Raw genomic sequence first — 45,108 nt, 5'->3', positions numbered from 1 at the left:
ACGGCAGCGGCATGAAAGCCACACCCGGCTCCCCTGGGTGCCACAACCCTACGAATGGCTGGGGCGATCCCAGAAGAAAGGTAGAGCGGCATGAGTCCGCAGGGTCTGACGGGGGCGCGGGAGCGCCGGGTCCGCACGGGCGGAATCGAGCTGTGCGTGGCCGAGTTGGGCGACGAGAAGCGGCCGACGATCGTCCTCGTCCACGGCTATCCGGACAGCAAGGAGGTCTGGGCGGATGTGGCGCGGCAGCTGGCCGAACAGTGGCACGTGGTGCTGTACGACGTGCGCGGTCACGGCCGGTCCACCGCGCCCAGGCCGCTGCGCGGTGGCTTCACCCTGGAGAAGCTGACCGACGACTTCCTGGCCGTCGTCGACGCGGTGAGCCCGGACCGTCCGGTCCATCTGGTCGGGCACGACTGGGGTTCGGTCCAGTCCTGGGAGTTCGTCACGGTCAAGCGCACCGAGGGCCGGATCGCCTCGTTCACCTCGATGTCCGGGCCCTCGCTGGACCACTTCGGGCACTGGATCAAACAACGGATGACGCGGCCCACCCCGCGCCGGGTGGGACAGCTGCTCGGCCAAGGGGCCAAGTCCTGGTACGTCTACATGCTGCACACCCCGGTCCTGCCCGAGCTCGCCTGGCGCGGTCCGCTCGGCAAACGGTGGCCGGAACTCCTGCGACGGCTGGAGAAGGTGCCCACGGACGGCTACCCGACGCCCTCCCTGCCCGATGACGCGGCGCACGGCGCCTGGCTCTACCGCGACAACGTGCGGGCCCGGCTGCGTCGGCCCCGCACCGACGCCTACGCGCACGTGCCGGTCCAATTGATCACGCCGACCGGTGACGTCTTCCTCTCGGAGAAGCTGTACGACCGACTGGAGCTGTGGGCACCGCAGTTGCTGCGCCGCACGCTGCCGGGCAAGCACTGGGTGCCGCGCACCCGGCCGGACCGTCTCGCCTCCTGGATCAGCGAGTTCGTCGCCGCCAACGAGGCGTCGCAGGAGAGCGGCCGGCCGGTGCGCGACACCGAGCCGACCGGCGCGTACGCGGACCGGTTCGCCGGGCAGCTGGTCCTGGTGACGGGCGCGGCCGGTGGCATCGGCCGGGCCACCGCGTTCGCCTTCGCCGAGGCGGGTGCCCGAGTGGTGGCCGTGGACCGGGACGCGGAGGGGGCGGCCAGGACGGCCGAGATGGCCCGGCTGATCGGGTCCCCCGCCGCCTGGGGCGAAGCGGTCGACGTCAGTGACGAGCAGGCGATGGAGAAGCTCGCCGACAAGGTCGCCGCCAAGTACGGAATCGTCGACGTCCTGGTCAACAACGCCGGGATCGGCCTGTCCGGTTCATTCCTGGAGACCACGAGCGAGGACTGGAGGAACGTCCTCGACGTCAATCTGTGGGGCGTCATCCACGGCTGCCGGATCTTCGGCAGACAGATGGCCGAGCGCGGCCAGGGCGGCCACATCGTCAACACCGCTTCCGCCGCCGCCTATCAGCCCTCCCGCGCCCTGCCCGCGTACAGCACCTCCAAGGCAGCCGTGCTGATGCTCAGCGAATGCCTGCGGGCCGAGTTCGCCGACCGGTCGATCGGGGTCAGCGCGATCTGCCCCGGCATCGTCAACACCGGCATCACCGCCACCGCGCGCTTCGCCGGTGCCGACACCGCGGAGGAGACACGGCTGCGCAAGCGGGCCGTCCGGATGTACGGGCTGCGCAACTATCCCCCGGAGCGGGTCGCCGACGCCGTCCTCAAGGCCGTGGTGCGCAACCAGGCCGTCGTGCCGGTGACCCCGGAGGCCCGCGGCGCCCGGCTCCTGGCCCGCTTCAGTCCCGGCGCGCTGCGCGGGATCGCCCGTCTGAAGCCGCCGCTGTGACCGGCGCCGGGCGGTCGCCGTCCGCGGCGGCGGAGCGGTCCGCCGCCGAGTACCGGATCGAGGACCTGGCCCATGCCAGCGGAACCACGGTCCGCACGATCCGCGCCTACCAGGACCGCGGACTGCTGCCGACGCCGGAGCGGCGCGGCCGGGCCAATGTGTACCGGGACAGCCACCTGGCCCGGCTCCGGCAGATCGCGGACCTGCTGGATCGCGGCTACACCCTGGCCAGCATCAAGGAGCTGCTGGACGCCTGGGACGCCGGCCGCGGTCTGGGCGGTGTGCTCGGTCTCGTCGCCGAGGTGCACGGCCCCTGGACGGACGAACGGGCCGGCCGGATCACGCGGGCCGAGCTGGACGCCCGGCTCGGCGGCAGCCCGGACGACGAGGCGGTCGCCGAGGCGGTGGACCTCGGCGTGCTGGAGCGCGTCCCGGGCCGGGACGACGAATTCCTGGTTCCCAGCCCGCAGGAACTCGCTGTGGCGGTGGAGTTGCACGAGGCCGGTGTTCCACTGCGCGCGATCTCCGCACACCTGCGGGAACTTCGAGGGCAGGTGGAGGAAATAGCGGCGCGTTTCCTGGAGTTCACCGATGAACACATCTTCGCGCGCTACCTGGGCCATCGTCCGCCCACGGAGGCGGACGCGGCAGATGCCGCCGCCATGGTGCGCAGACTGCGCCCGCTCGCCCAGCAGACGGTGGACGCGGAACTCGCCCGGGCCATGCGGACGTTCGCCACGCTCCACCTGCGTCATCACCTGAGCACGCACGCGGCACCCGCCCCCGGCTCCTCGGCACCCGAAGCGACTCCGGTGCCCGTTACCAGGGAGACAATTCGCCGTGTTCGGCAACTGGTTGGCACGGACAACGTCTCGGCGTTCGTCACGGCAGCCACCGAACGAGAGGTACAGGCAAGAACATTGGACGCACTCATCTCATCCGAGGTCAAAACAGCGCCTGTTGACCAAATCACCTGATCTTCCAGCCCCCTTGCCCAAAAAGCCGTCAACAAGCCTGTGAGTAAGTCGAGTTGACTGTGGACCAAACCTGGGAGGAAAAATTACCGAAGCAAATAAAATTGCTTCAGTGAATCACTATGAAATGCGGATGCGCCCCGGAAACAGCCCGGGCAGGCTGAGGACATGGATGAAAAACGCACCGTGAAGGTGTCCAAATACCTCTCGAAACACCTGCGACATCGACCGGAGCGAATCGGGATCACGCTCGACGCCCACGGATGGGTGCCGATCGACGAGCTGCTGCGCGCCACGGCGCGCCAGGGCTTCTCCCTCACCCGTGCCGAGCTCGATCATGTCGTGGCCGTCAACGACAAGCAGCGCTTCGCCGTCGAGAACGGCCGCATCCGCGCCAGCCAGGGCCACACCGTCCCCGTGGACCTCGGCCTGCCGCCCTGCGATCCGCCCGCGTACCTCTACCACGGCACCGTGGGCCGTGTGCTGGACGCGATCCGCAGCGAGGGCCTGCGCCCCATGGACCGCACACATGTCCATCTCTCGCCCGACCGCGAGACGGCGACCAGGGTCGGAGCACGTCGCGGCCGTCCGGTCGTCCTGTCGGTGGACGCCGGCGCAATGCACCGTGCGGGCCACACCTTCTACGCCAGCGCCAACGGCGTCTGGCTCACCGCCGCCGTGCCGCCCTCGTTCCTGCGCCTGCGTGGCTGAACCCGCAGGGCATCGCCCTCGTCGTGCCGGGCCGGACGACGAGGAACACGGGCCCCGGAGACGTCGGGAAACCGTCCCGGGGCGGTGCGGACGAGTGCGGGCACTGCCGTTCGTCCCCGCCGTTCCGCGACGTAGGGCCCGGCGAAGAAGCGCAGCTCAGCCGAGCTGCGCCACGCCCTCGGTGGCGATGCGCTCGAAGACCTTCTCGTCCGCGGCGAAGTCGGAGTCGGGAATCGGCCAGTGGATCACGATCTCGGTGAAGCCGAGGTCGCGGTGGCGTCCCGCGAAGTCCACGAAGGCGTCCACGGACTCCAGCGGGCGGCCCCGGTCCGGGGTGAAGCCGGTCAGCAGGACCTTGTCGAGCTCGGCCACGTCCCGGCCGGCCTCCGCGCACGCCTTGCCCAGCTTCTCGGCCTGCACGCGCAGGGCCTCCACCGACTGCTCCGGGGTCCCCTCCTCGTACAGCTTCGGATCGCCGGTCGTCACCCACGCCTGGCCGTACCGCGCCGCGAGCCTCAGCCCGCGCGGCCCGGTCGCGGCGACCGCGAACGGGAGCCGGGGGCGCTGGACGCAGCCGGGGATGGTGCGGGCCTCGTGCGCGGAGTAGTGCGTGCCCTGGTGGGTGACCGCGTCCTCGGTGAGCAGCCGGTCGAGCAGAGGGAGGAACTCGCCGAACCGGTCCGCGCGCTCCTTCGGCGTCCACGCCTCCTGCCCGAGTGCGGTGGCGTCGAAGCCGCTGCCGCCGGCCCCGATGCCGAGGGTGATCCGCCCGCCGGAGATGTCGTCGAGCGAGATCAGCTCCTTGGCCAGGGTCACCGGATGCCTGAAGTTGGGCGAGGTGACGAGCGTACCGAGGCGGAGCCGCTCGGTGGCCGTCGCGGCGGCGGTGAGGGTGGGCACCGCGCCGAACCACGGGCCGTCCCGGAAGGACCGCCAGGACAGGTGGTCATAGGTGTACGCGGCGTGGAAGCCGAGTTCCTCGGCGCGCTGCCACGTGGCGCGGCCACCCTGGTGCCAGCGGTCGACGGGCAGGATCACGGTGCTCAGGCGCAGGCTCATGTCCCCGAGCCTACGTCCGTCCAGCGGACAGCCGACATCTCGTTGCGGGCTCTCGTTGTGGCCGGGGCCTGATGAGTCCGAGGTGCTTCGGATCGAACAGCCAGGGGTGACAGGCCGGCACAAGGTCGTCGTGCGCAAGTTCGAGGCCCATGCGGAGATCACAGACGCGTGGATTCACTGGAGATCCGGGAACTCCCTGCCCGAGGACAGACTCCTGCTGGGGCACGAGCCGGCCGCGCTCACCTGTCTTCGGGACCCCGGAGCGACCTACCAGGAAGCGCATCGGGTCGCCCTCGAAACGCACAGTTGGCGCGATTCCTTACCACCGAACAAGCGGGAAGGCCTTTGGGGGGAGTGGTAGTGGCCGCACTCGTCTACTTCCGGAGGATCTTCGAGGACGCGGAGTTGGTCCGCTACGAATTCGGGGACGATCCGAACAGCTTTTCGCGACACCTGACCATGGACAAGGAATCCCGCACATCGTCGGCCGACGACGGCCGGGCGGACTACTCGTTCCTCCAGGCCTCCCGGAAGATCAACGCGATGCGCGAGGAGCGCGGTCGGTGGCCGGATCGCGGCATGGGCGTGAGTTGACCGGCCTCTGTCACAGCTTCAGTCCAGTCCCTCGTCGACCAGGGTGCTGCCGCCGTCCAGACCTTGGCGCACGAGCGGATGACGCTGAAGTCACAGGTCGGGCTGCGATGGGTGAACACGGCTTGACCGAGGTGACGAGGGTGCCGAAGCGGAGCCGCTCGGTGGCCGTCGCGGCGGCGCTAAGGGTGGGCACCGCGCCGAACCACGGGCCGTCCTGGAAGGACCGCCAGGACAAGTGACCGGTGACCTCCCCGGGCAGTGATTGACATATGCCTCAAGCATGTTCCCCGGTCAGGGGCGCGCATCCTCATATGTGCGCCCCTGCGCACGGCCGTGCACCCCCGTACGCGAGAATGGGCGGGTGACCTCAGCTATCGACATGCCTTCGCCTGCCGTCCCCCGGCTGATCGCCACGGACCTCGACGGCACCCTGCTGCGTGATGACAAGACCGTCTCGGAGCGCACGATCGCCGCGCTCGCCGCCGCCGAGGAGGCCGGGATCGGGGTCTTCTTCGTCACCGGACGCCCGGCCCGCTGGATGGACGTCGTCAGCGACCATGTGCACGGCCACGGGCTGGCGATCTGCGCGAACGGCGCCGCCGTCGCCGATCTGCACGCGGACGGCAAGCTGGTCAAGGTCCGCCCGCTGGGGCGCGACATCGCCCTCGACGCCGTGCGCACCCTGCGTGCCGCCGCTCCCGGCACCTCCTTCGCCGTCGAGATGACCAGCGGTATCCACTACGAACCGGCCTACCCGCCGCTCCACCTGGACCCGGGCGCCACCGTCGCCGTCGCCGAGAAGCTGCTTCGCGAGGAGGCGCCGGGCGCCGGTGCCCCCGTGCTGAAGCTCCTCGCCCATCACGCGGAACTGGCTCCGGACGAGTTCCTCGCCCTCGCCCGCGCCGCGGCCGGGGACCGGGCCGTCTTCACCCGGTCCAGCCCCACGGCCCTGCTGGAGGCCAGCGGGCCGGGGGTGTCGAAGGCGAGCACCCTGGCCCTGTGCTGTGCCGAGCGCGGCATCTCGCCCGCCGAGGTCGTCGCCTTCGGCGACATGCCCAACGATGTGGAGATGCTCCGTTGGGCGGGCAGGTCGTACGCGATGGGCAATGCCCACCCCGCCGCGCTCGCCGCCGCCACCGGTCGCACCACCACCAACGGCGAGGACGGTGTCGCGATCGTCATCGAGCGGATCCTCGCCAAGCTGTGACCCTCCGGGCACGGCGCACTGACCGCACGCGACAGTGCGCTGCCGGAACCCGGCCCCGGCCGTTCCGGCCCCACGCCCGCGACCGCCCATGGCCCCGGCGGTCCGGCCCGGGTCCCATGACCGCCGCGGGCCCTGGCGGTCCGGCTCCGTGCCCGCCGTCGTTCACGGCCCCGGCGGTCCGGCTCTGAAGTCGGTGACCGCCCACGGCCTCGCTCAGATCGGGGCCTCCCACACCACCGTCGTCCCGCCCCCGTCCGCCCCGATGCCGGGGCCGAACCAGCTCGCGCCGCCGAGCGACTCCGCCCGGCGGGCCAGGTTCCGTAGCCCGCTGCGCCGTCCGCCCTCGGGGATGCCCACACCGTTGTCGGCGACCGACAGGCGCACCGCGTCCCTCCCGTCGGGCAGCGCGGCGGTCGCGTCGACGACCACGTCGATCGCCGAGGCCCCGGCGTGCCGGAAGGCGTTGGACAGCGCCTCGCGCAAGGCGGCGATCAGGTTCTTCCCGGTCAGTTCGCCGACCAGCGAGTCGACCGGACCGACGAAGCGGTGCGCGGGCTTGAAGCCCAGCGGCACCGCCGCCATGTTGATCTCGCGCAGGACGCGGGTGCGTAGCCCGGACGGCGCCTCCGCCGGTTCCTGCTGCAACGCGAAGATCGCGGTGCGGATCTCCTGGATGGTCACGTCCAGTTCGTCGACCGCCCGGCCGACGCCGGTCCGCACCTCGGGCACGGCCGACGTGCGCTGGGCGTTCTCCAGTGTCATCCCGGTGGCGAACAGCCGCTGGATGACCAGGTCGTGCAGATCACGGGCGATCCGGTCACGGTCCTCGTACACCGCGAGCCGTTCCCGGTCCCGCTGGGCCTCCGCCATCATCAGCGCGAGCGCGGCCTGCGAGGCGAACTGCGTGGCGAGGGTCCGTTCGGCCCGTGTGAACGGTCGTGCGCCGCGGGCGCGGGGGGTGGCGAGCGCCCCCAGCACCCGGCCGCCGCTGTGCAGGGGCAGCAGCATGCTGGGGCCGAAAAGGGCGGCGAGCCCGGTGGTCGCCCGGGGATCGGTGGCCGAGTCGTCCACGAAAACCGCCTCGCCGGCCAGCAGCTTCGCCGCCACCGGGCTCTCCGGCCCGATGATCACCCCCAGGGGCACGGCGAGGTCGTCCGCGGAGACGGCGACGATCTCCAGCCCGCCCTCCGCGGCCGGCAGCAGCACGATCCCGGCCGCGGACGCGGCGAGGTGCCTGGCCTGTTCGGCGACGACGGAGAGCGCCTCGTCGGCATCACCGCCGGAGAGCAGGGCGGTGGTCACGGCCACCGAACCGTCGATCCACCGCTCGCGCTGACGGGCGGCCTCGTACAGCCGGGCGTTGCCGATGGCGATTCCGGCCTCCGCGGCGAGCACCCGCACCAGGTGCAGGTCGTCGCCGCCGAACTCGCCCCCGTTCTCCTTCTCGGCCAGGTAGAGGTTCCCGAAGACCTCGCCCCGCACCCGGATCGGGACTCCGAGAAAGGTCCGTATCGGAGGGTGGCAGGGGGGGAACCCGGCGAACCTCGGATCGGCCGTCAGATCGGCGAGCCGCAGCGGAGCCGGGTCGTGGATCAGCGCTCCCAGCAGCCCCCGGTGCCCGTCGGGACGGCGGCCGATCGCACGGGCCACCTCGTCGGGGACGCCGTGGGTGACGAAATCGGCGAGCCCCGTGCCCTCCTCGTCGACGACGCCGATGGCCGCGTAGCGGCAACGGGCGAGTTCGGCCGCCGTCTCGCAGATCCGGTCGAGGGTGGAATGCAGCTCCAGGCCTGTGCCGACGAAGCGCATGGCTTCCAGCAGTTCCGGTACGCGGGCAGCGAGTTCGGCGGACAGGCCCCGCAGGCCGCAGGGCGCCTCGGTCGCGGCTTCGAGCGGGTCCTTCGGGTCCTGCTGAGACATACCCCGAGACTAGTTAGTACCGGTTGGGGAGGAAACTCGGCGATTTCCCCGCCCGGTCAACGCCCGCGCGCCTGTCTCCCCATACCTCACCCGTCTCCTCGCACCACTAGGCCCGTCTCCCCGTACCGCACACGCCCACCCGGCTCCCCGCCCCGCGGTCTCCGCCCCGCCCGCACCCGGCCACTCCCCCGCTCGTGCACGCACCGGCGCGTGCGCGTTCACCCGGGAACGCCATCGCCGTGCCCGGCGAGCTGCGTCCGGACCGCCGGCGCGTGCGCGCTCACGCGGGAACGCCCGCGACGGCCCGCACCGGCCCCGCGCCCTCGCCCTCGTTCTCGCGCTCCAGCATCCGCCGCAACGGCCCCTCCTCGGCGGCGAGATCGGCGTACGGACCGGCCTGCACGATCCGGCCCGCGTCCAGCACCAGCACCTCGTCGACGGCTTCGAGCCCCCGCAGCCGGTGGGTGATCAGCACCGTCGTACGTCCCCGGGTCGCGTCCAGCAGGTCCTCGGTCAGGGCGTCCGCGGTCGCCAGGTCGAGGTGTTCGGCGGGCTCGTCCAGGACGAGTACGGGAAAGTCGGCGAGAACGGCGCGGGCGAGCGCGAGCCGCTGCCGCTGACCGCCCGAGAGGCGTGCGCCGTGCTCGCCTACGAGGGTGTCGAGTCCTTCCGGCAGCGCCTCGGCCCAGTCGAGCAGCCGTGCCTGTTCGAGCGCGGCCCGCAGCTCCCCGTCCGTCGCCCCGGGACAGGCCAGTCGCAGGTTCTCCCGGATGGAACTGTCGAAGACATGTGCGTCCTGGGCGCACAGGCCGACGAACGTCCGGACCGTGTCCCCCTCCAGCGCGGAGGCGTCGACACCACCGATCAGGTACGTGCCCGCGCGGGCGTCCAGGAAGCGGAGCAGGACCTGCGCCAGGGTCGTCTTCCCCGAGCCGGACGGTCCGACGACGGCGATGCGCCGGCCCGCCGTCAGCGTCAGGTCCACGGCGTCCAGGGCGTCCCGTTCCGCCCCCGGGTAGCGGGCCGACAGCCCGCGTACCTCCAGTGGGAAGGGCGAGTCGGGGGCCTGCGCCGGACTGTCCGGTTCGTGTACGGGCAGCGGGGCGTCCAGCACCTCGTACACCCGCTCCGCGCTCCGCTCCACCCGCTGCCGGAACTGCACGGCCAGCGGCAGCCCGGTCACCGCCTCGAAGGCGGCCAGCGGCGTGAGCACGACGACCGCGAGTTCCACGCCCGCGAGCCGCCCGTCCCGCACGGCGGGCAGGGCGACCAGCGCGGTGGCGACGACGGTCAGACCGCCGATCAGGGCGCTGAGGCCGCCGCCGAGTGCCGTGGCGGCCGCCGCACGGGCCGAGATCCGGGTCAGCACCCCGTCGGCCTCCCGGGCCCGCTCCGCCCGGGCGGGCAGTGCGCCCGCGACGGTCAGCTCGGCGGTCCCGCCGAGGAGATCGGTGACCCGGGTCGCCAGGTCGGCGCGGGCGGGGGCCAGTCGGCGTTCCGCCTGACCGGAGCAGGCGCCGCTGATCCACGGCACCCCCGCCCCCGCCAGCAGCAGCCCGACGGCCAGCACGGCGCCCGCCGCGGGGAGCAGCAGGCCGACGAATCCCACAGTGGCCGCTCCCACGAGCACCGCCGTCCCCGCGGGCAGCAGCCAGCGCAGCCAGTAGTCCTGGAGGGCGTCGACGTCGGCGACCAGTCGGGAGAGCAGGTCCCCGCGGCGGGTCCGGCGCAGCCCCGCCGGTGCGATCCGCTCCAGGCCCCGGTAGACCGCCACGCGCAGTTCGGCCAGCATCCTGAGCACCGCGTCGTGCGACACCAGACGCTCGGCGTAGCGGAAGACGGCCCTGCCGAGACCGAAGGCACGGGTCGCGGTCACGGCGACCATCAGGTAGAGCACCGGGGGCTGTTCGGAGGCACGGGAGATCAGCCAGCCGGAGACGGCCATGAGCCCGACGGACGAGCCCAGGGCGAGGCTGCCCAGCAGCAGCGCGAGCGCGAGTTGTCCGCGACGCGCCCCCGCCGCCTTCCGGACCCGGGCGAGGACGTGTCCGGTGCGGCCTCCGGGGTGCCGCGACTCCTCGGTCTCCGGCGCCTCGTCGGGTCCCTCGTCGCGCGCCGCCGACTGTCGGGGCGCCGGGGCCGCGTCTCCGGGCCCCGTCTTCCGGGCCTCCGCCGGGCCGGAATCCGCGGCCGGTTCGAGGGCCACCACCCGGTCGGCCACCGCGAGCAGCGCGGGCCGGTGCACGACCAGCAGCACGGTCCGCCCCACCGCGAGCCTGCGTACCGCCTCGACGATCCCCGCCTCGGTCTCGCCGTCCAGGCTCGCGGTCGGCTCGTCGAGCAGCAGCAGCGGGCGGTCGGCGAGGAAGGCGCGGGCGAGCGCGAGCCGCTGGCGCTGACCGGCGGAAAGCCCCGCGCCGTCCTCGCCGAGAACCGTCAGCTCTCCGTCCGGGAGCCGGGCGACGAAGTCGTGCGCCCCCGCGTCCCGCAGTGCCGCCATGACCGCCGTGTCGTCCGCGTCCGGCCGGGCCAGCCGCACATTCTCCGCGATCGTGCCCGCGAACAGATACGGGCGCTGCGGAACCCAGGCGATCTGTTCACGCCAGCGCTCCAGGTCCAGTGCCGCCAGGTCGACGTCGCCGACCCGTACCCGCCCCTCGTCGGGCGCTGTGAAGCCCAGCACCACATCGAGGAGAGTGGACTTCCCGACGCCGCTCGGGCCGGTCAGGGCGACGGTCTCCCCCTCCTCCACCACCAGGGAGGCCCGGTCCAGGGAGGGCGCGGCTCGGCCCTCGTGCCGTACGGTCACGCCCTCCAGCTCCAGCCGCAGCGGCTCCGGGACGTCCGCCGTGCCGCCCTTGCGGGGTTCGGTCTCCAGGACCGCGAAGATCTCCTCCGCGGCCGAGAGCCCCTCGGCGGCGGCGTGGTACTGCGCTCCGACCTGGCGGATCGGCAGATACGCCTCCGGGGCCAGGATCAGCACCACCAGGCCGGTGTAGAGGTCGAGTTCGCCGTGCACGAGCCGCATGCCGATGGTGACGGCGACCAGGGCCACCGAGAGGGTCGCCAGCAGTTCCAGGGCGAAGGACGACAGGAACGCGATCCGCAGGGTCCGCAGCGTGGCCTGCCGGTACTGCGAGGTGATGGCCCGGATGGACTCGGCCTGCGCCTTGGCCCGGCCGAAGACCTTCAGCGTCGGCAGCCCGGCGACCACGTCGAGGAAGTGCCCGGAGAGCCGGGACAGCAGCCGCCACTGACGGTCCATCCGCGCCTGGGTGGCCCAGCCGATCAGGATCATGAAGAGCGGGATGAGCGGAAGCGTCACCACGATGATCGCCGCCGACACCCAGTCCTCGGTGACGATCCTCGCCAGGACCGCCACCGGAACGACCACCGCGAGTCCGAGCTGCGGCAGATAGCGCGCGAAGTAGTCGTCGAGCGCGTCGACACCACGGGTGGCGAGCGTCACCAGGGAGCCGGACCGCTGGCCGCTCAGCCAGCCGGGCCCGAGCTCCGTGGCACGCGCCAGGAGCCGGCCGCGCAGTTCGGACTTGACCGCCGCACTGGCGCGGTACGCGGCCAGTTCGGTCAGCCAGGAGACCAGGGCCCGGCCGAGGGCGACCGCTGCGAGCAGGATCAGCGGGGTCCGCAGCCCGGAGGCGGTCAGCCCGTCCTCGAACCCGCCCACCACGATGTCGGCGATGAGCATGGCCTGGGCGACGACCAGCACCGCCCCGACCGTTCCGAGTGCCACCACGGCCGCCAGGAAGAAGCGGGTGGCTCGGGCGTGGCGGAGGAGACGCGGGTCGATCGGTTTCACGTGAAACAGCCCCCATAAAGCTGGGTCGGTGGACCAGGACGGGGCCTGCCCGGCGGTTCAGGGCCGGTTGCCGGACAGGCCCCCGATGCGCTCAGTGCGCTTCGGCGATGTGCTGCGTACCGATGCGCTTGCGGAACACCCAGTAGGTCCAGCCCTGGTAGAGCAGGACGAGCGGGGTGGCGATCCCCGCGCACCAGGTCATGATCTTCAGCGTGTACGGGCTGGACGAGGCGTTGGAGACCGTGAGGTTCCAGGCGTCGTTCAGCGAGGACGGCATGACGTTCGGGAAGAGCGTCAGGAAGAGCATCGCGACGGCGGCCGCGATCGTCACTCCGGAGAACGCGAACGACCATCCCTCGCGCTCCGCCGCGACCGCGCCGATCGCGGCGACCAGCGACACCGCCGCGACGATCATCGCCAGGAGGCTCCAGCCGTCACCGTTGTCGATCTGGGTCCAGATCAGGAAGCCGAGCGCGAGCACCGCGGTGACCCCACCGAGCTTCAGCGCCAGTGTGCGCGCCCGGTGCCGTATGTCGCCGACCGTCTTGAGTCCGGCGAACACGGTGCCGTGGAAGGTGAAGAGGGTGAGCGTGACCAGTCCGCCGAGGATGGCGTACGGGTTGAGCAGGTCCCAGAAGTTGCCCACGTACTCCTTGCCGGCGTCGATCTTCACGCCGCGCACGATGTTCCCGAAGGCCACGCCCCAGAGCAGGGCCGGAATCAGCGAGGTCCAGAAGATCGCGTGTTCCCAGTTGGTCTGCCACCGGTCCTCGGGGCGCTTCGACCGGTACTCGAAGGCGACGCCCCGCACGATCAGACAGACCAGGATGATCAGCAGCGGCAGGTAGAAGCCGGAGAACAGGGTGGCGTACCACTCGGGGAAGGCGGCGAAGGTCGCGCCGCCCGCGGTGAGCAGCCACACCTCGTTGCCGTCCCAGACCGGCCCGATCGTGTTGATCAGGACCCGCCGTTCCTTGCGGTCACGGGCGAGCAGTTTGGTGAGGATCCCGATCCCGAAGTCGAAGCCCTCCAGGAAGAAGTAGCCGGTCCAGAGGACGGCGATGAGCACGAACCAGACGTCGTGGAGTTCCATCTCTCAGCTCCTCGGCCTCAGTAGGAGAAGGCCATCGGCCGGTCGGCGTGCTCGTCGCCGCCGATCTTGGTGGGCGGGTTGAGGTCGGCCTCCGTGAGCTCCGGCGGCCCGGCCTTGATGTACTTCACGAGCAGCTTGACCTCGATCACCGCGAGGATGGCGTAGAGCAGGGTGAAGCCGATCATCGACGTGAGCACCTCGCCCTGCGAGACGCCGGGTGAGACCGCGTGCCGGGTCTGGAGCACTCCGTAGACCACCCAGGGCTGGCGGCCCATCTCGGTGAAGATCCAGCCCCAGGAGTTGGCGATCAGCGGGAAGGCCATGGTCCAGAGCGACAGGATCCAGTAGCACCTGGCGAACTTGGGGCTGAGTGCCTTGTTCTTGAAGAGGACCAGATGCGGTACCTCGTCCTCGCCGGTGCGCAGCGCGGGAGGCAGCATGAACTTCCTGCGCGTCATCCACAGCCCGAGGAGGCCGAGGGCGAAGGACGCCATCCCGAAGCCGATCATCCAGCGGAAGCTCCAGAAGGCGACCGGGATGTTGGGCCGGTAGTCGCCGGGGCCGAACTTCTCCTGCTCGGCCTTGTTGATGTCGTTGATGCCGGGGACGTGCGAGGTGAAGCTGTTGTCCGCGAGGAAGGACAGCATGCCGGGGATGGAGATCTCCACGGTGTTGTGGCCCTTGGCCACGTCACCGACCGCGAAGACCGAGAAGGGCGCCCCGTCCTCCCCCTCCCAGAGGGCCTCGGCGGCGGCCATCTTCATGGGCTGCTGCTTGAACATGACCTTGCCGAGCTGGTCACCGCTGACGGCGGTGAGGAGTCCGGCGATCACGACCGTGACCAGTCCGAGTCGCAGCGAGGTCCGCATCACCGGGATGTGCTTCCTGCGCGCCAGGTGGAATGCGGCGATGCCGACCATGAACGCGCCTCCGACCAGGAAGGCGGCGGTGATGGTGTGGAAGAACTGGGCGAGTGCGGTGTTCTGGGTGAGTACGTGCCAGAAGTCGGTCAGCTCGGCCCGGCCGCGCTCCTCGTTGATCCGGTAGCCCACCGGGTGCTGCATCCAGGAGTTGGCCGCCAGGATGAAGTAGGCGGACAGGATGGTCCCGATGGACACCATCCAGATGCAGGCGAGGTGGATCTTCTTCGGAAGCTTGTCCCAGCCGAAGATCCACAGCCCGATGAACGTGGACTCGAAGAAGAACGCGATCAGCGCCTCGAACGCGAGCGGGGCACCGAAGATGTCGCCGACGAACCGCGAGTAGTCGGACCAGTTCATGCCGAACTGGAACTCCTGGACGATGCCGGTGACCACGCCCATGGCGATGTTGATCAGAAAGAGTTTGCCCCAGAACTTCGTCGCTCTGAGGTACTTCTCCTTGTTCGTACGCACCCAGGCGGTCTGCAGGCCCGCGGTGAGCGCGGCGAGAGAGATCGTCAGCGGAACGAACAGGAAGTGGTAGACGGTGGTGATCCCGAACTGCCAACGCGCCAGTGTTTCCGGCGCCAGCGCTAGCTCCACGTCGCCTTCTCCTTACATCGCCGTGATCACACGAGCATTCTGCCCGTTAAGTCTGACTAATCACGGGAAGAACAGGACATGCTTGTGAACGCGTTCACATTCACAAGCAAAATTATGACGCACAGCCTTTCGGGATGTTCGGGCGGGGTACCCCTCTCTCGGGACGATCCGATCAATCCGCCTGAAGCAGACACATGGGCACAGCGGTGCCCCGGCACGTCCGAACCCGGACACCCACGCACGAAGAGGCCCCGTACCCGATCACCGGATCGGGTACGGGGCCTCTTAGCCCGGCGCGCGAACCGCGGTCCGCGCGCCCTTCGACGGCTCCCGCAGGACCACGCCGTTCCACGTCCTCCTGCGGTTCCGCGCCGCTCTACGGCTCTACAGCTCCCTGCGGTACGACTCCGCCACCTTCAGGAACAGGTCGTTCGCCTCGTCCTCACCGATCGTGACCCGTACGCCCTCACCCACGAACGGCCTGACCACCACGCCGGCCCGCTCGCACACCGCGGCGAAGTCGGCCGTGCGCTCCCCCAGCCGCAGCCACACGAAGTTCGCCTGCGACTCCGGCACCGTCCATCCCTGCTCCGCCAGTGCCCGCTGCACCCGGCCGCGCTCGACGACCAGGGAACCCACGCGCCCCAGGAGTTCGTCCTCCGCACGCAGCGAGGCCACCGCCGCGTCCTGCGCGAGCTGGCTGACCCCGAAGGGCACCGCCGTCTTGCGCAGCGCGGCCGCCACCGACTCATGCGCCACGGCGAAGCCGACCCGCAGTCCGGCCAGACCGTACGCCTTGGAGAACGTGCGCAGCACCGCCACATTGGGCCGGTCCCGGTAGATCTCGATGCCGTCCGGCACCTCGGCGTCGCGGATGAACTCCCGGTACGCCTCGTCCAGCACCACCAGGACGTCGCCGGGCACCCGGTCCAGGAAACGTTCCAGCTCGGCCCGGCGCACCACGGTGCCGGTCGGGTTGTTCGGGTTGCAGACGAAGATCAGACGGGTACGGTCGGTGATCGCCTCCGCCATCGCGTCGAGGTCGTGCGCCTCACCGTCGGTCAGCGGCACCTTCACCGAGGTCGCCCCGCTGACCTGGGTGATGATCGGGTACGCCTCGAAGGAGCGCCAGGCGTAGATCACCTCGTCGCCCGGACCCGAGGTCGCCTGGAGCAGCTGCTGCGCCACCCCGACCGACCCGGTACCGGTGGCGAGATGCGAGACGGGCACACCGAAACGGTCGGCCAGCTCGTTCATCAGGCCGGTGCAGGCCATGTCCGGGTAACGGTTGAAGTTCGCGGCCGCCGCCAGGGCGGACTCCATCACTCCGGGCAGCGGGGGGTACGGATTCTCATTGGAGGACAGCTTGAAGGCGACCGGTCCACCGGCCGCCGCGGGCTTGCCGGGCACATAGGCGGGAACGCCGTCCAGCTCGGCGCGCAACTTGGGGCTCGTCTCGCTCACCGCAGATCCTCCTCGACCGTCTGTACACATCAATACTGCTCACCTTATGAGGATTGGGCGCCGCTGCGAATGGCCCGTGCGCCTTCGGAGGCCCGGTGCGGCCGGGCGCACGGGAACGCTCCGTGCACCCCATCGCCCGGTGCGACCAGGAATGAGGGGAGCGCGTTCGACCTTGACGCGCGCCGGTGGCTCACGCCGTGGCGCGCGTCCCTCGAAGAGGTGAGATGAGACCTCTTCGAAACATCGACCATTTCGTAGACCCACCGGGTTCAGCGCATCACACACCACGGCGCATTCGCCCAACGACCTGGCCTTACAAGGTATTTGACGCCGTCTGATCATGCAGAAACGTGCCTGTCAACGCGTGAATATGCGACCGGGCCAACCTCCCGCACGCCCCCTACTATCGGCTCGCCATGACAGCAGCAGGGAAGCACCAGGTGAGCCGGGCGGAGACACCCCGGCGCGGCAGCCGGCAAGGACGAGCGGGAATCCGGGACGTGGCCGCCGCCGCCGGGGTCTCCATCACGACCGTCTCCGACGCGCTCAACGGCAAGGGCAGGCTCCCGGACGCCACCCGCCGCCATGTCCGCGAGGTCGCAGAGCGCCTGGGCTACCGCCCGTCCGCCGCGGCCCGAACCCTCCGTACCGGCAAGTCCGGCCTCATCGGCCTGACCGTGACGACGTACGGCGACGAACCCTTCACCTTCACCGAGTTCGCGTACTTCGCCGAGATGGCCAGAGCGGCCACCTCCGCGGCGCTCGCCCGCGGCTACGCCCTCGTCATCCTGCCCGCCACCTCGCGCCACGACGTCTGGTCGAACGTCGCCCTCGACGGCACCGTCGTCATCGACCCCTCCGACCAGGACCCGGTCGTCACGGAGCTCGTACGACAAGGGCTGCCCGTCGTGTCGGACGGACGCCCGGCCGGCGCCCTCCCGGTCACCGCCTGGGTCGACAACGACCACGGCGCCGCCGTGCTCGACCTCCTCGACCACCTCGCCTCCGCCGGGGCCCGACGCATCGGCCTGCTCACCGGCACCACGACCGACACGTACACCCGCCTCTCCACCTCCGCGTACCTGCGCTGGTGCGAGCGCGTGGGCCAGGACCCGGTGTACGAGTCCTACCCCGCCCACGACCCGTGCGCGGGCGCGGTCGCCGCGGACCGGCTGCTCGCCCGCCCGGACCGTCCCGACGCCGTCTACGGGCTCTTCGACCCCAACGGCACCGACCTCCTGGCGGCCGCCCGCAGATACGGGCTGCGCGTCCCCGAGGACCTGCTGCTGGTCTGCTGCAGCGAGTCCACCGTGTACGCGACGACCGAGCCGCCCATCACCACCCTCTCGCTCAAACCGCGCAGAATCGGCACGGCGGTCGTCCAGCTCCTCATCGACGCCATCGAGGGCGTGGATCACGGCGGCCCGGTGGAGCAGGTCATACCGACGGAGCTCATCGTCCGGACGTCCTCGCAACGCCGTCCGCCCCGCACCACGGTCAGCGCGCCGCGCTCCCCCGCCAGGGATTGAACAGACGAATTCGGACCAAACGGCCGGTGAGCCTGACATGCTCCGGGATTCACCACCCCTGGTGCGTCACACAGCACGATTCGCATTCCTATGATGGGCGCACGACACCGCGGACCGCCCCGACCAGCAGGCCCGTCAGGTGTACGGCGGCGCGACGGTGGTGGAGGGGTCGATGACACAGGGGGCCGGTCAGGAACCCGTGGTGCGGACTGCGACGTTGCGCGACTTCCGCGTACCGCCCTACGCGCAGACCCCGGTACCGCCCGCGTCCCCGCATCCGGGCAGCGCCCTGCCCGGGGACGCGCTGCCGGACGGGTACACGCCCACCGAACGCGACCTCCCGGTGATCAACCGCGGCGACACCGTCCAGGTGCGGGCCGTGCCGGAGCCCTGGCCGGCCCGCGAGCCGGGACTCGGGCCGCTCTACGTCGTCGGCGACGTCCACGGCTACCTGGACGAGCTGGTCGCCGCTCTCGCCGAGCAGGGCCTCATCGACTCCGACGGCAGGTGGGCCGCGGGCAACACCCGGCTCTGGTTCCTCGGCGACTTCACCGACCGCGGTCCGGACGGCATCGGCGTCATCGACCTCGTGATGCGCCTCTCCGCCGAGGCCGCCGCCGCGGGCGGGTACTGCAAGGCGTTGATGGGAAATCACGAGCTGTTGCTCATCGGCGCCAAACGGTTCGGCGACACGCCGGTGAACTCGGGCGCGGGCACCGCCACCTTCCAGGCCGCCTGGCTGCTCAACGGCGGTCAGAAGAACGACATGGAGCGGCTCCAGGACGTCCACCTCCAGTGGATGTCCCGCCTCGACGCGATCGTCGAGGAGGACGGGCATCTGCTGATGCACTCCGACACGACGGCGTACCTCGACTACGGCAGCACCATCGAGGACGTCAACGACACGGTGCACGCCATTCTCACGCGCAACGACGCCGACGAGTGCTGGGACCTCTTCCGCAAGTTCACCAAGCGGTTCGCCTTCCGTGACGACGCGGGACCGCAGGCCGTGCGGGAACTGATGGCCGCCTACGGCGGACAGCGCATCGTCCATGGTCACAGCCCCATTCCCTACCTCCTCGGCGAGGTCGGGTCGGAGGTCGGAGAGGACAGCTCGGGTCCCGTGGTCGAAGGCCCGCACGTGTACGCCGACGGGCTCGCCATCGCCATGGACGGCGGAGTGACCATGGCCGGAAAGCTGCTGGTCGTCCAACTCCCCCTGCATGACTGACGGTTTTACGGGAAGACGCTTCCACGACCTGACCACGCCGAGCACCGGGCCGAGCACCGGGCCTATTTCCGGAAACCCCCTGTCACCGCGTGCCGTGGGCGCTCTACCATCGGCGTATCCGTAGCAGGCTCTCCTCCGTTTCCGCCCAACTGCCCGGCAAAGACGGGCTGTCGGGCCCGACGGAGCATCGGGGGATGCACATGAGAAGCGCTCCGCACCTGCTGACCGAGGACCGCCCCGAGTACGAGCGGATCCTCGACGACGCACTGCGCCACGCCCATCGACGGCCGGATCTGGCCGCGGTCGGTGAACGGCTCAACGCCGTACAGCTGCGCACCATGGCGCTGGCCGCCACGGACATGATCACGGCGACGGCGGCCACCGAGTACGACCACTACGTGCGGGCCCGTGAGGAACTGCGCGGCACGGCCGACGGGGAGGACCCGCTCGCCGGGTCGGACACGGACCGTCCGGGCCGGTCGGGCGCCGGTGCGGGAGCGGTCGTCACGGTCCTCGCGCCCGTGCTCGCCGGCACCGCCGCGTTCATATTCCTGCTGGTCGGCTATCTGCTGAAGCTGCTCAGTCCGCCGCCCGCCTTCGCCTCGACCCTGGTCACCGCGGGCTGGTTCTTCGCCGTGGTCATGGCCGCCGCCATCCTGGTCGCCGCGGTCGGACTGCTGATCACCGCGCTGCGCAACGGCTCCGCTTCGGAGAACGCCGTGCGCGACGAGATCGAACTGCCGGAGGACGTGGCGCGGGCCCGGGAAGCCTGGCGGCACGCGCTGCTGGAACGCGGCATCCTGCCGTTCCTGCGCGACGCCCTCGACGACCCCGAGGCCGCGTCCACCGCACGCACACCGCAGCGCTCGCCGAACCGCATCCCGAAAGTCGGCTACAGCCGCCCCGACTTCTCCGGCCCGGACGAGGGCCCGGCCGCGGGCCCCCGGCCGACCTTCACCAGCCCGGACTTCACCAGCCCCGACTTCGGCGCCCCCGAGCACGACGTGGAATGACGGCGCCGCCGCACGCGCCCCCTCCCCCCGGAGCCCGGTCACGCGGGCCGCGCACACCCCCTCCACCCCGCCCGGGGCCCCTGATCCGGGCCGCGGCCAAGGACGCGGACGAGCCGCGCCCGATCACAGGTCCCAGGACCTCGGGCGCGCCTGCCCCTCCCACTCGGGACGGAGCAGCGAGAACACCGCGACGTCGTACCGCCGCCCCCGGTGCAGGCACGCCGACCGGCTCACCCCCTCCCGGATGAACCCCGACCTGTCGAGGACGGCGAGCGCGGCCGCGTTGTCCGCGTGGGTGATGGCCCGGAGACGGTACAGGGGAAGCTCCCCGAACGCCAGGTCCGTCAGCGCGTCCAGAGCCCGCGTGCCGTATCCGCGACCGCGGTGCCGCGGGGACAGCAGCAGCTCGACATCGGCGGTGCCGTTGGCGTAGTTCTGGTCGGTGAGGGCCGCGTGGCCCACGGGGGTGCCGTCGGCGAGCACGACGAGGAAGTCGTCCCGGTCCTGGTCCTCCTGATCGCGCTCGATGTGCTCGCGCAGCGAGGCGAGCGAACGCGGCCAGACCCCCATCTCATGGGCGGCCGCCGGATCGCACCGCCACTCCTGCAGCAGCTCGGCGTCCTCGGTCTCGACGGCGACGAAGGCGACGTCCCGTCCGCGCCAGCACGGCTGCCGGTCCGCTTCCACCACCCGCACCGCGTCCGTCGTGTCCACTGCGTCCCGCGCCTGCGTGGTGTCCGTCCTCTGTCCTGTCATGCCGCTCATGCACGGATGCTACGGAGACCCGGCCGTCGCGTTCATCCGATTTCCGCCCCGGGGGGCGCGGCTTCCGCGTGGCCGGTGAGGAGCCCGGGGGCGAACCGGGCACGGGCCGGGGCGAGCGAGGCGACAGGGGGCGGAACCCTGCGGACGCCGTTGGCTAATTCGGTCCCTGCTTTGCCCCGGCGGGCGTCAGTTCGTCGGGGCAAAGTCGCGTGAATTGGCTGGTGCGGGTGCGGGCTCGTGGTGTGCCGGTGAGATGGGCGTCGATGCGGGCGAGGTTGATCGCTGCGCCGGTGAGCTGGTGCTGGGGACTGGTCTTTGCCAGGCCCCGGTAGCGGGATCTGCGCAGGCCGCAGTGTCCGGCGGCCTGGGAGATGGTGCTCTCGACACCGGCACGGATCTTGTAGCGCTCCTTCCACGCATCGGTCTGCTGTTCAGCGTGGATGTGCCGGATGGCCTCGTGCTCGGCCTGCTGTTGCCGCAGCATGAGTTCGTGCTGGCGGCCGGTGGCCGAGCTGACGCACTTCCGCAGGTCGGGGCAGGGGCGGCAGCGGCTGGCAGGGAACCTGACGCGGATGGCCGGCACGCCGTTGGAATCGAGGCGGGGATACCAGTGCGTGGTAGTGACGCCGTTCGGGCAGGACACCTGCCGGTGCTTCCAGTCGATGGTGAACGCGTCGAGCCCGAAGGCGCCTTTGGCCTGGTGCGACGTATTGTCGGCCAGCGGCCCGTGCAGTTCGACGCCGTACTCGGCCCGAGCGGCAAGGATGCGGGCGGCGGTGGGATATCCGGCGTCCGCCCAGTGCCCGGCGGGCAGGCGGTCCCGGGCGGCGAGGCAGGCGTGGATCTCCTCGTTCATCGCGTTGTCCACGACGGTCGCCACCGTGGTCGTTCGTGACCAGGTGCGCAACGCCGTCCTCGCCGCAGGTCTCAGTGAGGTGGACCTTGTATCCGTTCCACATGGTGTCCCGTTTGACGCCGACACGGGCTTCCGGGTCAATAGGGGCCGACCAGGCGCATCGCGCCCGGCGGCCGGTCTTTTGGGCCCCTGCGCATCACCTCACCGTCCACCCGGTGGAAACTCTGCACCCAGATCCGGCGCAGGATCTCCACCTCGTCCAGTGCACGCAGCGCCGCAGGGGTATCGGCGGCGAAGACCGCTTCCAGCAGGCGTGTCCCGTCCCGGCCGATCCGGGCTCCCGCCTCGTCCCGCTTCGCGCGGGCCTTGGGGAACCGGGAGTCCTCGGCCCTGGTGGCGTAGTGGCGGAACCAGTCCGGCTCCGCGATCCCGGACAGCCACTCCGGAGCGGCCTGCGCGAGCGCGTTCAATGCCGCCCGCAGCGTCTCGGCCACCTGCTCCAGCCAGCACGGCTCACGCGCCGACGACAGCACATGCGAGGAATCGGTCCGGGCCCGGCCCGCGCTCTTGAGCGGCCCCTTCTCCCGTGCCGCGACCAGCACCCCGTCCATGACCCGGCGCCCGCCAACGGCCCCGGCCAGCCGGCCCCTGAACTCCGACAGCACCGAAAAGTCGAAGCCGGGATCAGCGAGGTCAAGCCCGAGCGCGTACGTGAAGTCGATCCGCGCACGCACCGCCTCCGCGGCCTGGCGGTCGGTCAGCCCCTCCACGAACCGGAGCACCGACACCAGCGCCGGCCCCGCAGGTGACCAGGCAGGCCGGCCACGTGAGGCGAACAGATCCGCGAAGTCCTCATCGCGGAACATCGGCCCCAACTCGTCCCGGGCCCGGATCGCCAGGCTTCCCTTCGGGAACGCTGCCCGGGCGACCCGCACCGTCTCCGCCGGAATCTCCCCCGGCCCCTTCGGCTGCATCGACATCGACACCCACCCCACACAACAACGTCGGTCTCCACGACCACAACCGGATCGTGAAGACCGACGTCACGCGCGGGACCGAACAAACCAACAGCGTCCCCTGCGGTCCGCCCCCCTTGTCGCCTCGGTCGGCTCTCGTCTCAGTCCGCGACGGGCAGGTAGACGCGGTGGCCCGCCGCCGCGAACTCCTTCGACTTCTCCGACATCCCCGCCTCGATCTCCGCCTGTGACACCCCGTGTTCACGCCGGATGTCCTGAGAGATCTTCATCGAGCAGAACTTCGGGCCGCACATCGAGCAGAAGTGCGCCGTCTTCGCCGGCTCCGCCGGCAGCGTCTCGTCGTGGAACTCCCGTGCCGTGACCGGATCGAGCGCCAGATTGAACTGGTCCTCCCAACGGAACTCGAACCGGGCGTCGGAGAGCGCGTCGTCCCAGTCCTGCGCCCCCGGATGCCCCTTGGCGAGATCCGCGGCGTGGGCCGCGATCTTGTACGTGATCACGCCGGTCTTCACGTCGTCCCGGTTCGGCAGCCCGAGGTGCTCCTTGGGCGTCACGTAACAGAGCATCGCCGTGCCCCACCAGGCGATCATCGCCGCGCCGATACCCGAGGTGATGTGGTCGTACGCCGGAGCGACATCGGTGGTCAGCGGGCCGAGCGTGTAGAAGGGAGCCTCTTCGCAGATCTCCTGCTGGAGGTCGATGTTCTCCTTGATCTTGTGCATCGGGACATGGCCCGGCCCCTCGATCATGGTCTGGACGCCGTACCGCTTGGCGATCGTGTTCAGCTCCCCGAGCGTGCGCAGCTCGGCGAACTGCGCCTCGTCGTTGGCGTCCGAGATCGAGCCGGGGCGCAGCCCGTCGCCGAGCGAGTACGTCACGTCGTAGGAGGCGAGGAGTTCGCAGAGCTCCTCGAAGTTCTCGTAGAGGAACGACTCCTTGTGGTGGGCGAGACACCACGCCGCCATGATCGAGCCGCCTCGCGAGACGATGCCGGTCTTGCGGCGGGCGGTCAGCGGAACGTACGGCAGGCGTACGCCGGCGTGCACCGTCATGTAGTCGACGCCCTGCTCGGCCTGTTCGACGACGGTGTCCCGGTAGATCTCCCAGGTCAACTCCTCGGCCTTGCCGTCGACCTTTTCGAGGGCCTGGTAGAGGGGCACGGTGCCGATCGGCACGGGCGAGTTGCGCAGAACCCACTCACGGGTGGTGTGAATGTTGCGGCCGGTGGAAAGGTCCATGACCGTGTCGGCGCCCCACCGCGTCGCCCACGTCATCTTCTCCACCTCCTCCTCGATGGAGGACGTCACCGCGGAGTTGCCGATGTTGGCATTGACCTTCACCAGGAACCGCTTCCCGATGATCATCGGCTCGGTCTCGGGGTGGTTGACGTTGGCCGGCAGCACGGCGCGGCCCGCGGCGATCTCCTCCCGCACCACCTCCGGCTCGACGTTCTCCCGGATCGCCACGTACTCCATCTCCGGGGTGATCTCGCCCCGGCGGGCGTACGCGAGCTGGGTCACGGGCCGGCCGTCCCGGCTGCGGCGCGGCAGCCGGGGCCGACCGGGGAAGACTGCGTCGAGATTGCGCAGCCCTTCCCCAAGCTCTCGGCTTCGCTCGAGCAGGGGAGACCCCGTTCTCGGCGAGGTGTGCTTGAGCCCGTCGTCCTCGGGTCGGACGGGCCGGCCCGGGTACTCCTCGGTGTCGCCGCGCGCGATGATCCAGTTCTCCCGCAGCGGCGCGAGCCCGCGACGGACGTCGGTCTCGACGGTGGGGTCGGTGTACGGCCCCGACGTGTCGTACAGCGTCACGTCCTTGCCGTTGGTGAGGTGCACCTGACGGACCGGCACACGGATGTCGGGGCGCGAGCCCTGGACGTATCCCTTGTGCCAGCCGATGGACTTCCCGGCCTCGTCGCTCTGGTTGGAGGCAGGCGTGCGTGCGTCCGATGTGGTCATGAGACCTACTCCCTACGCCGGCATTACCCGGTAACAGGTTCGGCGGTCGGCGCAGCTCATCCCGTACGGACGTACGGATATCAGCGCCCTCTCAGCCCGGTGCTCCGAGCTCCCGCGTGTGCAAAGGTTCCTCCACGCTAGCGCCCCGTCCGGCGGAATGAACAGAGGGTCCCATGCCTCCTTGCGATGATCGCCCGGTGATGTCCCTCCCTAGCGTTCCCGAACCGCCGAGTCCCCACCACGGCCACACACACGGCCATACGCACGCCCACGGCCCCGCCGCGCCCGTCTCCAGACATCTGCGGAAGGTCATCGCGGCCGTACTGATCCCGTTCGCCGCCGCGGTCCTCGCCGGACTGGCGGCGCTCTGGCCGGGCGGTGCGCCACCGCACGAACGAACCGGTGTCGGCTTCGACCGGCAGACCCAGCAGGGGAAGGTGGTGAACGTCGACACGGTGGACTGCAAGGAGGTGAACGCCTCCCAGATGCCGGTCGGCGGCGAGACCGCTCCGCAGTCGGCGGGCCGCACCGGGCTGTGCGCGAAGGCCACGGTCGAGGTGACGACCGGTCACGACAAGGGCCGGCGGTTCGTGGAGATCGTCCAGCCCGACGCACCACGTCAGCTGCGCGAGGGGCAGGGCGTGGTCGTGGCGTACGCCCCGGACGCGCCCCACGACCTGCAGTACTCGGTGACCGATGTGAACCGGAAGTTCCCGATGGCGCTGCTGGCCGGGATCTTCGCCCTGGTCGTGGTCGCGGTGGGAAGGATGCGCGGGGTGATGGCGCTGGTCGCGCTCGCCGTGTCGTTCGCCGTGCTGACCCTGTTCATCCTCCCGGCCATCCTTCAGGGCTCGAATCCGCTGATCGTGGCGGTGGTCGGGTCCAGTGCCATCATGCTGATCGCGCTCTACATGTGCCATGGGCTCACCGCCCGCACCTCGGTCGCGGTGGTGGGCACACTGATCTCGCTGCTGCTGATCGGGCTGCTCGGCTCGCTGTTCATCGGCTGGGCGAGCCTGACCGGCAACACCGACGACAGCACCGGCCTCATCCACGGCCTGTATCCGCGCATCGACATGAGCGGCCTGCTGCTGGCCGGCGTCATCATCGGTTCGCTCGGGGTGCTCGACGACGTGACGGTCACCCAGACGTCGGCCGTCTGGGAACTGCACCAGGCGAACCCGACGATGGGCGTGCGGGGGCTCTACCGGGCGGGGATCAGGATCGGGCGCGATCACATCGCCTCGGTCGTCAATACGCTGGTGCTCGCCTACGCGGGCGCCGCGCTGCCGTTGCTGCTGCTGTTCTCGATCGCCAGGAGCAGCGTGGGCACGGTGGCCAACAGCGAGCTGGTGGCGGAGGAGATCGTACGGACGCTGGTCGGTTCGATCGGGCTGGTCGCATCGGTGCCGGTGACAACGGTGCTCGCCGCGCTGGTGGTCTCCGCGGACCGTACAGGGCTCGGCGCGGAAGCCGGAGCTTCAGCACCCGTACGGGCCGGGAAGGGCCGCCGTCGCAGGACGAAGCCATGAGCACCCCGGAACGGACATCGGCCGACAGACGAGGAGCGGTCCTGAATACGGAGAGCGATTCACCCATTCGGCGGATGCCGTGTTCGACCGGCGGGCACCGGTCGGCGACACCGTTTCCTTCAGCCGGCGTTCTGCTCCTCGGCGAGGATCCGACCCAGGGCCTCCTCCAGGTTTCCCTCGAAGTCACCCAGCGTGCGCTCCTGTCCGAGCGGCACGAGCTTGTCGGTCCGGTCGAGAAAAGCCACGAGCGGCGCCGAACCAGCCCGGAAGAGGGCACGGTCGGCGCCCACCTGAAGGCGGATGTGTACATCGGAAAGCCCCTCGGGATCCGTGGGCCCGATGTGCACATCGCCGTCGCCACTGGGGCTGTTGAGGCCGTCGAGCAGCAACTCACGGCCGAATGCCCAGGTGACGGGGGCGTCACCGGGCAGATGGAAGGTCATCCGAATCGCATACGGATCACACACTTCGTACCGGAGCTCCACCGGGATCCGGAAAGAGAGCTCCTCGGAGACGAGAAAGCTCATCATGACCTCAGCTTGAACCGACTCGCGCATCGTTCAACCCCGCAGTAGATGAATCTGGCCAGGAATGATCCCCCATGGCCCTATTGACGCCATCGTGGTGCACGCGATAGCAGATCACAAGGAGTGATTTTTCAGATACTGATAGAGAACACGAATGAACGCAAGAGGTTGGACACTTCACCACGTAGCTGTTCGACTGCGGGGAGCAATCGGTGTTCCTGTTCCAGGGGTACTGAAATCGCCATAGCGGCGGCGGTGAAGCCGGCGCTGATCGGGATGGCCGCGCAGACCGTTCCCAGCGCGTACTCCTGCCGTTCGACGACGGGTTCCATGCGCTCCAGCGACCGCAGCCGCTCCAGGAATGTCGCGCGGTCCCTCACCGAATAGGGGGTCAGTGGCCGTACCGGATGCCGGTTCAGGTGGTCCTCGCGCGCCTTCTCGTCCAGTCGGCTCAGCAGGCACTGGCCGATCGCGTGGGCGTGCCCGGTCTCCCGGAAGGACGCCCACTCGCGCACGGCGGGCATGGCGGGATCATCGGCGACCGCGACGAGTTCGATCTCGCCCTCTCGGTAGACGGCGCAGTACACGGGGACACCGATGGCCTCGCGCCAGCGGCTGAGCGACTCGGACATCCTGCTGCGACGATTCTGCGGCGTACCCTCGGCGGTCAGACGCTCGGCGGCGGCGCCGAAGCGGAACACTCCGTTGTCACGACGCAGATAGCCCTCATGCGTCAGGGTGCGCAGCAGGTGATAGGCCGTGGGAAGGGGGAGCCCCGCCTCCCTGGCCAGCTGCTTCGCGGGCGCCCCGTCGCGATGCGCGCCCACTGCTTCCAGCAGCCTCAGCGCTCGCTGCACCGAGCCGATCAAGGTCGGGGAAGCGGTGCTCGATGCCGTGGTCAACGGTCACCCCCAGGCATGGTGACGGGCGGTCAGCCCGCCTGTGGGGGCCTCCCCCACAGACCGCCGCATGGCTGGGTACGAGGGCCGAACACCGTGCAAACCACTGGTCATGGTGGTGACGGTCAGTTAATTCCCAGGTGGCGGCAGTGGAATGCCACCATATCGGCCGTATCCCCAAGGTGCGTTGTTTCGTCCCTGGCTTAGCTCAGCTGGGCTAACACCATGGCTGGTTTCCGATCCCCCTGATTACTACCAGCCACCACCTGAGGAGGACATGACCTTGCGCACGACGAAGACGAGACCGCCGACCAGGATCACGAAGAGCAGGATCTTGAAGAGCAGGCCGATCACGAAACCGAGCACGCTGGCGATCAGTCCGCCGAACACGACGATCGCGATCACCGGCACCGCGATCCACTTCACCCACCAGGGCATCCCGGCGAATATCTCCCGTACGGCCATCGTCCTCGCCTCGTCTCTGTGCGTCCCTGCTCCGACACTCCCGATGCTAGAGGCGCGAAGGCACCGGAGGGGCGTTCCGCACCCCTTGCCGTCCCCTGATCGACCCCCTAGGGATCCCTGACACCGGAACCCGCCCCTCCGGATGAGCGCCCCGTTCGGGGGTACTCAGCTCTCCGGCGGGGAGAAGACGACCATGACCCGCAGGTCCTCGGTGATGTGGTGGAACTTGTGCGGGACTCCGGCCGGTACGTACACCACGCTTCCCCGGCCCACCTGCGTGGTCTCCGTGCCGACCGTGATCGAGCCGCGTCCGCTGACGACGAAGTAGACCTCGTCCTCCCGGTGCGGCTGCTGCGGGTCGACCTCACCCGCGTTCAGCGCGTACAGGCCGACGGACATGTTCCGTTCCTTCAGGAACTGCAGATAGGCACCGTTGTTGGCGGCCCGCTCCGATTCCAGTTCGTCCAGTCTGAACGCCTTCATTACCGTCCGCCCTTTGTTTCCCGATCCTGCCGGTGTCCGCCACCGACCGTGTCTGCCACGATCAGACACATGAAGAATTTCGTAGTCAAGACGATCGCCAACGCGGGTGCGCTGGCCGTAGCCATCTGGCTGCTGGACAACATCACGCTGGAGGGCGGCAGCACCGGGCGCAAGGCGCTCACGCTGGTCCTGGTCGCCCTGATCTTCGGCCTGGTGAACTCCGTGGTGAAGCCGGCCGTACAACTGGTGACCCTGCCGCTCTTCTTCCTCACACTGGGTCTGTTCACCCTGGTGGTCAACGCGCTCATGCTGCTGCTGACCTCCTGGCTGGCCGGCGTGCTCGACCTGAGCTTCCACGTCAGCGGCTTCTGGACCGCCGTGCTCGGCGGCCTGATCATCTCGATCGTGTCGTGGGCGCTGAACGTGGTGCTGCCGGACGAAGACTGATCCGGCAACCGCTGGAAACGGTCTGCAACGGTGGGGCGGACCGGCGACCGGCCCGGAAGAGCGACGAGGAGCGGCATGGACACCATGGGTGACGGAACCAGGGCGGTACGGGCCGGGCTGCCCGAACCCGAACAGTACGAGCCCACCCTGCCCGGGCCGGTCCTCGCCGCGCACTTCCATCTCTCCGGCGCCCCCACCGGCCCGTACACCTACGGGCGGGACACCAATCCGACCTGGACCCACCTGGAGCGTGCCATCGGCGAGCTGGAGGCTCCGGGGAAACCGGTCGAGACCGTCGTCTTCGCCTCCGGCATGGCGGCGATCTCGGCCGTGCTGCTGTCCCGGGCCCGCACCGGCGACGTGGTCGTGCTGCCCGACGACGGATACCAGTTGCTGCCGCTGGTGCGTGAGCAGCTGGAGGCGTACGGCGTCGAGGTGCGGACCGCGCCGACCGGCGGCGACGCCCAGCTCACGGCCCTTCGCGGCGCCGCGCTGCTGTGGATCGAGACACCGTCCAACCCGGGGCTCGACGTCTGCGACGTGCGCCGGCTCGTCGAGGCCGCGCACGCGGCGGGCACGCTGGTGGCCGTCGACAACACCCTCGCCACACCGCTCGGCCAGCGCCCGCTGGAGCTGGGGGCGGACTTCTCGGTGGCCAGCGACACCAAGGGCATGACCGGTCACGGGGACGTCCTGCTCGGCCACGTGACCTGCCGCGACCCCGGGCTGGCGGCGGGGGTGCGGCGCTGGCGCAAAGTGGTCGGCGCGATCCCGGGCCCGATGGAGGCATGGCTCGCGCACCGTTCCCTCGCCACGCTGGAACTGCGCATCGACCGCCAGTGCGCCAATGCCCTGGCCCTGGCCGAGACGTTGGCCGGGCGACGAAAGGTGACCGGGCTGCGCTATCCCGGCCTTCCGGGAGACCCCTCGTACCCGGTCGCCGTGCGGCAGATGCAGCGCTTCGGTTCCGTGGTGTCGTTCGTGCGCCCGACCGGGAACGGGCCGAGCGCTTCCTGGCCGAGCTGCGGCTGGCCGACGACGCCACGAGTTTCGGCGGTGTACGCTCCACCGCCGAGCGGCGGGCGCGCTGGGGCGGCGACGCCGTACCGGAAGGCTTCATCCGTTTCTCCGTCGGCGCCGAGAACGCGGAGGACCTGGTGGCCGACGTGGAGCGGGCGCTGGACGCGGCGCTGGGCACGGACTGACCGTCACGGACGGCCCGAGCCTCCCCCCTCGTGGCTCGGACCGCCCCGGCTCCTCCTGCGAAGAACCGCCTGCACAAGGCTAATTGACCCTCCGTCAGTGTCCAATCACCGAAGCGGCACCCACCTATCGACATATTTATAGTTGTACGGTCCGAAGTGTCGCGACGGTGAGAGGGGACAGGACATGGACCTGTCCCTGCTGCGTACGTTCATCACGGTGCACCGGGCCGGTTCCTTCACCAGGGCCGCCGCGCTGCTCGGCCTCTCCCAGCCCGCGGTGACCTCCCAGATACGCACCTTGGAACGCCAGCTGGGCCGGCCGCTCTTCCTCCGGGGGGCCCGGGGTGTGACGCCGACCACCGTCGGCGACGAACTCGCGCACCGGGCGGCGCCCCATCTGGACGCGCTGGTCGAGATAGCCGAGACCGAGCTGGACGAGGAGTCGGCCGTACGGACCCTGCATCTGGCCGGACCGCCCGAGTTCACGTCAGCGCGCGCCCTGCCCGCGCTCGCACCGCTCGTCGCCCAGGGACTGACCCTGCGCAGTTCGTTCTTCACCACCGCCGAGGAGACCCTGGAGGGACTGGCCGCCGGGCACCATGATCTGGTCATCACGCCGTCCCGCCCCCGCGGCGGGCTGCTCACGGCGACTCCGCTCTGCGACGAGGAACACGTGCTGGTCGCAGCACCGCACTGGGCCGCGCACCTGGGGCCGGAGGCCTCACAGCACGACGGCCCCGTGGTGCTGGAGCAGCTGCCGGTCGTGGAGGTGCACGAAAGCCTGCCGTTCGTCACCCGCTACTGGTCCGCCGTGTTCGACACCCGGCCCGCCGCCGCGGGAACCGTCATCGCCCCGGACCTGCGGGCCGTCCTGGAGTGCGCGGCGGCGGGTGCCGGTCTCGCCGTGCTGCCGCGTTATCTGTGCGAGGGGGCGCTGGCACGCGGGGAGGTCGTCGCGCTCCTCGATCCTCCGGTGCCCCCGCTGCGCACCTACTTCCTGGCCGTGCGGACCGGCACGCTCGCGCTGCCGCACATCGCGCGGGCACACGAGTGGCTGCTGGGTGCCGCGGCCGACTGGTGAGCGCGGGAAGGCCCGGCGCCGTCCGGGTGTTTCAGAACCGATTCAGTGGGCCACGCTCTTGCCATGACCGAACGTCCCGTGGTCAAGCGCACCGCACGCGCCATTCTGCTCGACGGCAACGACCTCGTCCTCATCAAGCGGACCAAGCCCGGGATGGACCCGTACTGGCTCACACCGGGTGGCGGGGTCGAGCCCGAGGACGCGACCGTCGTCGACGCCCTGCACCGTGAACTGGACGAGGAGCTGGGCGCCAAGGTCACCGATGTGGTTCCCTGCTTCGTCGACACCGTCGAGCACATCGAGGGCGGCGGAGTGAAGGGCGTCAAGGTCCAGCACTTCTTCGTCTGCCGACTGGAGTCGATGGACCCGTCCCGGCGCCACGGCCCCGAGATCGACGCTCCCTGCGGGGAGTACGAGATCGTCCGGGTGCCCTTCAGCCGGATGGGCATCGCGGCCGTTCATCTCGTACCGCTGTCACTGCGGCACTACCTGGACGGCAACATCGAGGGTGTACGGGCGATGCACGCGCCCGACCTGGGCTGATACACCGGCCGGGAGCAGGCGGGGGTCGGGGCGGCGGTGCCGCGGTGCCGACCGGGTACCTCACCCTGCGGCCCCGTGCCGCGCCTCATGGATGTGCGCCGTGGACCGGCGCCGTGCGCCGGCAGGGCATGCCGAGTCCGTCGGGGCGCGCCTTGCCCGTCGTCGGTCGTTCGTCAGCCGGGGGCGACGGCGGCCAGTTCCTCGACGGAGTCGTGCCGGATGCGTTCGGCCGGCATGCCGATGCCTCTGAGCGCGTCCACGCTGCTGCGGATCATGCCCGGCGGGCCCGAGAGATAGGCGTCGTACTCGTGCCACGGGCCGCATTCGCGCACGGCCTCCGGCAGCAGCCCTCGCAGACCGCCCTCCCGCTCCGGTCGGCCCATGGAGACCACCGGCCGCACCACAAGCCAGGGAAAGGTCTTCTGGAGGCGCATCATCGTCTCGATGTCGTACAGGTCGCGATCGCTGCGAGCCCCGTAGAAGACCTCCACGGGGCGCCGGTCGCCGTGTTGCGCGACGTCCTCGACGAGTGCCTTGATCGGCGCGATGCCCGTGCCGCCGCCCAGGCAGAGCAGGCCGTTGTGGGTGGAGTGGTCGATCGTCATCGAGCCGCTGGGCGGGCCGAGCCGCACGATGTCGCCGGGGCGGGCCCGGTGCACCAGGGCGTTGGAGACCCACCCGGCCGGGACAGCCTTGACGTGGAAGGTGAGCAGACCGTCCCGGCGGGGCGCAGACGCGAAGGAGTAGTGCCGCCAGACCCGGGGCCACCAGGGCGTCTCCATGGCCGCGTACTGACCGGCGACGAAGGGGTAGACCTGATCGGGGCGGATGGTGAGAACCGCTATGTCGCGCGTTCTCGACTCGTGCGAGACGACCTCCGCGTGCCACCAGGCCGGAGCCCACTGCTCGTCCTCGGCGGCGGCGTCGATCATGATCTGCGATATCGCGGTGTAGGCACGGACCCAGGCCGCCTCAGCCTCCGCGTCCCACACCGTGGTCGCATAGCGGCTCAGCGCTCCGAGAAGGGCCTCGCCCACTGCGGGATAGTGGCCGGCCAGTGTGCCGTACTTGCGGTGCCCCCGGCCCAGTTCGCCGAGGTACTCGGTCAGCGCTCGGGGGGAGTCGAACCGGTCGGCCGCGCCGAGGATCGCGCGGAACAGGCGATCGCGCTGCATGTCCATCGCGACCGGGAACATGGCGCGCAGGTCGGGGCGCCGCGTGAAGAGCAGGGCGTAGAAGTACGAGGTTGCCTGGTCGGCGACGGGCGAAATCTCGGTCAGCGTGCGGTGGATCAGAATCGCGTCGGGAGATCTGTCCGTCTCACCTTCGGTCCACCTGGTGGCCGGAGCATCCATACTGTGCCTCGCCTTGAACGTCTTCTGGTCGCCTCGTACCCGGACGTCCGCGGTCGCTGTCCGTGGACGTGGTCGGGCCCCTGTTTGTGGTCGACGGCCGGTTCACTGCCGACGGTTCCCCGCCGGTTCGCCATGCCATGAACGCAGACCGCCGTGAACGCGGACCGGACACGTGGCGGAGGGTCTACATATCCGGATCAGCTTTCCCGTTACGCTCCTTTGCCCCCTGTGCGGGCCGTGAACCCATCACGGCCGTTCGTATCCTCGACCACGCCGGGCAGCGCTCCGTCCGGCCGCGTCGAGATCCGGCACCAGCCTCACCCGGAGGCGACCGGGAACACGCGCTGCCCCACCGGACCGGACCGGGAAGTGGCACGTGTCATACGCCGAGGCTAGTACGTGCGGTTACTCCCGCCGTCGGACGCCCGGCCTGCCTGTTCCCGGCACCGTGTTTCACGTGAAACCACTCAAGCGCACCGCCCGCCGCAGGCTCCTCGTCGCCCATGTCGCCGTGTCCGTGAGCTGGCTGGGGCTGACCGTCGGACTACTGACACTCGCAATCGCGGCCTTCCGCACCAACGACCCGGAACCCGCCCGGGCGGCTGCCCGGGCCATGAAGATCTTCGGGGACTGGCTGATCGTCCCGTTCGCGATGTTCTCCCTGCTCAGCGGCCTCGCCCTGTCGCTCGGTACGCCCTGGGGGCTGGCCCGGCACCGGTGGGTCTGGACGAAGTTCTGGCTCACCCTGGTCGCCGCGGCACTCTCGGTCTTCGCATTGCGTCCCGCCATCGACGAAGCGGCGGCCCGTGGCTCCGTCGGCTTCGACCTGGTGGTCGCCCCTTCGGTGGCGACGGCCGCCTACCTGTTCGTCACGGCGATTTCGGTACTGAAGCCCTGGGGGACGACCCGGCGCGGCCAGCGGCTGCACCGCGCGGCCGGCAAAGGTAAAGGAACGGTGGGTACGGGCAAAGGAACGGCCGGTACCGGTAAAGGAGTGGACGCGATGTCCTCCCGTCGGACAGCCTGACCTTCATGCCCACCCCGCTGCCCCGCCCGCTCGCCGGACTGCGCATCCGGCGTCTCACCCCGGGCGACCTGATCGCCTGCGCCGATCTCTGCGAGGACCGCGGCTGGCCGCGTGACGAGCACCGATGGGGCCTGCTCCTGGCCGCGGGGGCGGGCTACGGCATCGACGACCCCGAAGGGGGCGGAGGGCTGATCGCCACGTGCGTGGTGACCTCCTACGGTCCGCGACTGGCCGCCATCGGCATGCTCCTCGTCGCCGGAAGCCACGCGCGTCAGGGGCTCGGGCAGCGCCTGATGCGCCATGTGATCGACGAGACGGACGGCGCCTCCCTCATCCTGTACGCGACATCCGAGGGACGGCCGCTCTACGAACGACTCGGCTTCAAGGCAGTGGGCCGCACCGAACGGGTCACCGGCCCGCTCCGGCGGACGGACGACGGCGGGTGTGCCACGGACATCCGTCCGGCCACGGCCGACGACCTGCGCGCCCTCGTCCGGCTCGACACGGACGTCTTCGGCAGCGACCGGACCCACGTCCTCGCCCGGCTGCCCGCGTACGCCGATCACCTGCGGGTCGCGGAGGACGACGGTGGACTCGTCGGCTACGCGGCGTCCTGGCCGAGTGCCGGTACCCAGGTCATCGGTCCGCTGATCGCCCCCGACAGCCTCACGGCCCGGGCGCTGGTCGCCTCCCTCGCGGAGGTGACGGACCTGCCGTTGCGCGTGGACATCGACGCGCGCCACACGGAGCTGCTCTCCGGGCTCAAGGAGTGCGGTCTGCGAGCGGTCTCCGAGACCACGGTGATGACCTGCGGCATCCCGGACCTGCCGGGCGACTGGACCCGCCGCTATGCCCCGTTGACCGTGGCGATGGGCTGACTCCTCCGGTCCACCCGAGCCCCCGTCCGGCCCCTGCCGCCTCCCCCGCGATCTCCCGTTGCCGCCTCGGGCCGGCTCGTCGGCTTCTCCGGCTTCCCGCTGCGCCTCCGGGACGGAAAAGGTCGGGGCGCGCCCTGTGAGCAGGCGTGATGCGGAGCGGGCCGGAGAACCGGACGGTCGGGCTCAACGCCGGACGACGGGGGCCGTGACGGACTCGGGGCTGTGGCGGGCGACCAGTCGCCCCTGGCTGGCCGGGCGGTGCTCCAGTGCGCCGGAGATCAGCGCCAGGACCAGGGCGGAGGCGGCCAGCGCGGCACCGACCCAGTTGGGAGCGGTGTAGCCGAGGCCGGCCGCGATGACGAGACCTCCGAGCCAGGCCGACAGCGCGTTGCCGAGGTTGAAGGCGCCGATGTTGACGGCGGAGGCGAGGGTCGGCGCGGCGGACGCCTGGTCGAGCACCCGCGTCTGCAAGGGAGGAACAGTGGCGAAGCCCACGCCCCCGATCAGCACGATGGTGACGGCCGCCGCGAACTTGTCGTGCGCGGTCAGACTGAACAGGGCGAGGATCACGGCGAGAGCGCCCAGGGACACATACAGCATCGCCATCGGACGGCGGTCGGCGAAGAAGCCGCCGAGAAGGTTGCCGCCCACCATGCCCAGTCCGAAGAGCACCAGCAGCCAGGTGACGGAGGAGGCGGAGTATCCGGCGATCTCGGTCATCATCGGGGCGATGTAGGTGATCGCGGCGAAGACACCGCCGAAGCCCAGCACGGTCATCGCCATGGCGAGCAGGACCTGGACGTTCCGGAAGGCGGCCAGTTCATGGCGGAGCCGTACCCCCTCTGGACGAGGCTGCTCCGGGACGAGCGCGGCCACACCGAGAAGGCCGACGACACCGAGCGCGGCCACGACGAAGAACGTGACCCGCCAGCCGATGTTCTGCCCGATGAGAGTGCCCATCGGCACGCCCACCACATTGGCCACGGTGAGGCCGGTGAACATCATGGAGATCGCCCCGGCCCTCTTCTGTGGGGCGACCAGATCGGCCGCGACGACTGATCCGATGCCGAAGAAGGCACCGTGCGCGAGCGAGGCGATCACCCGGCCGGCGAGCATCACGCCGAAGGCCGGGGCGGCGGCGGAAACAACGTTGCCCACGACGAAGAGCCCCATCAGCAGCATGAGCATGCGTTTGCGTGTGACCCGGGTACCGAGGACGGTCATCAGCGGAGCGCCCAGGACCACCCCGAGGGCGTACCCGGTGACGAGAAGTCCCGCGGTCGGGATCGAGGTCCCGAAGTCCGCGGCGACTTCGGGGAGCAGCCCCATGATCACGAACTCGGTGGTCCCTATCCCGAATGCCCCGACGGCGAGGGCGATGAGCGCGAGCGGCATGGCGAAGCACCTTTCCTGAAGATTGCACATGCTTATATCGAGCGCACACAATAATTGCATACGCCGATTAATTGCAAGCGCGGGCTATTGTCGCTGCCGCCTATCCTGGACAGAGCGGCTCGAGACGGAGGAGAGACCCATGCCAGCGACCGACCCCGCACTGACCTCCCTTTCCCAGGGCTGGTGTGCGCTCTCCTTGCTCCACGGGAAGATCGAGGCGCGCGTCGAACGGGCACTGCAGACCGAACACGGGCTCAGCGTGCGGGAGTACTCCCTGCTCGACGTGCTGAGCCGACAGCACGACGGCCCCGGCGGCCATCTCCAGATGAAACAGGTCGCGGACGCCGTCGTGCTCAGCCAGAGCGCCACCACTCGTCTGGTCACCCGCCTTGAGCACCGCGGACTGCTGACGCGCTATCTCTGCGACACCGACCGGCGCGGCATCTACACCGATGTCACCGAGGCCGGTCTCGCCCTGCTGGCCGCGGCCCGGCCGACCAACGACTCCGCACTGCGCACCGCCTTGGACCAGGCCGCGAGGAACCCCGAACTGGCGCCGCTCGTCAACGTGGTCGAGCAGCTGAAGGCCCCGGCGCGGGTCTCCTGACTCACCGCACCGCCCGGGTGGCCCCGCCCGAGCCGGGCGGTGCGGTGTGCGTTCCTGCGGTGCCGTACGCACGTCGGCCGGACGGATGCACGCACGACCCAGGCGTTTTTCCGCAGCAGCCAGGTGGTTCCTCTCACCGTCCGGGCACGTTCACGCCTCGGCCGAGTGATCTGCGTAGCCTGTCGGTCATGAGCGATCTGGACATACGCCCCGCCACCCCTGCCGACCTTCCCGCCGTCGTGGCCATGCTCGCCGACGATCCGCTGGGCGCCCGACGCGAGTCACCTGACGACCTCGCTCCGTACCACGCCGCGTACCAGCGGCTGGCGGACGACCCGAACCAGCATCTGATGGTCGCCGTTCGCGAAAGCCGCGTCGTCGGGACCTTGCAACTGACGGTGATCCCGGGACTCTCCCGGCGCGGCGCGACCCGCTCGGTCATCGAGGGCGTCCGTGTCCACGCCGACGAGCGCGGAAGCGGACTGGGGACTCGGATGATCGAGTGGGCCGTGGACGAATCCAGGCGCCTGGACTGCCAATTGGTCCAGTTGACGTCCGACGCGTCCCGGACCGACGCCCACCGCTTCTACGAGCGCCTCGGCTTCAGCGCCAGCCATGTGGGCTTCAAGCTCGCGCTCTGATCCACGGCCCGGTTCCCGGCCAAGAGCCCCTGCCCCGAAGCCCAGGCCGGGAGCCTCTGCCCGGAACCGGCCCCTGAAGCGTCTGTCAGGAACCGGCCCGGGAGCTTCTCTGCACCGCATCGGTGGCGAACGGTGCTGGGGCGGGCCTGCGGTCCGCGCATTTCACCGAACGGGGAACCCACGCCCCTGGGTAGACCCCGATCCGTTTCACGTGAAACATCGTGACCGGACCACGCGAGTCGCACGACAGTCGCACGAAGCCCGGCGATCGGATCGCTCGAAGCCTTGTTGTCAGGCGTCGAGGCCCCGCCAGCCGCTCTCGTCCACGCCGCCGGGAACCGCCGCCCCGGGATCGTACGGCTCCCGTGTGAAGACGAACGAGCCCAGGTCGAGGTGGTTCACGCTGCCGTCGCCGTTCCGGACGACGCGCAGGATCTCTCCCGCGTAGTAGCTGTCTCGACCGATCCAGGTGCCGTCCGGCAGAGCGGTGAACCGGGCCCCGCGGCCGGCACCTCGCAGCGGCTGGAGGTCCAGCCCGCCGTCCGGCTCCAGGCGCAGGATGTGCGCCCGCACGCCCCAGTACCAGGGACCGGTCAGCGCGAGAAGCTCCGGGTCCACCTCCGGCAGGGGGCGCCAGGGCTCCGGGATACGAGGTTCGGCCTCGGCGACGATCTCGACGAGGTCGGCGGCGATACCGCCGACCACCGGCCCCGTCGTGACGTTGGTCAGCACGACGGCGGCCACGTCGTCGTCCACGCTGAACCACAGGGCGGCGAGGAAGCCCGGCAGTGAGCCCGTGTGCCCAAAAAGCGTGCGGCCGTTCCTTCGCTCGATCTGGAGACCCAGGCCGTATACACCGTCCCAGTCGCCGGGCTGGGACGGTGCGGAGGGCTCACGCATCTGCTCCACGGAGGCGGCGCAGAGCACCCGGTCATCACCCTCGGCCAGGAAGGCCACGAACCGGAGAAGATCCTCGGTCGTGGACCAGAGCTGGCCCGCCGGGGCCATCAGCCCGAGGTCCTCGGCCGGTTCGGGCAGCATGGCGTCCGCCCAGGGGTGCACGGCCCATCCGCCCGCGTGCGGCGCCCGGGGGTGGGCGCTCGTGCGGTGCATGCCCAGCGGCTCCAGGATCTCGCGCCGGAGCGCCTCCTCCCAGCTCGCGCCACGCATCTGCTCGACCAGCGAACCCAGCAGCGTGTAGCCGGGGTTCGAGTAGTGGTAGCGGTGGCCTGGGGGGTGCAGTTCCGTGCGCTCGCCGAGCACGTCGGCCAGTTCGGGACGCAGCGCGCCGGGAGTCCTCTCCCACCACGGCGCGGGCGACTCGGCGCCCAGCCCCGCGCTGTGGCCCAGGAGTTGGTGGATGGTGACCGTGCCGACGCCCGTACCGGGCAGATGCTTCTCCAGAGGATCGTCCAGGTCCAGCAGCCCCTCGTCCCGGAGTCTCAGAACCAGTACGGCGGTGAAGGTCTTGGTGATCGAACCGACCCTGAACTGCGTGTCCGCGTCGGGCGTGTGGCTGTCCACGCAACTGCGGGATCCCTTCCAGACGGTTCGTCCCTGCCGCTGCACCGCGGCCACGAGCGAAGGGGTTCGTCCTTCCGACTGCGCGGTGGCGATGCGGTGCAGCAACGCGCGCTGCGTACCGGGAAGCAGGTGCTCGAGTGAAGAGGTCATGCTCAACAACTACTCGCAGGAGCACGGGACTGGCGAACTCATTTCGGCGCGACGGGAACTCCACCGCAGCGGCCCTCCCCCGGCGTCCCGGCCGACGCTTCGATCCGCAGGACGTCAGCGTTTTCTGCTGTAGGTCCTGACCAGGGCACCGTTGTCGAAGACGCGGACCGAATCCAAGGCGAACTCGGTGGCCGCGAAGGCCGAACGGAACATCGGCATGCCCGAGCCGTAGACGAGCGGATACGTCTTGATCACCAACTCGTCGATCTCGTCGATCAGCTCTCCGGCAAGCTGCGAACCGCCGCAGAGCCAGATCCCGAGCCCGCTCTCCTCCGCCTTGAGTTCCCGGACCCTCGCGGCCACGTCGCCGGAGACGAGTTCGACGTTCGGGTCCGGGGACCGTTCCAGGGACCTCGAGGCGACGAGTTCGCGCAGGTGGGCATAGGGGCTGGTGATGTTGACGTCCAGCGCCATCTGATAGCTGGCCCGCCCCTGGATCACCGTGTCGAACCGCTGGTTCTCGGCGTCGTGGAAGCCGAGCAGCCGACGACCCTCGGCCGAGATCGTCTCCGGATACCGCGTCTTCAGGAACTCCAGCAACTCCTCGTCCACGAACCGGAGCATGGACGACGCGTCGCCGCTCGGGTCCCCGATGAAGCCGTCGATGGAGCAGGCGACGAAGTAGGTCAGCTTCCGCACAGGTTCTCCGTTCTGTCGCGGCACACCTGAGCCGCAACCACTCCAGATAGAGTGCTTCATATGTAGTGGTTGCGCGACCCCTTTCCGTGAAAGGGTCTGAGAGGCAGACAAGGAAGGTGACACACGTGGCGAGGAATCCCACACGCAGAACGGCACTGGTGGACGCGGCCATCGAAGTACTGGCGAGCGAGGGCGCGCGCGGCCTCACGTTCCGCGCCGTCGATGCGCGCGCCGGAGTTCCGGTGGGCACGGCGTCGAACTACTTCACCAACCGTGACGACCTCTTCATGCAGGCGGCGGCCCGCATCACCGTCCGGGTGACACCGGATCCGGCCAGGGTCGAGGAGGCGATGCGCCCGGCACCGTCGCGCGAACTGGTCACCGAGCTGATGCGATGGCTCGTACGACGTATGGAGGACGACCGGACCGGCTACCTCGCCATGCTGGAACTCCGCCTCGAGGCCACCCGCCGCCCGGCGCTCCGGGACCGGCTGACGCGGAGCGTCCGCGCCAACGTCGACGAGAGCGCGCGGTTCCACCAGGAGGCCGGTCTGCCGGGCGGGCCGGACGACTTCCTGGTGCTGTACCTGGCCATGACGGGCCTGTTGCTGGAGTACTTCACACTGCCCGACCTGCTCGTCGCGCCCGAAGCCGAGGCCGGCCTCGGGGCCGCACCCCGGCCCGGAAGCCGGGTCGAGGCCGTGGTGGGCCGGTTGGTGGAGACGGTCGTCTCACGCGTCATTCCCGAGTCCTGAGGACTCCCGGCGAATCGGACGAGACACGAGCGCGGGACGTCCGCTCGACCAGCGACGGGCCGGGACGGGCCGGACCGGTCGTGCGCGTATTGGGATCCGCGACGGCGGGCATCGGCCACCGAGCGATCCCGAACAAGACCGGCATCGCGCGGACTGGGCCATGCCGTCAGGTGCCGGAGCTCGGTCGGCGCGGGTTCGAAACTGCCGATGCCCAGGCAGACGACGGTCAGGCTGAACTCGTCGACGTGCATCCGCCCGAGCGCCCTCGATGGTCAGCCGACGGGCAGCGGCACAGGGGCCGCTGCCGCCATCGACCACCTGCGCAGTCAGCGATTCGGCTGATCGGGCCACCCGTCCAGGAGCCGCCCACCCATTTCGCGCCCCTCGATCAGACCGCCTGGACGAGTGGACGCTCCGGCCGACAAGTCTCGTCCTCCTGCTCGCTCGGCCATCGCTTGGCCGTCGTTCGTGAGGTTCGGGCACGAAATCCGAGAAGCCGCATCCGGTGTAGGTTCTCACTTTCGGTGTCAGGCGCCGACGCTATGACCTGGACGTTCCCCTCCAGTCTCACGACGTGTCGGCAAGCGGCTGTCTCAGATCGATGTCATTTCCTCAGACTGCCCAGCCGGCTGCGCCGGACCTCATGAACCTGCATCGGCGGCCGTCCGTTCCATCCACTCCCGCACCTTCACTGCTTGCTCGATGCGGTTGACGATGTCCTTCTTGGACGCCGTATCCAAGGTCTCCGGGATCTTGTCGAAGGTGTCGGGAAGGACGTCGAGGAGACCCCAGATCTGCTCGCCGGTGCTGACGGTCAGCAGTTGCTGGCACCTCCACTGCAGCGGCACCTCGGGACGGTGCGTGAGCCGCTGCACGAGCGTCGGGAACAGGTAATGCGTCGCTTCTGCGGCGAGGTGCTCTCGTAGCCAGTCGACCGGGAGCCGCTGGCTGAAGCCATGCATGGCGGCCTCCTGGGCCAGGTCCAGCAGCTGAGCGCTGTCGACGGCTCGGATGGTGCGGGGAAGGGTCGGGGTCATGTCGCGATGATGCCAAGAAGTCCTCGGAACACCGAGAGGTCGGCGGGATCGGGTTGCAATCTGTCAAGGAACTCGGCCCAGGCTTTCTCAAACTCGCCGGAGGTCACCCTTCCACGGACGGCTCGCCCTTTATGCGGATCCATTCGTGGATGGTCTCGATGGCGTCGAGGAGGTCCTGGAAGGTGCAGAGATCCCGGTGCTGTTGTCAGACCTAGCCTGTTGCCATGTCCCCGTACTCAAGCTCAGCTTCCCCGCTGCTCCAGACGATGAGCACGGCGACGAAGTCATCGTTTTCGAGCGTCATCCAGGTGCTGTTCTTGGTTCGGCCGCCCTCGGGCGACTGCTGGACCGCACCCGTGATTCCGCAGGATTACAGGCGTTCCTCATGCTCGGAGAACCAGGCCTGGAGCCTCTGCGGCAGTTCGACCGGTATGGACTGCTTTTGTTCGCTTTGTCTCATGGCTGGGCGATGAACCCTGCGGATCGGTCGAGCTGGAAGGGAGATCCGGCCTTGGTTGGTTCCCAGCCTCGGTCCCGTGCTTCTCGGATGCTGGCAGCAACGTGGGCTGGGCGGATGGGCACTGCCTCGGCACCCACCCAGTTGCTGGGATGGGCCTGGCCGCTGGTGACGATCAAGGTCGCGCCCGACTGGCTGCCGCTGGCCGCTTCAACTGCATAGGTCATCGGTGTCCAGCAGAGTCCCTGCATGTAGGAGGGCTTCCTGCGGATCCGCCAGCGGTACTCGATCCCGTCAACGGTTATGCGCCGGGAACCCTTCTTGTTCAGCGCCATCTTCGCCTCCTCCGCTGTTGGACTGGGCTGTGTCGCCGCGGTCGCGAAAAGCAGGTTGCACGCGAACGTACCGAACGTCATCGCCGACAAGCACCTTCGGGACTACGGATGGGTTGATCAGCCCCTAAGTTGGTGTCAGTGCCGAGCAACCCGGCGCATCGCACCCACCCCGGGTGCACTCACCGCGATCGGAGAGCACCGTGAAGAACAGCCCGTTGTGGCGAGTGGTTGACAACGAGAGCGGTACCCAGTCCATCGTCAGCACGCCCTCCGAGGCGGTCGCGTTCGTCAATAGCCGGTTCGACACCGATGACGACGACGAACCCTTCAGCATCACCGAGGTCGGCCCTCTCCTTCCGAAGCCACTCGAGATCATCACCGCATGGGCCGCCGAGAAGGACGGCGAGCGAACCGACGGGTGTACTGCCCCGATCACCATCAGGCCGGTTGTGACGGACAACGCCAGCGAGTGCGACGACGTCGTGCTCTGGGGCGACGTGTACGTCTCCTGGGACCACGACATGTACACCGTCGAGGAGCCGGACAGCTCCGAGTACAGCGAGGCTTACAGCGCAACCGAGTTGAGTGCGATCCTCGACGAGTACGCCGACGACTATCAGTACGCGCCTGAAGGGCCTGAAGGGCCCGACAGCCACAGGTGGCCGAAACCGGAAGAGTTGATCACCTACGGCGCCCAGGAGTGTGCCAAGCGGTTCGGGCACCTCGACGACGACGCCCTGCTGTGGCTCGCTGCCACCCGCATCACGCTCGCCGTGTGGCGCAACACACCCGTCGAGAACTGGCATGCCGGGAAGAGTCCGCTCCACGACGGCACAATGATGCGGATCAACACGGCAACCACCCGACTCGTGCGCTCGATGCTGTCGTTCGACCATGTCGACTGGATCGGTCTCGGTCTCGCGATCGTCAACCCGTCCCGGGTTCTACCGACAGGGCAGTCCGTACTCGAGCTCGGGCTGGCCTGCCACAACCCTGACGACCCGGCGCACGAGGTTGATCCGCGAGAAGAACTCGCGGAGATGGCGCAGGTCGCGATCTCATGGGGGCGAAGGTACTGCCTTCACGAGAAGGAGTTCGGCCTGCGAACCCTGATCGAATCCTTCTGTGCGTCCGACAACGGCTGGTTCGGAGCACCGAGTTGGGGGCGCATCGTCGATCGGTTCCTTACGGCTGTCGACGACCGGGAGAATGCGCACTGGCGCATATACCGGGACAAGCCTTGGTTCGACGAGTGGTTCACCAACCGGCCGGCCGACATTGCGGACACCACGGAATTTCGTCGGCTGCTCCTTGCCGGGCCCGACCTGCTTTCCGAGGAGGCCGCCGAATGGTGCGTGGATGGTGCCATCGGCTACGTCTGCCAGGACGACCACGCGAACGACTGCTGGCGGTGCGGTATCCCGCTGGCAACGGAGTCCCCCAACGAGTGAATGTGTGCACCAGCATAGAAAAGCAGCAATCCACTGACCGCACTCTCTCCCGCCTACTCGGCGGCCTCCCCTGCTTGGGGAGCCAGTCGCGGCTCCACTGACTGGAGATGTGCGGGTGCTTCTGACGGTCTGTGGCAGCAACGCTGGCCCGGCTGCCCGCCGGTCGGCCACAAGCTCCGTGAGCCCTACAGGAATGTCTGGGTCCGCTTCCACAGTCCGTCGGGTCTTTGACATCAGTATCACCGGCCTGCCGGTTTCTTGATAACCACGGCTTCCACGACACGGAGGTCGAGCAGGTCGCCGGACCTCCGGGATCATGACGCCATGCAACTCCGATACTTCAATCAGACCGGATGGACCGCCATCTTCAATGGCACTAAGACCGAGATCGGTCGCATGGTGCGCGTGGAGGGATGGGATCCCGCAACCGGGACAGCCTTGGTGGTCGACCCGCAACGAGGGGCACTGCGCCAGGTCACGGACTATGTGGACTTCTCCCACTTGGAGCGGGCCGATCAGGTGGTCGCCGCGATACCCGGTGGGGGATGGCGGGCACACTGGACGGATGAAGGGCCGGGTGGATCACGGGCCTTGACCCTTGATCCTGGACACACGAGACACTGGATCCTGAGGATCTGAGAACGGACATCTCGTGGTCATGAAGAACTATCCGCCGCAGTTCAAGGCGGACGCGGTCGCGCTGTACCAGTCGCGGCCCGAGGCGACGATCAGGCAGGTCGCTGCCGATTTGGGGATCAACCCCGAGACCCTGCGGAACTGGGTTCGGGCGGCCGGAGCGAGCCGGCCTCGCGGGCGCCGGGCGGAGGTGCCGGCCGAGCCGCCGACGCCGTTGGAGGCGGAAAACGCCGCTCTGCGGAAGAAGGTCCGTGAGCTGGAGGAAGAGCGCGAGATCCTGCGGAAGGCGGCGAAGTATTTCGCCGGGGAGACGCGCTGGTGAGGAGCCGTCAGTAAATTACTGACGGTTTCGATGCGGCTGCTGTACGTGCCGTGATACGTGGACTGTTGTGGGGATTTCTGAGGAGGACCTGGCG

Annotated in this window: 37 protein-coding genes, 3 pseudogenes and 1 riboswitch; of the genes and pseudogenes, 20 read left to right on the top strand and 20 right to left on the bottom strand. The window is 69.6% G+C overall.

From position 1 onward, the window contains the following. The first annotated feature begins 90 nt into the window (after positions 1-90). The 3 genes from AB0E67_RS31930 (at position 91) to AB0E67_RS31920 (ending at position 3,557) form a co-directional block, all read left to right on the top strand. Entirely contained in the window at positions 91-1,872 is a 1,782-nt protein-coding gene (locus tag AB0E67_RS31930) for an SDR family oxidoreductase (protein WP_362033344.1), read from the top strand. After that, positions 1,869-2,849: a MerR family transcriptional regulator gene (locus tag AB0E67_RS31925; RefSeq protein WP_362033341.1), complete on the top strand. Its 981-nt coding sequence runs from the start codon at positions 1,869-1,871 to the stop codon at positions 2,847-2,849. The genes AB0E67_RS31930 and AB0E67_RS31925 overlap by 4 nt, the downstream gene beginning before the upstream one ends. 165 nt (positions 2,850-3,014) lie before the next feature. After that, positions 3,015-3,557 (top strand): RNA 2'-phosphotransferase, encoded by a 543-nt coding sequence (locus AB0E67_RS31920; RefSeq protein ID WP_362033338.1) that lies wholly within the window; start codon positions 3,015-3,017, stop codon positions 3,555-3,557. Positions 3,558-3,713: 156 nt separating this feature from the next. Here the strand turns inward: AB0E67_RS31920 and AB0E67_RS31915 are convergent, their stop codons facing one another. After that, the gene (locus tag AB0E67_RS31915; protein WP_362033335.1) at positions 3,714-4,616 is read right to left on the bottom strand and encodes an LLM class flavin-dependent oxidoreductase; all 903 of its coding nucleotides are present in this window, start codon (positions 4,614-4,616) and stop codon (positions 3,714-3,716) included. A gap of 360 nt (positions 4,617-4,976) precedes the next feature. Here AB0E67_RS31915 and AB0E67_RS31910 point away from each other — a divergent pair, with 360 nt between their 5' ends. Beyond that, a complete protein-coding gene (locus AB0E67_RS31910) occupies positions 4,977-5,210 on the top strand; it encodes a hypothetical protein (RefSeq protein ID WP_362033332.1) in 234 nt (77 codons plus the stop codon). Positions 5,211-5,337: 127 nt separating this feature from the next. Here AB0E67_RS31910 and AB0E67_RS31905 read toward each other — a convergent pair. Beyond that, a pseudogene (locus AB0E67_RS31905) lies at positions 5,338-5,448 on the bottom strand (LLM class flavin-dependent oxidoreductase); the annotation flags it as partial. 123 nt (positions 5,449-5,571) lie between these two features. Here AB0E67_RS31905 and AB0E67_RS31900 point away from each other — a divergent pair. Beyond that, on the top strand, positions 5,572-6,417 hold the full coding sequence (locus AB0E67_RS31900; RefSeq protein ID WP_362033329.1) for an HAD hydrolase family protein: 846 nt from the start codon (positions 5,572-5,574) through the stop codon (positions 6,415-6,417). Positions 6,418-6,630: 213 nt separating this feature from the next. Here the strand turns inward: AB0E67_RS31900 and AB0E67_RS31895 are convergent, their stop codons facing one another. The 5 genes from AB0E67_RS31895 to hisC all read right to left on the bottom strand — a co-directional run bounded on the left by AB0E67_RS31895 (position 6,631) and on the right by hisC (position 16,237). Next, positions 6,631-8,337: a GAF domain-containing protein gene (locus tag AB0E67_RS31895; protein ID WP_362033326.1), complete on the bottom strand. Its 1,707-nt coding sequence runs from the start codon at positions 8,335-8,337 to the stop codon at positions 6,631-6,633. A gap of 280 nt (positions 8,338-8,617) precedes the next feature. Next, positions 8,618-12,157, bottom strand: a complete 3,540-nt coding sequence (cydD, locus tag AB0E67_RS31890; protein WP_362033323.1) for a thiol reductant ABC exporter subunit CydD — start codon at positions 12,155-12,157, stop codon at positions 8,618-8,620. A gap of 91 nt (positions 12,158-12,248) precedes the next feature. Continuing rightward, positions 12,249-13,250 (bottom strand): cytochrome d ubiquinol oxidase subunit II, encoded by a 1,002-nt coding sequence (gene cydB, locus AB0E67_RS31885; RefSeq protein ID WP_362033321.1) that lies wholly within the window; start codon positions 13,248-13,250, stop codon positions 12,249-12,251. Between the two features lie 17 nt (positions 13,251-13,267). Next, the gene (locus AB0E67_RS31880; protein WP_362033318.1) at positions 13,268-14,773 is read right to left on the bottom strand and encodes a cytochrome ubiquinol oxidase subunit I; all 1,506 of its coding nucleotides are present in this window, start codon (positions 14,771-14,773) and stop codon (positions 13,268-13,270) included. Between the two features lie 384 nt (positions 14,774-15,157). Then, on the bottom strand, positions 15,158-16,237 hold the full coding sequence (hisC, locus tag AB0E67_RS31875) for a histidinol-phosphate transaminase (RefSeq protein ID WP_362033315.1): 1,080 nt from the start codon (positions 16,235-16,237) through the stop codon (positions 15,158-15,160). Between the two features lie 416 nt (positions 16,238-16,653). Here hisC and AB0E67_RS31870 point away from each other — a divergent pair, with 416 nt between their 5' ends. The 3 genes from AB0E67_RS31870 (at position 16,654) to AB0E67_RS31860 (ending at position 20,010) form a co-directional block, all read left to right on the top strand. Further along, positions 16,654-17,766, top strand: a complete 1,113-nt coding sequence (locus AB0E67_RS31870) for a LacI family DNA-binding transcriptional regulator (protein ID WP_073790853.1) — start codon at positions 16,654-16,656, stop codon at positions 17,764-17,766. A 172-nt stretch (positions 17,767-17,938) separates the two neighbouring features. Beyond that, entirely contained in the window at positions 17,939-18,997 is a 1,059-nt protein-coding gene (locus AB0E67_RS31865) for a metallophosphoesterase (protein ID WP_362033312.1), read from the top strand. 194 nt (positions 18,998-19,191) lie between these two features. Further along, complete coding sequence (locus AB0E67_RS31860) at positions 19,192-20,010, top strand: hypothetical protein (RefSeq protein ID WP_362033310.1); 819 nt, start codon at positions 19,192-19,194, stop codon at positions 20,008-20,010. A 123-nt stretch (positions 20,011-20,133) separates the two neighbouring features. On the opposite strand, the gene AB0E67_RS31855 is transcribed toward AB0E67_RS31860, so the two are convergent. From AB0E67_RS31855 to thiC, 3 genes and pseudogenes are all read right to left on the bottom strand, one after another. After that, positions 20,134-20,775: a GNAT family protein gene (locus tag AB0E67_RS31855; protein ID WP_362033307.1), complete on the bottom strand. Its 642-nt coding sequence runs from the start codon at positions 20,773-20,775 to the stop codon at positions 20,134-20,136. 154 nt (positions 20,776-20,929) lie between these two features. Further along, positions 20,930-22,611, bottom strand: a pseudogene (locus AB0E67_RS31850) (IS1182 family transposase). Positions 22,612-22,748: 137 nt separating this feature from the next. Beyond that, a complete protein-coding gene (gene thiC, locus AB0E67_RS31845) occupies positions 22,749-24,563 on the bottom strand; it encodes a phosphomethylpyrimidine synthase ThiC (protein WP_362033304.1) in 1,815 nt (604 codons plus the stop codon). Continuing rightward, positions 24,556-24,689: riboswitch (TPP riboswitch) on the bottom strand. Its footprint overlaps the gene before it by 8 nt. A 74-nt stretch (positions 24,690-24,763) precedes the next feature. Here thiC and AB0E67_RS31840 point away from each other — a divergent pair. Next, on the top strand, positions 24,764-26,095 hold the full coding sequence (locus AB0E67_RS31840) for a YibE/F family protein (RefSeq protein WP_362033350.1): 1,332 nt from the start codon (positions 24,764-24,766) through the stop codon (positions 26,093-26,095). 119 nt (positions 26,096-26,214) lie between these two features. On the opposite strand, the gene AB0E67_RS31835 is transcribed toward AB0E67_RS31840, so the two are convergent. The 4 genes from AB0E67_RS31835 to AB0E67_RS31820 form a co-directional block, all read right to left on the bottom strand. Further along, positions 26,215-26,652, bottom strand: a complete 438-nt coding sequence (locus AB0E67_RS31835) for an SsgA family sporulation/cell division regulator (RefSeq protein WP_073790839.1) — start codon at positions 26,650-26,652, stop codon at positions 26,215-26,217. 101 nt (positions 26,653-26,753) lie between these two features. Then, entirely contained in the window at positions 26,754-27,524 is a 771-nt protein-coding gene (locus tag AB0E67_RS31830) for a helix-turn-helix domain-containing protein (RefSeq protein ID WP_362033301.1), read from the bottom strand. 249 nt (positions 27,525-27,773) lie between these two features. Next, a complete protein-coding gene (locus tag AB0E67_RS31825; RefSeq protein WP_073790837.1) occupies positions 27,774-27,986 on the bottom strand; it encodes a DUF5326 family protein in 213 nt (70 codons plus the stop codon). A gap of 165 nt (positions 27,987-28,151) precedes the next feature. Beyond that, a complete protein-coding gene (locus tag AB0E67_RS31820) occupies positions 28,152-28,469 on the bottom strand; it encodes a cupin domain-containing protein (RefSeq protein WP_362033299.1) in 318 nt (105 codons plus the stop codon). Between the two features lie 69 nt (positions 28,470-28,538). On the opposite strand from AB0E67_RS31820, the gene AB0E67_RS31815 reads away from it, so the two are divergent. From AB0E67_RS31815 to AB0E67_RS31800, 4 genes and pseudogenes are all read left to right on the top strand, one after another. Next, entirely contained in the window at positions 28,539-28,916 is a 378-nt protein-coding gene (locus tag AB0E67_RS31815) for a phage holin family protein (protein ID WP_362033296.1), read from the top strand. A gap of 75 nt (positions 28,917-28,991) precedes the next feature. After that, positions 28,992-30,121, top strand: a pseudogene (locus AB0E67_RS31810) (cystathionine gamma-lyase). 184 nt (positions 30,122-30,305) lie between these two features. Continuing rightward, complete coding sequence (locus tag AB0E67_RS31805) at positions 30,306-31,202, top strand: LysR family transcriptional regulator (RefSeq protein WP_362033293.1); 897 nt, start codon at positions 30,306-30,308, stop codon at positions 31,200-31,202. A 63-nt stretch (positions 31,203-31,265) separates the two neighbouring features. Continuing rightward, a complete protein-coding gene (locus AB0E67_RS31800) occupies positions 31,266-31,745 on the top strand; it encodes an NUDIX hydrolase (RefSeq protein WP_351517184.1) in 480 nt (159 codons plus the stop codon). A 173-nt stretch (positions 31,746-31,918) separates the two neighbouring features. Here AB0E67_RS31800 and AB0E67_RS31795 read toward each other — a convergent pair whose 3' ends face one another. Next, entirely contained in the window at positions 31,919-33,100 is a 1,182-nt protein-coding gene (locus AB0E67_RS31795) for an FAD-binding oxidoreductase (protein ID WP_362033290.1), read from the bottom strand. A 457-nt stretch (positions 33,101-33,557) separates the two neighbouring features. Here AB0E67_RS31795 and AB0E67_RS31790 point away from each other — a divergent pair, with 457 nt between their 5' ends. Together AB0E67_RS31790 and AB0E67_RS31785 are read left to right on the top strand one after the other, a co-directional pair. Then, positions 33,558-34,127, top strand: coding sequence for a DUF2269 domain-containing protein (locus AB0E67_RS31790; protein WP_362033287.1), 570 nt, complete (start codon positions 33,558-33,560; stop codon positions 34,125-34,127). Positions 34,128-34,132: 5 nt separating this feature from the next. Beyond that, the gene (locus tag AB0E67_RS31785; protein WP_362033285.1) at positions 34,133-35,005 is read left to right on the top strand and encodes a GNAT family N-acetyltransferase; all 873 of its coding nucleotides are present in this window, start codon (positions 34,133-34,135) and stop codon (positions 35,003-35,005) included. Positions 35,006-35,188: 183 nt separating this feature from the next. On the opposite strand, the gene AB0E67_RS31780 is transcribed toward AB0E67_RS31785, so the two are convergent. After that, on the bottom strand, positions 35,189-36,400 hold the full coding sequence (locus AB0E67_RS31780) for an MFS transporter (RefSeq protein WP_362033282.1): 1,212 nt from the start codon (positions 36,398-36,400) through the stop codon (positions 35,189-35,191). 139 nt (positions 36,401-36,539) lie between these two features. Here AB0E67_RS31780 and AB0E67_RS31775 point away from each other — a divergent pair, with 139 nt between their 5' ends. Continuing rightward, complete coding sequence (locus AB0E67_RS31775; RefSeq protein ID WP_362033279.1) at positions 36,540-37,007, top strand: MarR family transcriptional regulator; 468 nt, start codon at positions 36,540-36,542, stop codon at positions 37,005-37,007. Positions 37,008-37,195: 188 nt separating this feature from the next. Next, positions 37,196-37,648 (top strand): GNAT family N-acetyltransferase, encoded by a 453-nt coding sequence (locus AB0E67_RS31770; RefSeq protein WP_362033276.1) that lies wholly within the window; start codon positions 37,196-37,198, stop codon positions 37,646-37,648. A 291-nt stretch (positions 37,649-37,939) separates the two neighbouring features. On the opposite strand, the gene AB0E67_RS31765 is transcribed toward AB0E67_RS31770, so the two are convergent. Together AB0E67_RS31765 and AB0E67_RS31760 are read right to left on the bottom strand one after the other, a co-directional pair. Then, positions 37,940-39,322 carry a serine hydrolase domain-containing protein gene (locus AB0E67_RS31765; protein ID WP_362033274.1) on the bottom strand — a complete coding sequence of 461 codons (1,383 nt, stop codon included), beginning with the start codon at positions 39,320-39,322 and terminating at the stop codon, positions 37,940-37,942. A 114-nt stretch (positions 39,323-39,436) separates the two neighbouring features. Continuing rightward, positions 39,437-40,021 (bottom strand): dihydrofolate reductase family protein, encoded by a 585-nt coding sequence (locus AB0E67_RS31760; RefSeq protein WP_362033271.1) that lies wholly within the window; start codon positions 40,019-40,021, stop codon positions 39,437-39,439. A 125-nt stretch (positions 40,022-40,146) separates the two neighbouring features. Here AB0E67_RS31760 and AB0E67_RS31755 point away from each other — a divergent pair, with 125 nt between their 5' ends. Beyond that, entirely contained in the window at positions 40,147-40,776 is a 630-nt protein-coding gene (locus tag AB0E67_RS31755; protein WP_362033268.1) for a TetR family transcriptional regulator, read from the top strand. Between the two features lie 641 nt (positions 40,777-41,417). Here AB0E67_RS31755 and AB0E67_RS31750 read toward each other — a convergent pair. Beyond that, positions 41,418-41,813 carry a hypothetical protein gene (locus tag AB0E67_RS31750; protein ID WP_149179475.1) on the bottom strand — a complete coding sequence of 132 codons (396 nt, stop codon included), beginning with the start codon at positions 41,811-41,813 and terminating at the stop codon, positions 41,418-41,420. A gap of 456 nt (positions 41,814-42,269) precedes the next feature. Then, complete coding sequence (locus AB0E67_RS31745; RefSeq protein ID WP_362033347.1) at positions 42,270-42,605, bottom strand: hypothetical protein; 336 nt, start codon at positions 42,603-42,605, stop codon at positions 42,270-42,272. Between the two features lie 200 nt (positions 42,606-42,805). Here AB0E67_RS31745 and AB0E67_RS31740 point away from each other — a divergent pair, with 200 nt between their 5' ends. Further along, positions 42,806-44,056: a hypothetical protein gene (locus tag AB0E67_RS31740; RefSeq protein ID WP_362033265.1), complete on the top strand. Its 1,251-nt coding sequence runs from the start codon at positions 42,806-42,808 to the stop codon at positions 44,054-44,056. Positions 44,057-44,714: 658 nt separating this feature from the next. Continuing rightward, positions 44,715-45,014, top strand: a complete 300-nt coding sequence (locus tag AB0E67_RS31735; RefSeq protein ID WP_007387409.1) for a transposase — start codon at positions 44,715-44,717, stop codon at positions 45,012-45,014. Positions 45,015-45,108: the final 94 nt, after the last annotated feature.

It is taken from the genome of Streptomyces sp. NPDC032161 (assembly GCF_040636995.1).
GTDB lineage: Bacteria > Actinomycetota > Actinomycetes > Streptomycetales > Streptomycetaceae > Streptomyces.
The sequence above is the reverse complement of the archived record's forward strand: the minus strand, read 5'-3'. Positions and strand labels throughout refer to the sequence as shown.

Excerpts from the sequence above, each read along its gene's own strand:
- AB0E67_RS31930 (WP_362033344.1), top strand. The coding sequence starts at position 91 with ATGAGTCCGCAGGGTCTGACGGGGGCGCGGGAGCGCCGGGTCCGCACG.
- AB0E67_RS31920 (WP_362033338.1), top strand. The coding sequence starts at position 3,015 with ATGGATGAAAAACGCACCGTGAAGGTGTCCAAATACCTCTCGAAACAC.
- AB0E67_RS31915 (WP_362033335.1), bottom strand. The coding sequence starts at position 4,616 with ATGAGCCTGCGCCTGAGCACCGTGATCCTGCCCGTCGACCGCTGGCAC.
- AB0E67_RS31895 (WP_362033326.1), bottom strand. The coding sequence starts at position 8,337 with ATGTCTCAGCAGGACCCGAAGGACCCGCTCGAAGCCGCGACCGAGGCG.
- cydB (WP_362033321.1), bottom strand. The coding sequence starts at position 13,250 with ATGGAACTCCACGACGTCTGGTTCGTGCTCATCGCCGTCCTCTGGACC.
- AB0E67_RS31870 (WP_073790853.1), top strand. The coding sequence starts at position 16,654 with ATGACAGCAGCAGGGAAGCACCAGGTGAGCCGGGCGGAGACACCCCGG.
- AB0E67_RS31865 (WP_362033312.1), top strand. The coding sequence starts at position 17,939 with ATGACACAGGGGGCCGGTCAGGAACCCGTGGTGCGGACTGCGACGTTG.
- AB0E67_RS31860 (WP_362033310.1), top strand. The coding sequence starts at position 19,192 with ATGCACATGAGAAGCGCTCCGCACCTGCTGACCGAGGACCGCCCCGAG.
- AB0E67_RS31855 (WP_362033307.1), bottom strand. The coding sequence starts at position 20,775 with ATGAGCGGCATGACAGGACAGAGGACGGACACCACGCAGGCGCGGGAC.
- thiC (WP_362033304.1), bottom strand. The coding sequence starts at position 24,563 with ATGACCACATCGGACGCACGCACGCCTGCCTCCAACCAGAGCGACGAG.
- AB0E67_RS31840 (WP_362033350.1), top strand. The coding sequence starts at position 24,764 with ATGTCCCTCCCTAGCGTTCCCGAACCGCCGAGTCCCCACCACGGCCAC.
- AB0E67_RS31835 (WP_073790839.1), bottom strand. The coding sequence starts at position 26,652 with ATGCGCGAGTCGGTTCAAGCTGAGGTCATGATGAGCTTTCTCGTCTCC.
- AB0E67_RS31825 (WP_073790837.1), bottom strand. The coding sequence starts at position 27,986 with ATGGCCGTACGGGAGATATTCGCCGGGATGCCCTGGTGGGTGAAGTGG.
- AB0E67_RS31820 (WP_362033299.1), bottom strand. The coding sequence starts at position 28,469 with ATGAAGGCGTTCAGACTGGACGAACTGGAATCGGAGCGGGCCGCCAAC.
- AB0E67_RS31815 (WP_362033296.1), top strand. The coding sequence starts at position 28,539 with ATGAAGAATTTCGTAGTCAAGACGATCGCCAACGCGGGTGCGCTGGCC.
- AB0E67_RS31805 (WP_362033293.1), top strand. The coding sequence starts at position 30,306 with ATGGACCTGTCCCTGCTGCGTACGTTCATCACGGTGCACCGGGCCGGT.
- AB0E67_RS31800 (WP_351517184.1), top strand. The coding sequence starts at position 31,266 with ATGACCGAACGTCCCGTGGTCAAGCGCACCGCACGCGCCATTCTGCTC.
- AB0E67_RS31795 (WP_362033290.1), bottom strand. The coding sequence starts at position 33,100 with ATGGATGCTCCGGCCACCAGGTGGACCGAAGGTGAGACGGACAGATCT.
- AB0E67_RS31785 (WP_362033285.1), top strand. The coding sequence starts at position 34,133 with ATGCCCACCCCGCTGCCCCGCCCGCTCGCCGGACTGCGCATCCGGCGT.
- AB0E67_RS31780 (WP_362033282.1), bottom strand. The coding sequence starts at position 36,400 with ATGCCGCTCGCGCTCATCGCCCTCGCCGTCGGGGCATTCGGGATAGGG.
- AB0E67_RS31775 (WP_362033279.1), top strand. The coding sequence starts at position 36,540 with ATGCCAGCGACCGACCCCGCACTGACCTCCCTTTCCCAGGGCTGGTGT.
- AB0E67_RS31770 (WP_362033276.1), top strand. The coding sequence starts at position 37,196 with ATGAGCGATCTGGACATACGCCCCGCCACCCCTGCCGACCTTCCCGCC.
- AB0E67_RS31765 (WP_362033274.1), bottom strand. The coding sequence starts at position 39,322 with ATGACCTCTTCACTCGAGCACCTGCTTCCCGGTACGCAGCGCGCGTTG.
- AB0E67_RS31750 (WP_149179475.1), bottom strand. The coding sequence starts at position 41,813 with ATGACCCCGACCCTTCCCCGCACCATCCGAGCCGTCGACAGCGCTCAG.
- AB0E67_RS31745 (WP_362033347.1), bottom strand. The coding sequence starts at position 42,605 with ATGGCGCTGAACAAGAAGGGTTCCCGGCGCATAACCGTTGACGGGATC.
- AB0E67_RS31735 (WP_007387409.1), top strand. The coding sequence starts at position 44,715 with ATGAAGAACTATCCGCCGCAGTTCAAGGCGGACGCGGTCGCGCTGTAC.